Source organism: Pseudomonas mucoides (assembly GCF_015461845.1).
GTDB classification, from domain to species: Bacteria; Pseudomonadota; Gammaproteobacteria; order Pseudomonadales; family Pseudomonadaceae; genus Aquipseudomonas; species Aquipseudomonas mucoides.
Genome location: NZ_JACOPW010000007.1, coordinates 1 through 55,670 on the forward strand (window position 1 = coordinate 1; position 55,670 = coordinate 55,670).

The 55,670-nt window shown below is 59.6% G+C and carries 54 protein-coding genes and 2 pseudogenes (1 of these 56 running past the window's edge); 27 read left to right on the forward strand and 29 right to left on the reverse strand.

Annotation, left to right across the window (positions count from 1 at the left end; genetic code table 11):
- Positions 1 to 318: 318 nt before the first annotated feature.
- Entirely contained in the window at positions 319 to 1,293 is a 975-nt protein-coding gene (locus H8F22_RS24885) for a 2-hydroxyacid dehydrogenase (protein WP_194940793.1), read from the forward strand.
- Positions 1,294 to 1,332: 39 nt separating this feature from the next.
- Here the strand turns inward: H8F22_RS24885 and H8F22_RS24890 are convergent, their stop codons facing one another.
- A complete protein-coding gene (locus tag H8F22_RS24890) occupies positions 1,333 to 2,235 on the reverse strand; it encodes a DMT family transporter (protein ID WP_194940794.1) in 903 nt (300 codons plus the stop codon).
- A gap of 138 nt (positions 2,236 to 2,373) precedes the next feature.
- On the opposite strand from H8F22_RS24890, the gene H8F22_RS24895 reads away from it, so the two are divergent.
- A complete protein-coding gene (locus tag H8F22_RS24895) occupies positions 2,374 to 3,249 on the forward strand; it encodes an AraC family transcriptional regulator (protein ID WP_027924594.1) in 876 nt (291 codons plus the stop codon).
- A 151-nt stretch (positions 3,250 to 3,400) separates the two neighbouring features.
- Here H8F22_RS24895 and H8F22_RS24900 read toward each other — a convergent pair whose 3' ends face one another.
- The 5 genes from H8F22_RS24900 to H8F22_RS24920 all read right to left on the reverse strand — a co-directional run bounded on the left by H8F22_RS24900 (position 3,401) and on the right by H8F22_RS24920 (position 9,422).
- A complete protein-coding gene (locus H8F22_RS24900) occupies positions 3,401 to 5,830 on the reverse strand; it encodes a TonB-dependent siderophore receptor (RefSeq protein ID WP_194940795.1) in 2,430 nt (809 codons plus the stop codon).
- Between the two features lie 153 nt (positions 5,831 to 5,983).
- Positions 5,984 to 6,973, reverse strand: coding sequence for a FecR family protein (locus H8F22_RS24905; RefSeq protein ID WP_027924592.1), 990 nt, complete (start codon positions 6,971 to 6,973; stop codon positions 5,984 to 5,986).
- A complete protein-coding gene (locus H8F22_RS24910; protein ID WP_027924591.1) occupies positions 6,970 to 7,533 on the reverse strand; it encodes an RNA polymerase sigma factor in 564 nt (187 codons plus the stop codon). Before H8F22_RS24910 ends, H8F22_RS24905 begins: the two co-directional genes overlap by 4 nt.
- 320 nt (positions 7,534 to 7,853) lie before the next feature.
- Positions 7,854 to 8,261, reverse strand: coding sequence for an HPF/RaiA family ribosome-associated protein (locus tag H8F22_RS24915; RefSeq protein WP_027924590.1), 408 nt, complete (start codon positions 8,259 to 8,261; stop codon positions 7,854 to 7,856).
- A 213-nt stretch (positions 8,262 to 8,474) separates the two neighbouring features.
- Positions 8,475 to 9,422, reverse strand: a complete 948-nt coding sequence (locus H8F22_RS24920) for a LysR substrate-binding domain-containing protein (protein ID WP_027924589.1) — start codon at positions 9,420 to 9,422, stop codon at positions 8,475 to 8,477.
- A gap of 135 nt (positions 9,423 to 9,557) precedes the next feature.
- Between H8F22_RS24920 and H8F22_RS24925 the strand changes: the two genes are divergently transcribed.
- Together H8F22_RS24925 and H8F22_RS24930 are read left to right on the forward strand one after the other, a co-directional pair.
- Positions 9,558 to 10,934, forward strand: a complete 1,377-nt coding sequence (locus H8F22_RS24925) for an L-serine ammonia-lyase (RefSeq protein WP_194940796.1) — start codon at positions 9,558 to 9,560, stop codon at positions 10,932 to 10,934.
- 264 nt (positions 10,935 to 11,198) lie between these two features.
- Positions 11,199 to 11,516 carry a DUF3509 domain-containing protein gene (locus H8F22_RS24930; RefSeq protein WP_027924587.1) on the forward strand — a complete coding sequence of 106 codons (318 nt, stop codon included), beginning with the start codon at positions 11,199 to 11,201 and terminating at the stop codon, positions 11,514 to 11,516.
- Here H8F22_RS24930 and H8F22_RS24935 read toward each other — a convergent pair.
- Entirely contained in the window at positions 11,513 to 12,013 is a 501-nt protein-coding gene (locus tag H8F22_RS24935) for a phosphate-starvation-inducible protein PsiE (protein WP_027924586.1), read from the reverse strand. The genes H8F22_RS24930 and H8F22_RS24935 overlap by 4 nt on opposite strands.
- A 347-nt stretch (positions 12,014 to 12,360) precedes the next feature.
- Between H8F22_RS24935 and H8F22_RS24940 the strand changes: the two are divergent.
- Positions 12,361 to 12,600 (forward strand): annotated as a pseudogene (locus H8F22_RS24940) (YebG family protein); the annotation flags it as partial.
- 181 nt (positions 12,601 to 12,781) lie between these two features.
- Here the strand turns inward: H8F22_RS24940 and H8F22_RS24945 are convergent.
- Positions 12,782 to 13,801 carry a Glu/Leu/Phe/Val dehydrogenase family protein gene (locus H8F22_RS24945; protein WP_027924584.1) on the reverse strand — a complete coding sequence of 340 codons (1,020 nt, stop codon included), beginning with the start codon at positions 13,799 to 13,801 and terminating at the stop codon, positions 12,782 to 12,784.
- Between the two features lie 183 nt (positions 13,802 to 13,984).
- Between H8F22_RS24945 and H8F22_RS24950 the strand changes: the two genes are divergently transcribed.
- Complete coding sequence (locus H8F22_RS24950) at positions 13,985 to 14,788, forward strand: SirB1 family protein (protein ID WP_027924583.1); 804 nt, start codon at positions 13,985 to 13,987, stop codon at positions 14,786 to 14,788.
- Positions 14,789 to 14,883: 95 nt separating this feature from the next.
- Here the strand turns inward: H8F22_RS24950 and maiA are convergent, their stop codons facing one another.
- The 3 genes from maiA to hmgA are packed head-to-tail and all read right to left on the reverse strand — an operon-like array spanning position 14,884 to position 18,144.
- Positions 14,884 to 15,519, reverse strand: coding sequence for a maleylacetoacetate isomerase (maiA, locus tag H8F22_RS24955; protein ID WP_027924582.1), 636 nt, complete (start codon positions 15,517 to 15,519; stop codon positions 14,884 to 14,886).
- A 12-nt stretch (positions 15,520 to 15,531) separates the two neighbouring features.
- Positions 15,532 to 16,836: a fumarylacetoacetase gene (gene fahA / locus H8F22_RS24960; protein WP_027924581.1), complete on the reverse strand. Its 1,305-nt coding sequence runs from the start codon at positions 16,834 to 16,836 to the stop codon at positions 15,532 to 15,534.
- A gap of 3 nt (positions 16,837 to 16,839) precedes the next feature.
- Entirely contained in the window at positions 16,840 to 18,144 is a 1,305-nt protein-coding gene (gene hmgA, locus H8F22_RS24965) for a homogentisate 1,2-dioxygenase (protein WP_194940797.1), read from the reverse strand.
- Between the two features lie 164 nt (positions 18,145 to 18,308).
- On the opposite strand from hmgA, the gene H8F22_RS24970 reads away from it, so the two are divergent.
- Entirely contained in the window at positions 18,309 to 19,112 is an 804-nt protein-coding gene (locus H8F22_RS24970; RefSeq protein ID WP_194940798.1) for an IclR family transcriptional regulator, read from the forward strand.
- 51 nt (positions 19,113 to 19,163) lie between these two features.
- Here H8F22_RS24970 and H8F22_RS24975 read toward each other — a convergent pair whose 3' ends face one another.
- The 4 genes from H8F22_RS24975 to H8F22_RS24990 all read right to left on the reverse strand — a co-directional run bounded on the left by H8F22_RS24975 (position 19,164) and on the right by H8F22_RS24990 (position 25,861).
- Positions 19,164 to 19,985 carry a hypothetical protein gene (locus H8F22_RS24975; protein WP_194940799.1) on the reverse strand — a complete coding sequence of 274 codons (822 nt, stop codon included), beginning with the start codon at positions 19,983 to 19,985 and terminating at the stop codon, positions 19,164 to 19,166.
- Positions 19,982 to 22,537, reverse strand: a complete 2,556-nt coding sequence (locus H8F22_RS24980) for a LuxR C-terminal-related transcriptional regulator (protein WP_027924577.1) — start codon at positions 22,535 to 22,537, stop codon at positions 19,982 to 19,984. Before H8F22_RS24980 ends, H8F22_RS24975 begins: the two co-directional genes overlap by 4 nt.
- Positions 22,538 to 22,676: 139 nt before the next feature.
- Complete coding sequence (locus H8F22_RS24985; RefSeq protein WP_027924576.1) at positions 22,677 to 24,044, reverse strand: DUF1329 domain-containing protein; 1,368 nt, start codon at positions 24,042 to 24,044, stop codon at positions 22,677 to 22,679.
- Positions 24,045 to 24,067: 23 nt separating this feature from the next.
- Positions 24,068 to 25,861: a DUF1302 domain-containing protein gene (locus tag H8F22_RS24990; RefSeq protein ID WP_027924575.1), complete on the reverse strand. Its 1,794-nt coding sequence runs from the start codon at positions 25,859 to 25,861 to the stop codon at positions 24,068 to 24,070.
- A 756-nt stretch (positions 25,862 to 26,617) separates the two neighbouring features.
- Here H8F22_RS24990 and H8F22_RS24995 point away from each other — a divergent pair.
- A complete protein-coding gene (locus tag H8F22_RS24995; RefSeq protein WP_027924574.1) occupies positions 26,618 to 27,385 on the forward strand; it encodes an N-acetylmuramoyl-L-alanine amidase in 768 nt (255 codons plus the stop codon).
- 65 nt (positions 27,386 to 27,450) lie between these two features.
- Here the strand turns inward: H8F22_RS24995 and H8F22_RS25000 are convergent, their stop codons facing one another.
- The 4 genes from H8F22_RS25000 to H8F22_RS25015 all read right to left on the reverse strand — a co-directional run bounded on the left by H8F22_RS25000 (position 27,451) and on the right by H8F22_RS25015 (position 30,816).
- Entirely contained in the window at positions 27,451 to 28,362 is a 912-nt protein-coding gene (locus H8F22_RS25000) for an SDR family oxidoreductase (protein ID WP_059181601.1), read from the reverse strand.
- 111 nt (positions 28,363 to 28,473) lie between these two features.
- Positions 28,474 to 29,376, reverse strand: a complete 903-nt coding sequence (locus tag H8F22_RS25005; RefSeq protein WP_027924572.1) for an alpha/beta fold hydrolase — start codon at positions 29,374 to 29,376, stop codon at positions 28,474 to 28,476.
- Entirely contained in the window at positions 29,376 to 30,158 is a 783-nt protein-coding gene (locus H8F22_RS25010; protein ID WP_059181602.1) for a class II aldolase/adducin family protein, read from the reverse strand. Before H8F22_RS25010 ends, H8F22_RS25005 begins: the two co-directional genes overlap by 1 nt.
- A gap of 205 nt (positions 30,159 to 30,363) precedes the next feature.
- Positions 30,364 to 30,816, reverse strand: a complete 453-nt coding sequence (locus H8F22_RS25015; protein WP_194940800.1) for a flavodoxin — start codon at positions 30,814 to 30,816, stop codon at positions 30,364 to 30,366.
- 101 nt (positions 30,817 to 30,917) lie between these two features.
- Here H8F22_RS25015 and H8F22_RS25020 point away from each other — a divergent pair, with 101 nt between their 5' ends.
- Entirely contained in the window at positions 30,918 to 31,394 is a 477-nt protein-coding gene (locus H8F22_RS25020; protein WP_059181604.1) for a PAS domain-containing protein, read from the forward strand.
- A 54-nt stretch (positions 31,395 to 31,448) separates the two neighbouring features.
- Positions 31,449 to 32,054: a hypothetical protein gene (locus H8F22_RS25025; protein WP_027924568.1), complete on the forward strand. Its 606-nt coding sequence runs from the start codon at positions 31,449 to 31,451 to the stop codon at positions 32,052 to 32,054.
- A 3-nt stretch (positions 32,055 to 32,057) separates the two neighbouring features.
- On the opposite strand, the gene H8F22_RS25030 is transcribed toward H8F22_RS25025, so the two are convergent.
- Positions 32,058 to 33,056 (reverse strand): MerR family transcriptional regulator, encoded by a 999-nt coding sequence (locus H8F22_RS25030; RefSeq protein WP_059181605.1) that lies wholly within the window; start codon positions 33,054 to 33,056, stop codon positions 32,058 to 32,060.
- A gap of 173 nt (positions 33,057 to 33,229) precedes the next feature.
- On the opposite strand from H8F22_RS25030, the gene H8F22_RS25035 reads away from it, so the two are divergent.
- The 11 genes from H8F22_RS25035 (at position 33,230) to H8F22_RS25085 (ending at position 41,796) form a co-directional block, all read left to right on the forward strand.
- The gene (locus H8F22_RS25035; protein WP_027924566.1) at positions 33,230 to 33,799 is read left to right on the forward strand and encodes an antibiotic biosynthesis monooxygenase; all 570 of its coding nucleotides are present in this window, start codon (positions 33,230 to 33,232) and stop codon (positions 33,797 to 33,799) included.
- Between the two features lie 71 nt (positions 33,800 to 33,870).
- The gene (gene folM / locus H8F22_RS25040; protein ID WP_194940801.1) at positions 33,871 to 34,581 is read left to right on the forward strand and encodes a dihydromonapterin reductase; all 711 of its coding nucleotides are present in this window, start codon (positions 33,871 to 33,873) and stop codon (positions 34,579 to 34,581) included.
- 21 nt (positions 34,582 to 34,602) lie between these two features.
- On the forward strand, positions 34,603 to 35,181 hold the full coding sequence (gene folE / locus H8F22_RS25045; protein ID WP_027924564.1) for a GTP cyclohydrolase I FolE: 579 nt from the start codon (positions 34,603 to 34,605) through the stop codon (positions 35,179 to 35,181).
- Positions 35,181 to 35,552, forward strand: a complete 372-nt coding sequence (gene folX / locus H8F22_RS25050) for a dihydroneopterin triphosphate 2'-epimerase (protein WP_027924563.1) — start codon at positions 35,181 to 35,183, stop codon at positions 35,550 to 35,552. Before folE ends, folX begins: the two co-directional genes overlap by 1 nt.
- A gap of 111 nt (positions 35,553 to 35,663) precedes the next feature.
- Positions 35,664 to 35,960: a DUF1244 domain-containing protein gene (locus H8F22_RS25055; protein ID WP_007944633.1), complete on the forward strand. Its 297-nt coding sequence runs from the start codon at positions 35,664 to 35,666 to the stop codon at positions 35,958 to 35,960.
- Complete coding sequence (locus H8F22_RS25060; protein ID WP_027924562.1) at positions 35,953 to 36,291, forward strand: HopJ type III effector protein; 339 nt, start codon at positions 35,953 to 35,955, stop codon at positions 36,289 to 36,291. Before H8F22_RS25055 ends, H8F22_RS25060 begins: the two co-directional genes overlap by 8 nt.
- Positions 36,292 to 36,412: 121 nt before the next feature.
- Entirely contained in the window at positions 36,413 to 37,663 is a 1,251-nt protein-coding gene (locus H8F22_RS25065) for a 2-aminoadipate transaminase (protein WP_027924561.1), read from the forward strand.
- A 128-nt stretch (positions 37,664 to 37,791) separates the two neighbouring features.
- On the forward strand, positions 37,792 to 38,766 hold the full coding sequence (locus H8F22_RS25070; RefSeq protein WP_027924560.1) for an amino acid ABC transporter permease: 975 nt from the start codon (positions 37,792 to 37,794) through the stop codon (positions 38,764 to 38,766).
- A gap of 69 nt (positions 38,767 to 38,835) precedes the next feature.
- A complete protein-coding gene (locus H8F22_RS25075) occupies positions 38,836 to 39,564 on the forward strand; it encodes an amino acid ABC transporter ATP-binding protein (protein ID WP_032833571.1) in 729 nt (242 codons plus the stop codon).
- 47 nt (positions 39,565 to 39,611) lie between these two features.
- On the forward strand, positions 39,612 to 40,445 hold the full coding sequence (locus H8F22_RS25080; protein ID WP_027924558.1) for a transporter substrate-binding domain-containing protein: 834 nt from the start codon (positions 39,612 to 39,614) through the stop codon (positions 40,443 to 40,445).
- Between the two features lie 67 nt (positions 40,446 to 40,512).
- On the forward strand, positions 40,513 to 41,796 hold the full coding sequence (locus tag H8F22_RS25085) for an NAD(P)/FAD-dependent oxidoreductase (protein WP_027924557.1): 1,284 nt from the start codon (positions 40,513 to 40,515) through the stop codon (positions 41,794 to 41,796).
- A gap of 101 nt (positions 41,797 to 41,897) precedes the next feature.
- On the opposite strand, the pseudogene H8F22_RS25090 reads toward H8F22_RS25085, so the two are convergent.
- From H8F22_RS25090 to trxB, 3 genes and pseudogenes are all read right to left on the reverse strand, one after another.
- A pseudogene (locus H8F22_RS25090) lies at positions 41,898 to 42,156 on the reverse strand (transposase); the annotation flags it as partial.
- Positions 42,135 to 42,359 carry a hypothetical protein gene (locus H8F22_RS33135; protein ID WP_050590210.1) on the reverse strand — a complete coding sequence of 75 codons (225 nt, stop codon included), beginning with the start codon at positions 42,357 to 42,359 and terminating at the stop codon, positions 42,135 to 42,137. The gene H8F22_RS33135 and the pseudogene H8F22_RS25090, both read right to left, overlap by 22 nt.
- Before the next feature lie 42 nt (positions 42,360 to 42,401).
- Positions 42,402 to 43,364 carry a thioredoxin-disulfide reductase gene (trxB, locus tag H8F22_RS25095; protein ID WP_027924556.1) on the reverse strand — a complete coding sequence of 321 codons (963 nt, stop codon included), beginning with the start codon at positions 43,362 to 43,364 and terminating at the stop codon, positions 42,402 to 42,404.
- Positions 43,365 to 43,677: 313 nt separating this feature from the next.
- On the opposite strand from trxB, the gene cysZ reads away from it, so the two are divergent.
- Positions 43,678 to 44,430: a sulfate transporter CysZ gene (gene cysZ / locus H8F22_RS25100; protein WP_027924555.1), complete on the forward strand. Its 753-nt coding sequence runs from the start codon at positions 43,678 to 43,680 to the stop codon at positions 44,428 to 44,430.
- 40 nt (positions 44,431 to 44,470) lie between these two features.
- On the forward strand, positions 44,471 to 45,670 hold the full coding sequence (locus H8F22_RS25105; protein ID WP_027924554.1) for a glycosyltransferase family 4 protein: 1,200 nt from the start codon (positions 44,471 to 44,473) through the stop codon (positions 45,668 to 45,670).
- A 116-nt stretch (positions 45,671 to 45,786) separates the two neighbouring features.
- Here the strand turns inward: H8F22_RS25105 and H8F22_RS25110 are convergent, their stop codons facing one another.
- From H8F22_RS25110 to H8F22_RS25120, 3 genes are all read right to left on the reverse strand, one after another.
- On the reverse strand, positions 45,787 to 46,890 hold the full coding sequence (locus H8F22_RS25110) for an NADH:flavin oxidoreductase (protein WP_194940802.1): 1,104 nt from the start codon (positions 46,888 to 46,890) through the stop codon (positions 45,787 to 45,789).
- Positions 46,891 to 47,048: 158 nt separating this feature from the next.
- Entirely contained in the window at positions 47,049 to 47,531 is a 483-nt protein-coding gene (locus H8F22_RS25115) for a glutathione peroxidase (protein WP_027924552.1), read from the reverse strand.
- A 122-nt stretch (positions 47,532 to 47,653) separates the two neighbouring features.
- Entirely contained in the window at positions 47,654 to 48,139 is a 486-nt protein-coding gene (locus H8F22_RS25120; RefSeq protein ID WP_045061434.1) for an FKBP-type peptidyl-prolyl cis-trans isomerase, read from the reverse strand.
- Here H8F22_RS25120 and H8F22_RS25125 point away from each other — a divergent pair.
- The 3 genes from H8F22_RS25125 to H8F22_RS25135 are packed head-to-tail and all read left to right on the forward strand — an operon-like array spanning position 48,108 to position 51,512.
- Positions 48,108 to 48,446: a DUF3565 domain-containing protein gene (locus tag H8F22_RS25125; protein WP_194940803.1), complete on the forward strand. Its 339-nt coding sequence runs from the start codon at positions 48,108 to 48,110 to the stop codon at positions 48,444 to 48,446. The two genes, H8F22_RS25120 and H8F22_RS25125, sit on opposite strands and share 32 nt — an antisense overlap.
- Before the next feature lie 60 nt (positions 48,447 to 48,506).
- Positions 48,507 to 50,606: a phosphate acetyltransferase gene (gene pta / locus H8F22_RS25130; RefSeq protein ID WP_027924550.1), complete on the forward strand. Its 2,100-nt coding sequence runs from the start codon at positions 48,507 to 48,509 to the stop codon at positions 50,604 to 50,606.
- Positions 50,607 to 51,512: an acyltransferase gene (locus H8F22_RS25135; RefSeq protein WP_027924549.1), complete on the forward strand. Its 906-nt coding sequence runs from the start codon at positions 50,607 to 50,609 to the stop codon at positions 51,510 to 51,512.
- 110 nt (positions 51,513 to 51,622) lie between these two features.
- On the opposite strand, the gene cysN is transcribed toward H8F22_RS25135, so the two are convergent.
- From cysN to H8F22_RS25150, 3 genes are all read right to left on the reverse strand, one after another.
- A complete protein-coding gene (cysN, locus tag H8F22_RS25140; RefSeq protein ID WP_194940804.1) occupies positions 51,623 to 53,521 on the reverse strand; it encodes a sulfate adenylyltransferase subunit CysN in 1,899 nt (632 codons plus the stop codon).
- Positions 53,522 to 53,530: 9 nt separating this feature from the next.
- A complete protein-coding gene (gene cysD / locus H8F22_RS25145) occupies positions 53,531 to 54,448 on the reverse strand; it encodes a sulfate adenylyltransferase subunit CysD (RefSeq protein WP_027924547.1) in 918 nt (305 codons plus the stop codon).
- Between the two features lie 207 nt (positions 54,449 to 54,655).
- Positions 54,656 to 55,414 (reverse strand): Nif3-like dinuclear metal center hexameric protein, encoded by a 759-nt coding sequence (locus tag H8F22_RS25150; RefSeq protein ID WP_027924546.1) that lies wholly within the window; start codon positions 55,412 to 55,414, stop codon positions 54,656 to 54,658.
- 102 nt (positions 55,415 to 55,516) lie between these two features.
- Between H8F22_RS25150 and algW the strand changes: the two genes are divergently transcribed.
- Positions 55,517 to 55,670: the 5' end (the start) of a Do family serine endopeptidase AlgW gene (algW, locus tag H8F22_RS25155; RefSeq protein WP_027924545.1), read on the forward strand. The gene runs 1,007 nt beyond the window's last position; only the first 154 of its 1,161 coding nucleotides appear in the window; it begins with the start codon at positions 55,517 to 55,519; its stop codon lies off the right edge, out of view.

The following is a 55,670-nucleotide window of genomic DNA, read 5'->3' on the forward strand; positions in this document are numbered from 1 at the left end:
TCGTTATAGCGCTTGGACATTGCTAAACACCTTCGCCCTCTTGCATGAGTGAGTCAATCAACAAGGGCGACAGGTAGCCTGACACGGAGGGCGTTTGAAAAAAGTGCCTCGCCGTAAGGGCGAAACCGCCAGCGGCCGTTACCGCAGGAATGGATATGTACACCAAGAAAGAGAATGGTCGTCTGTCAGGACGCCTTCGCGAGCAGGCTCACTCCCACAGTTTAAATAGGCGCATACCCGACGCCCGGGCACTCGCACAACAGCGGGGAAGAATGTTAGCGTGCTTGGCATTCTCCACGCCCGACGAGCCCTCCTCCCATGAAAAAGACCGTCCTCGCCTTCAGCCGCGTCACCCCCGAAATGGTCGAACATCTCAAGCAAGACTTCGACGTCATCGTGCCAAACCCGAAAAACGGCGACATCAACGCCCAATTCAACGAAGTCCTGCCCCACGCCCACGGCCTGATCGGTGTCGGTCGCAAACTCGGTCGCGCACAGCTGGAGAACGCCGCCAAGCTGGAAGTGGTGTCCAGCGTCTCGGTCGGCTACGACAACTACGACGTTGCCTACTTCAACGAACGCGGGATCATGCTCACCAACACCCCGGACGTGCTCACCGAAAGCACCGCCGACCTGGCGTTTTCCCTGCTGATGAGCAGCGCTCGTCGTGTTGCCGAACTGGACGCCTGGACCAAGGCCGGGCAATGGCAAGCCACCGTCGGCGCGCCATTGTTCGGCACTGATGTACACGGCAAAACCCTGGGTATCGTCGGCATGGGCAACATCGGCGCGGCCATTGCCCGTCGCGGTCGCCTGGGCTTCAACATGCCGATCATCTACAGCGGCAACAGCCGCAAGACCGAGCTGGAACAAGAACTCGGCGCGCAGTTCCGCACGCTGGATCAATTGTTGGCCGAAGCCGATTTCGTCTGCCTGGTGGTGCCGCTCAGCGAAAAAACCCGGCACCTGATCAGCCACCGTGAACTGGCGCTGATGAAGCCAAGCGCGATTCTGGTGAACATCTCGCGTGGCCCGGTCGTCGACGAGCCGGCCCTGATCGAAGCGCTGCAAAACAACCGCATTCGCGGCGCCGGTCTGGACGTCTACGAGAAAGAACCGCTGGCCGAGTCGCCGCTGTTCCAGCTGAAAAACGCAGTGACATTACCGCACATCGGTTCCGCCACCCACGAAACCCGTGAAGCCATGGCCAACCGTGCATTGGCCAACTTGCGTAGCGCCTTGCTGGGCGAGCGGCCGCAAGATCTGGTCAACCCGCAAGTCTGGAAAGGCTAATGACAACGGGCAGACGTTTTTAAGGGTCTGCCCGTTCGTTCAAGCCAATTTGCCATTCCCCTGCAACGCAGGTGGCTTGGGCTTACGGAATACCAACACGTTACCCAGCATCACCAGCACCAGGCCCACCAATGCCGGTGCAGTCCATTGGTAGCCTTCGGCAAATGCCGACACGTTCAACGCCACCACCGGGAACAACACGGTGCAATAGGCCGCGCGTTCTGGCCCCATGCGCCCAACCAAGGTCAGGTAAGCGGTAAAACCGATCACGGAACCGGGAATGACCAGGTACAACAACGAGCCGATGTAACGGGTGCTCCATTCGATGTCGAACGGAATGCCTTTGACCAGGCACCACACCGACAACATCGCCGCGCCATACGCCATGCCCCAGGCATTGGTGGTCAGCGGTTTCAAACCGGCCTTCTGCTGCAGGCTCGACAGCATGTTGCCGGCCGAGAAGCACAGGGTTCCGAGCAGCGCCAGGCCCAGGCCGAGCAAGGTTTCCGGGCTCGCGGTGTGGCCCGCCAGTTCAGGCCAGAACAGCAGGCCAAGTCCGAACAAACCCAACGCACCGCCCATCAGCACATTGCGGGCGATTTTCTGGCCGAAGAACACCCGCGCATTCAGGGCGTTCCACAACGTTGCGGTAGAAAACACCACGGCGACCAGGCCGCTGGGAATCCACTGGCTGGCTGTCAGGAAACACATGAAGTTGACGCAGAACAGGCACAGCCCCTGCGCCAGACAAATCAAGTGCCCGCGTCGGTTCATCACTTGCAGACGTCGACTCAGCAGCAACATCGCGAACAGCACCAGCGCCGCGAGGCCGAAGCGATAGACGATCGACACCGGAATCGCCACCACGCCCAATTGCCATTTCAAGGCAATCCAGGTGGTGCCCCAGATCAGCACGGTCAGCAAGTACAACGACAGGTTCATGGCAAACACTCCTCAGTAGAGGCTCAGTGTCCTGCGGGCGCTCGGATCGCACTTGCATAAACTTGCGCTTTTGTCCGCGCAGAGGCTGGCAGGCCAACGTCTACGGAGTAGGATGCTAGGCGTTGGAGAGAACCGATCATGCCCGCACTGGAAACGCTGCAAGTCTTTCAAGCCCTCAACCGCTCGCCCAATGCTCGCCTTGAGCACAGCGCCGAGCTCGGTGACGGCATGGCTGCAGCCTTGTGGAGCAACCATCACGACGCCCAGGACTACGAAGCGCCGAGCCATCACACGCTGTCGTGCTACATCGCCGGCGGCACCGGCACCTTCCGCCGCGACCAGCCCGGCACCAAGGGCGGCCCGGACAAGCTGTGCATTCTGCCGGCGGATCACCAGTCAGGCTGGGTGATCAATGGCGACATTCGCCTGGCCCACCTGTATTTCAGCCCCGAACAATTCGCCCTCGGCTGCGTCACGCTGCTGGACCGCGAACCGCGTGAACTGCAATTACGCGAAGGCACTTTCCTCGACGATCCAGCGCAAGCCCGACGCTTTCGACAGATGCTGACCCTCAACTGGGACGAACCCGGCGAACGTTTGCTGACCAGCAGCCTGGCTCATGAAATGCTCAGCCACGTATTGCTTGGCCAGGTCGGCATGCGTGAGGGGTTGCGGCTCAAGGGTGGACTGGCGGCGCATCAGCGGCGGCTGTTGGTTGAGTTCATCGATCATCAATTGGCCGAGGCCATCAGCCTTGGGCAGTTGGCTGCGCTGTGTGCGCTGTCGGAATATCACTTTGCGCGGATGTTTCGCGAGAGCTTTGGTTTGCCGCCGCATCAGTATGTGCTGGCTCGCCGATTGGGCCGGGCGCGGGAGTTGTTGCGCTCGACGTCGCAGCCGTTGGGGGAGATTGCGTTGGCGTGCGGGTTTGCCAGTGCGAGTCATTTCACCAATCGGTTTCGGCAGGCTTTGGGTGGGACGCCTGGGGAGTATCGGCAGGCGTTTTTGCGGTAGTACTTCAGATGATTGGCGCCTGTGAGGCCGCCATCGCGGGCAAGCCCGGCGCCCACATTTGACCGCATTCTCATGAAGGAACTCGATCCCTGTGGGAGCCGGCGGTGCGGCGATTCGACTTGCCCGCGATGAACGATGACGCAGTCTTCGATCAGAACTCCAACGTGCTCGACAACAACACCTGCCGCGAATCCCCCATCGACACAAAGAACCGGCTCGCCGCCGAGGTGTAGTACGTGCGGTCAAACAGGTTCTTCACGTTGAGCTGAAACTTGACCCGCTGCCCTTCAACCTTGGTGTCGTACGTGGCGAACGCATCCGCCACGGTGTAGCTCGGCAGGTCAAAATCGTTCACAGCGTTACCCGCTCGCTCACCGACATAACGCGCCCCGGCGCCGACCCGCAACTGATCGCCACCGACAATGGTGCCAAAGTCATAGACCGCCGACAGCGAACCGCTGTTCTTGGCGACGTTTTGCAGCTGCTTGCCTTTGTAGTCGGGGTCTTCGGTGACTTCGGCATCGGTGTAGGCGTAACTGCCGATCATGCTCCAGCGATCCGTCAGCTGTCCCGTCACGTCCACTTCCAGGCCACGGGAACGCACTTCGCCAGCAGCGCTGTAGATCGTCACCGGGCCTTCGGAGTTGGCCACCAGCACGTTGCGTTTCTTGATGTCGAACAGCGCGATGTCACCGGTGATGCGCCCCGGCAGGTCGAACTTGGCGCCGATTTCCCAGGCCTTGGCTTCTTCCGGCGCAATGCTGCCATCGAGCACGGTGCTGCTGCCGCTCAAAGGCGCGATGGTGGAGTTGGGTTTGAACGATTCGGTGTAGCTGCCGTAGAACGACAATTCATCGGTGTAGCGATAGACCAACCCCGCGCGCGGTACCCACTTCTGGCCGTTGCTGTCGGTGTTGGCCTTGAACGGCACGCCTTTGCCGGCGTATTGGTCGTATTCCTGGAAGCGCCCGCCCGCGACGAAAATCCATTGATCGGTGAGGTGAATCGAGTCCTGCAGGAAGATCGAGTCGCTGCGCAATTCATCGGTTTGCGCGCTGTCCGCCGGGCTGACGGTGGTGCCGGCGACTTCGCGACCGTAGACCGGATTGACGTAACTGAAGGTGCTCAGGCTTTTCTGGCGGATCAGGTCTTCGCGGTAGATCTTGCGGTACTCGTCATCGACGCCGAACACCAGGTCGTGTTTCATCCCGGCGAACTCGACATTGCCTTCGAGGCTGGCGGTGGTGAAGCGGTCGGTGCTGATCGCATTCTGCGTGCCGTCCATGCTGCGGGTCAGCGTGCCTTTTTTGGTGTCGATGGCGGTAACGCGCACCTGGCTGGCGTCGTAGGTTTCACGGTTCCAGCTGTAGCCGAAGTGGGCGGTCCAGTTGTCGTTGAGTTCGTGATCGGCCTCGAAGTGGTACAGGTCCGAACGGCCTTCCATGTTGTTGAACGGCTCGTCGAGGCGCTCGTTGCGCGAGATGTCCAGCGGGTGGTTGGTGCGCGGATCGATGATCGTGCCACGGTCAAACGGGGTCAGGAACTCGCGGTGTTCGTAGGAGAACAGCAGCTTGGTGCTTTCGCCAAACCAGGCCAGCGACGGCGCCACCAGCGACTCGCGGTGGGTGCCGAAATTGCGCCAGTAATCTTCATCTTCGTGGTCCAGCACCATGCGGTAGGCGAGGCCCGAGGTGCCGAGCGCGCCGGTGCTGTCGAGGCTGCCACCGCTGCCGTTTTTGCCATCGCCATAGGTCGAACCGCGCAGGGTCAGGGCGTTGTATTGCTCAAGTTCCGGCTTCTTGCTGACCAGGTTGACCACCCCGCCCGGGTCTTGAATGCCGTACAGCAGCGAGGCCGGCCCCTTGAGCACTTCGACGCGATCGACGCTTTCATTCATGCCGCGGCCCTGCACGATCGGCATGCCGTCGCGCATGATCGAACCGTTACGGTTGTCACCGAAACCGCGGGTCATCACTGAGTCCTGAGTGCTCGCCAGCGTGTTGCCCTGAGTGATGCCGCTGACGTTGGCCAGCGCGTCATCCAGATTGCGCGGCAGCTGATCGCGAATGACCTGGGCCGGGACGACGTTGACGGTCTGCGGAATTTCCTGGAGCAAGGCCGATGAGCGCATCACCGAACTGGTGGGCGGCGGTTGATAGCTCATGGATTGATCGGCGACCGAGGTGATGGTGGTCGCGCCAAGGTTCAAGGTGCCGGCCGTGGGTACGGGTTCCAGCATCAGGGTTTTGGCATCGGTGCGGCGGAAGGTGAAGCCCGAGCCGCTGAGCAAACGCTGCATCGCTTGCTCGGCACTCAACTGGCCGTTGATCGCCGGGGCGGTGAGGCCATACGGCGCTTCATCGGTGTAGACCACGCTGATGCCGGTGACCCGGCTGAAGTCGCTCAGGGCCTGGGGCAGCGGTTTGGCGGCGATGGCGAAACTGAACTGGGCACGCTGTTGCGTGTTGTTGGCTTCAGCCGCCGAGGCAATGCTCGATGGCAGCAAGGCCAGCGCCAACATACTCAGTGCCGAAACACCCAACCACTGTTTGACCGAACCCGATTTTGCCCTGGACTTCATTGCTCATGACCTGTGTAGAACCGCTACGGATGCGAATGACTCGCAGTTTCAGTCACTACACGGATGGGGGTTGGGTTTACCTCATCAAAATGTTGAAAATATTTTTGTTTGAGGGATGTGGTGGTGAGTCTGCACGCCATGGGGCCAGAGGCTTTAGCGCAAAATAATCAGATGCCCCAACACGTTGTGCTGCTCAAACCCCAACACCCCCTGCAACGAACTCAACACCGCTTGCGGATCCTTGCTCGGAAAGCTGCCACTGATTCGCCGTGCCGCCAGCTCATCGTTGAGCAATACAATCCTCCCCGGGTAATAGCGACCGAGGTCCTGCACCACCTCCGCCAACGTCGCCTTGTAATAATTGAGCCAGCCCTGACGCCAGGCCAACTGCGCCTCGCTGTCGACCGCATGCAGTTTTTCCGCCGCGCCCTCGCCATAGGCCACTTGCTGGCCGGCGGTCAGAATTTGCGGCTCGGCGTACTTCTTCGCTGTCACGCCGACCCGTCCTGACAACACCGTGACCTGAGCACCCTGCGGTTGCAGGCGCACTTCAAACTGCGTGCCCAGCACTTTCGCCTGGCCTTGTTCAGCGTCGACCACAAACGGATCACCCGTATGCGTCACGCTGAAAAACCCGGCGCCGCGTCGCAACTGGACGTGCCGCTCACCGCGACTGAAATCCACGGCAATGGCACTGTCGGCATCCAGCGTGACGCGCGATTGATCCGCCAGGGTCACGGTGCGAATTTCCCCCGGCGCCGAGACATAGTCCGCCCCCAGGTCGTCAATCCAACGCGCTGGCTGCCAACCCGCGCCGAGGCCCATCATCAACAACAGGCACGCCGCCATCGCCAACGCCCCCGACCAACGCCGAATGCTGTGGCGGCGCGATTGATTCATGGCATTGAGATAACCCTGCAAGGCGAAAGCGTCTTCATCGGCCAGGGTTCGCGCCGGCGATTCGCTCAATTCCCACAGCACTTGAGCCTGTGCATAAGCCTCGGCGTGTGCGGGATCAGCCTTCAGCCAGTGACTGAACGTGAGTTGATCGCCACTGCTGGGCTGGTCATGCAGCAAGCACAGCCACGCGAAGGCGGCCTGTTCCTGAGCGGGCGTCGGGATGACGCGTTCAAGCTGATTCACGGTGCTTTCCCTGGCGTGCGCGTGGGCGGTTCCCGCAGGCTGGCCTTGCAGGCATCGAGGGCGCGCATCATATGTTTTTCCACGGCACTTTGGGACAAGCCCATGGCCTTGGCGATTTCGGCGTACTTGCGACCGTGGATGCGGTTGAGCAGGAAGATTTGCCGCGTGCGTTCCGGCAAGGCGCGCAGCGCCGCTTCGACGTGACGCAAATCGTTGCCGGCTTCCAGGGCGGCTTGCGGCTCACTGCCATGGCTGTCTGGCGCGTCCGGCATCCAGCCTTCATTGACCCGCACTCGCGTGCCTTCGCTGCGTAAATGGTCGATGGCGATGTTGCCGGCGCAACGTAGCAGGTAGGTGCTGAGTTCCTCGACCTGCACCAGCGGCCGACGCCAGAAACGCAGGAACAAGTCCTGCACCAGGTCCGCCGCCGTCGCCCGACACCCCACGCGCCGGTTCACCAAAGCTTCCATCTGCGAACGCTGGGAAAGAAACACGTGCAGGAAATGCGCGCGTGCCCCGCGGTGTTCATCGTCGTGAGATTCAGGTGGGAGGGTGATCATCGGGTCAGCCTTGCGCACATTCGGCGACGGCCAATCGAGAGCGAACCGGGAGCGTGGTGGTGTCTGTCATGGTGCGACCTTGAAACCGGTAAGGCCGCGTGAAAGTCATCGGGCCAGCGAGGGCGCAATATTAATGATAAATATTCTCATACGCAAAGAGATCTGATTGCCGGATACGGATCGCGCACATCCTGTAGCAGCCTTCGGCAGCTGCTACACAAAACGTGTACCGCCGGAAGCCCGCGAAACCCAGAAACAAGAACGGGCCTGCATCAGCAGGCCCGTTTTCAGGGGGGGAAAGATAAAAAGCGAATCAGCTGTCAGCCGTTTTGCGCGGCTTGCTCGTTCTCGAGAAATTCTTCCTCAAGCAGCTCATCGGCTGCTGCTCGTTCGAACGGCACCACAGCGGCACGTGGTTTGCCTCGCAGTTTGCCGAACAGGTGTTCCAGCGCATGTTCGAGTTTTTCGGCCGCGCCGTCGATCGCCAGTTCCAGGTTATCGGCTTTATGAGTGACAGAAATCGGTTGGTGGCCTTTTGGCCGCGCTTCCAGCTGGCAGCGCATGTCGTGCGGTCCGGGCTTGTCGCCGTTTTCGTCTGACAGGTGGACCTCGACGCGGGTCAGGTCCTCTGCATAACGTTCGAGCGTGCTCTCAATGGTAGTACGTACCCACTCCTCCAGTCGGATGCTGCTTTGAATATGGTTATCGCTGTTGACTTGGATTTGCATAGTTCATCCCTTATTTCAGCTAGCTCGCGAGAGGCCCTTCGGCTAGCCCTTGGGCGTCATCACCGTGACCTCTTACTTACACAATCGGTCTGCGCGCAGAACAATTCAACCCCTAAAAAAAGATAAATATGGATTCGCAAAAAAACCCGGACAACGAGCAAAAGCGCTGTTAAGGTCGGGAGTTGGGTCGACACGCTTCTTTGTCATAATTGCTCACATCTGCTGCTCTGCCAGCGGGTGCAAACTTCGAAAGATCCCCGCCTCCTCCACCAGCCAGTCATGCACCGCGCGCACGCCTGGATGGCTCAAGGCCCCCGGCGCATACAGCAGCATGTAGCGCTTGTGATTGGGCACCGCCAGCCCGAACGGCACGATTAATGTCCCCCGCTCCAGCTCATCGTTGAGCAATGTGCGTCGCGCAATCGCCACGCCCATCCCGGCAATGGCGGCTTCGATGGTCAGGTGATTGCGATTGAAGGTGTGCCCGCGCCGCACGTCGGCGCCCTCGAAGCCAATGGCATTCAAGTAGAACTCCCACTCGGCGTATTCATAACTGCCACGCCAGGCGGTGATGTCGTGCAACAACGGGAAATGCATCAGGTCCGCCGGGCCATGCAGCGGCGGTCGGCCGCGCAGCAGGCTTGGGGCACAGACCGGGAAAATCTGCTCGTCGAGCAAGGCTGTGGATAACAGGCCAGGGTAGCTGCCATCGTTCAGGTCAATGGCCAGATCGAAATCACCTTCGTGCAGCGGCACGCTGCTGTCCTCGGCCACCAGACGCAACTGGATGTCCGGAAAGCGCTGTTGCAGACGTGGCAGACGGGGCGTCAGCCATTTGCTCAGGAACGACGGAATCGAGCGTAGCCGTAGCGTTCCGCTGATCATTCCGGCGTCCAGTCGGCGCAATTCCGCATCAATGCTGCCATACGCCTCGTTGACGGTAATGGCCAGGCGCTGGCCTTCAGCGCTCAGTTCCACCCCTCGCGCACGACGGTGAAACAGGCGGAACCCTAAACGTTCTTCCAGTTGGCGGATTTGCTGACTGACCGCACCCGGCGTGATGTGCAGTTCTTCGGCGCAACGGGTGAACGACAAGTGCCGCGCGGCACAGGAAAACACGTGCAGCCAGACATAGGTCTGGGCATGCAATTGACGGCTCATCGTTTAGTCCCACTAAAGGCTGTCTTAGGAAGTTTCGTTGGTCACGGCGGACCGAGGTTGGCAGTATCGCCTAGATTGCGCTCGTCCTACAAAAATGGCAGCGATTTCTCTTCCATTGCTTGTATAGGGTTTAGCATGGCTATCAGTGTTTTCGATCTCTTCAAAGTCGGCATCGGTCCGTCCAGCTCCCACACCGTCGGCCCGATGCGCGCCGCCGCAACCTTCGCCCAGGCGCTGGTTGACCAGCATGTGCTGGACGCCGTACGTCGGGTAGAAATCCGCCTTTACGGCTCCCTGTCAGCCACCGGCGTCGGCCACGCGACCGACCGCGCCTGCGTCATGGGCCTGATGGGCGAATGGCCGGACAGCATCGATCCCACGTCCATCGACAGCCGTATCCAGACCTTGCGCGAAACCGGTGAATTGCCCCTCGCTGGCACATCCACAATTGCCTTCAACTGGCAGCACGATCTCCTGCTGCTGGACGAGAGCCTGCCCTACCACCCCAACGCGATGTCGCTGACAGCGTTCGGCGAATCCGGCGAACTCTACGAACAAACGTACTACTCGGTGGGTGGCGGTTTCATCATCGAAGCGGCCCAAGCCGAGTCGGGCATCGCGCCTGCCAGCGATGTAGTGCTGCCGTACGATTTCTCCAGCGCCGCCGAATTGCTCCGGCTCTGCAACCAGCACGGTTTGCGCGTTTGCGAATTGATGATGGCCAACGAATTGGCGTGGCGCAGCGAATCCGAGATCCGCCAGGGTTTGCTGCACATCTGGTCGGTGATGCGCGAGTGCGTTGAGCAGGGTTTGCGTCACGAAGGCCTCCTGCCGGGTGGCCTGAACGTGCCCCGTCGTGCGGCGAAACTGCACCGCAGCCTGCTGGAAATCGGCAAGCCGAATGTCATCACCTCCACCCTGTCGGCCATGGAGTGGGTCAACCTGTTTGCCCTCGCCGTGAACGAAGAAAACGCCGCGGGCGGGCGCATGGTCACGGCACCGACCAACGGTGCGGCGGGGATCATTCCGGCGGTGCTGCATTACTACATGAAGTTCAACCCGGACGCGTCGGACGACGACGTGGTTGCGTTCTTTCTGGGCGCGGCGGCAGTCGGCATTCTGTGCAAGAAAAACGCCTCGATCTCCGGCGCTGAAGTCGGCTGTCAGGGCGAAGTCGGTTCGGCCTGCGCGATGGCGGCCGCCGGTCTGGCCGACGTGCTCGGTGCCACCCCGGAGCAACTGGAAAACGCCGCCGAAATCGGCCTGGAACACAACCTCGGCCTGACCTGCGACCCGGTCGGCGGCCTGGTACAAGTGCCGTGCATCGAGCGCAACGCGATTGCCGCGGTGAAAGCGATCAACGCCACGCAAATGGCCCTGCGCGGCGACGGCAAGCACTTCATTTCCCTGGACCGGGTCATCCGCACCATGCGCGATACCGGCGCGGACATGCATGACAAATACAAAGAGACGTCACGCGGCGGTTTGGCGGTGAGCTGGGTGGAGTGCTGATTGCACTGTCTGCGGTCATCTGCGCATTCATGCCCTGAAACGGGCAGGCAAAAAGAAGGCGGGCCGCTTGATGGTCAGGGCACCCGCCTGTTTTCTGCCGTGATCATTGTCCGACAATTTTTCCGGCATGCCCCTTGCTAAGTCACCTCTGAGGCAAAAGGACTTTTGAAACCTCAGCGAGCGATCGGCCGATGGTCTGGTGGTGCGAACCAACCTGGATATGACCGGTCAACAACTGCACGTTCAATCAGGCGGTGACGCATCATGGACAACCCCTTTCAGGTCATTACCGATGCCTTTGCACCGGATTACCAGATCAACCTGAGCATTCAGGGTCTGGACGGCAGCATCATGCTGACCCTCTCCAACAGCGGCCGCGTGGTGGCCAAACGGATGATCAGTGCCGAACAACGCAATGACCCCAAGCGCCTGAAGCGCCTGGTGCAAAGCATTCAGTTCGGCATCGCCATCGAGCAGGGCCACAGTGCCATGACCATCCTCGAAGCCATGACCGACGGCGACAGTCGCTCCCTGCCACCACCGCCAGTCAAAGGCCGGCCGCGACCTTCGATCCGGCTTTAAAGCTCGCCCTTCTCCACTTCGGGATGTTCACTGGAACCCGCACCGACCTTGCGTTGCGGGTGTTCAATCTTCACCGAAGGGAATTGCGACGAGGCGTAGCGCACCACCAGAATCGAAAACGCCAGCAGCAGAATCCCGCCGCACAGGTAGATGATCCCCACGTCCGGCGGATTGTGGTGCGAGACGTTGGAGATCAGCAGTCGCGTCAGTGCGGTGATCGCCACGTAGATCAGGAATCGTACTGGCATGTGGTTGGTCTTGAAGTAAATCCCGACCATCGCCCCCAGCTCGAGGTAGATGAACAGCAGCAAGATGTCGTCGATCTTGATGTGCCCAGCTTCGATCATCTGCAAGAATTCCATCACCGCTGCGTAAGCGGTCACAGCACCGATGGCGAACAGCGCCAGGTAGTGGAACGTCTCGACGAACAGATTGCCCAGGGACTCGGCCAGTTGGTGCACGTTCTGCCGCAGGTTCTCGGCCCAGTTTATTTTCACGATGATGCTTCCTTAGCTCGGTTCGAGCGGATGATGCTGGATTGACGTGACGGTTGTTCTGCATGCAGAAAAAAGGCCAGTCACTCTCGGTGAGATGGTGATGAGTTGTTGCTGGACACTTTTGTGGTGTATCCACTGACGCCATCGCGAGCAAGCTCGGCTCCCACAGGGGATCTGTGACGTTCACAAAACCACTGTGGGGGCGACATAGTTCACCTGACAAACGCCAATTTCGGTCTACATTAAAAAGCCACTACCCAAAGCGCAGGGATTCGCTTATCCTTTTCGCTGTATATAAATACAGTGGTCGAAACAGACAACTAATGTGAAGGCATGTGAGGTGGTGAATGGCCGTCGAAGTGGTATACCGCAGCAGCCGAGATCTGGAGCGCTTGTTCATGGATAAAGCCGAAGCTGACCGTCATGACAAAATGCTCGAACTGGCTGAATTGCTGGCTGAAGTGTTGCAAAAAGCCGTTCCGTCCCTGACTGAGCAGCAAGTGGAAGAAGCCGGGATCTACATGGCGAAGAATCGCGATGTGTTCGCCAAGGCATTCAAGAGCCAGCCGGATGCGTTGTCCGAACTGCTGAATGCGCCGGTTGAAGTGGTGGCACAGGCTGAACCTGCCGAGTCGGTTGAAGCCGCTGAGCCGACACCGGCCAAGCCCGCCAAAGCGACCAAGACGCCGAAATAAGCAACACCCGAATTGAATAGGCCCTGAGTCGAAGGACTCAGGGCCTTTTTCATGTCCCGGACAAAAGAGTCGCTCAGCGGTACAACACTTTCTCTGCCAATTCGTCCGCCACCCGCGCCGGCGAACGTTTTTCCGCTTGGGCATGGGCGAAGACTTCGGTCAGCCGTGAGGCGATTTTTGACAGGTGTGCAGTGATGGTTGTCAGCTCTTCGCCGCGGTGTTTGAGCGAAACGTAGATCAGCCCACCGGAATTGATCACGTAGTCCGGCGCATACAGGATGCCCCGCCGTTCAAGTTGATCGGCGACTTCCAGGTGCGTCAGTTGATTGTTCGCAGAGCCAGCCACCGCCGAGCAGCGCAGTTGTGTCACGGTGTGGCTGTTGAGCACGCCGCCCAGGCCGCACGGCGCAAGGATGTCGCACGGTGTGCTGAGCAGTGCGTCGTTGGCAATCGGGTGAGCGCCCAACTGCTCCATCGCCAATTGCACCTTGCCGTGATCGATATCGCTGACCAGCAGTTCCGCGCCAGCCGCGTGCAGTTGTTCGGCGAGCGCATAACCGACGTTGCCCAAACCCTGGATCGCCACCCGCAGGCCTTCCAGGTTATCGCTGCCCAGACGGGCCATCGCGGTCGCTCGAATACCGGTGAACACGCCCATGGCCGCATGCGGCGCAGGATCGCCGGCCGACGTCGTGCTCGTGACGTGTTGGGTCTGTTGGGCGATGCAATCCATGTCCGCCACCGAGGTGCCGCTGTCGATGGCGGTGATGTAGCGACCGTCGAGCTGATCGATACAGCGTCCGAACGCCTCGAACAGCGCGGCGCGATTTTCCACATGGATCGGGCGAACAATCACCGCCACGCCGCCGCCCTGAGCGAGCCCGGCCAGTGCCGCCTTGTAACTCATGCCTTGCGCCAGGCGTATGGCATCCTCGACCGCGGATTCGTCGCTGGGATAGGCAAGGTAACGACAACCGCCCAGGGCAGGCCCGAGCCGGCTGTTATGAATGGCAATGACCGCCTTCAACCCGGTGACCGGGTCGACGCTCAGATGCAGCGATTCAAGGCGAGTGCTTTGCATGAGAGCGAACATCGCGGGGCTCCCGAATCACTTCTTGTAGTCGCCAGTATAGGCTTGCGCCCAAAAATTGCAGAAGCGCACCGGAATAAGCGGAGCCACATTGCAGGCTTTCGGACATAACCTGAAACCGGATGTGTGCAGCACTGGACGAATGCCGGAGACGGGGCTAAAACGAGGCATCTGCCGGAGATTTTGATGACGCCCCGCCAACGCTTCTTCGATTGCCTGCAACGTTCACCGCCCGCGCTGTTCGAAGCGGCGCTGTGGATGGCGGTCGAGCACGACTCAAGGCTGAATCCCGAGGCCGTGCTGGCCGACTTCAGCGACCTGACACAGCAAGTCAGCCATGGCTTGCCGATGTTACCGGTCAGCGAGCTGGCCCAGCCGTTGTTGCGGCGGATGAATGACCTGGGGTTCGCGCAGGACGACTTCACGCCGCTACGCCCGCAAGTGGCCCTGCTCAATAAAGTGCTGGAACTGCGGCGCGGCCAGCCGCTGTCCCTGGGCCTGATTGCGCTGGAATTGGCCAAACGCCTGGAGATCCCGCTGGTGGGGGTCAACTTCCCCGGGCACTTCCTGCTGCGGGTGCCGGGCGCCGACCACCTGCTGGACCCTTGTGGCGGACGTCGTTTGTACCCCAACGACTGCCGGGAGCTGCTGCAACGTCAGTACGGTCCGAACATGAAACTCGGCGCCGACCATTTACTGACGGCAGACCCGGTGCAGATGCTGCAACGCCTGTCGCGAAACCTGCGTCAACTGCACCTCTCCCACGATGACTACATAGGCGCCTTGGTCGACGCCGAACGAGTGCTGGAACTGGGCGATGCCAGCGCCGCCGATTACCTGGCCCGGGCCAGCCTCTATCAGCGCCTGGACTGCCCGAATGCCGAGCGTTTCGATCTGGAGCATGCGCTGTTGCTCAGTGACGACCCGATCCAGCGGATTCGCCTGACCGAACGCCTGGGGCACCTGCCGCCCAACTCAATCGTCCACTGAGAACCCCTGCAGGCTCATTCCTACAGTTTGATTTCGGTATGGCCTGCATTTATGCCTGCCACAAGCCCGCTCCCACATATTGATCGAGTGAGGCTTTATGGGGTGTCCGGCTGGTTGGCCGGGTGGGCCTTGATGAACGCTGGATGCGTGGCTGCCAACGCCGCGACCCGGCGAATCCGTGGATACGCTTCGAGGGCGATGTTGAATCGCTCGGCCGCGTACAGCTGAGGGATCAGATAGACATCCGCCAATCCCGGCTCATCGCCAAAGCAATACCCTTGATCCCCGATCAACTGCTCCACCGTCGCCAGCCCCTGGCTGATCCAGTGCCCGATCCACTCCACCACGTGCGGTTCGTCATGACCTAACTGGCGCAGCTTGTTGAGCACGCTGACGTTGTGCAACGGATGCACATCGCAACCGATCACCGCCGCCACACCGCGCTCGTGTGCACGGGCGGCTAGGTCCTTGGACAGCAGCGGCACCTGTGGATAACGTTCTTCGAGGTACTCGATGATCGCCGGTGACTGAATCAACAGGTCGCCTTCATCCGTGCGCAAGGCCGGCACCCGGCCTTGCGGGTTGATGCTCAGGTAGGCCGGCTGACGATGTTCTCCACCTGGCGATGCAATCAGGTTGATCGGCAGGGCCTGGTAATCCAGGCCCTTGAGCGCCAGCGCAATACGCACCCGATAGGACGAAGTCGAACGGTAGTAGGTATAGAGTTCCATCACCCGATCCTCTTAACGCGCCGGCAGTACTTTGCCGCGGCATTCGCCGAAACCGATGGACGCGAAACCCTCACGGCGGCAACGGCCACGCAGGATGATCTCGTCGCCGTCTTCAAGGAATTTACGCACTTCGCCCGATGCCAGCTCGATCGGCTTTTTACCGCCCTCGGTGATTTCCAGCAGGCTGCCGAACTGACCGTTTTCCGGACCGGACAAGGTGCCCGAACCGAACAGGTCGCCGGCCTGCAACTGGCAGCCGTTGACGCTGTGGTGTGCAACCATTTGCGCCACAGTCCAGTACATGTGTTGGGTGTTGCTGAGCGTCAGGCGATGGGCCGGCAGGTTTTGCTCGCGCAGGCCTTCGGTGAGCAGCAGCACTTCCAGCTCGATGTCGAAACCGCCAGCAGCCTGGTCGCGCTTGTCGAACAGGTACGGCAGCGGCTGCGGATCACCTTCAGGGCGCGCAGGCTGGGCGCGACGGAACGGCTCCAGCGCTTCGGCAGTGACGACCCACGGCGAGATGCTGGTGATGAAGCTTTTTGACAGGAACGGGCCAAGCGGCTGATATTCCCAGGCTTGAATGTCACGCGCCGACCAGTCATTGAGCAGGCAAAAACCGGCGATGTGATCGGCAGCGTCACCGATGGCAATCGAGTCACCCATCTCATTGCCCTGACCGATCCAGATACCCAGTTCCAGTTCATAATCCAGACGTGCGCACGGGCCAAACGTTGGTTCGGTCTGACCGGCCGGCAGGGTCTGCCCTTTCGGACGACGAACGTCAGTGCCCGACGGGCGAATGGTCGAGGCGCGACCGTGGTAGCCGATCGGCACGTACTTGTAGTTCGGCAGCAGCGGATTGTCAGGGCGGAACAGTTTGCCGACGTTTTGCGCGTGCTCGATGCCTACATAAAAGTCGGTGTAATCGTTGATTTTCGCCGGCAGGTGCATCGTGCAATCAGCCGCCAATGGCAGCAGTTTTGCGCCTTGGGCTTCGATCTTGCCGTGCAGCGTGCTGCCGTCCCTGAACAGTTCGATCAAGCGTTCACGCAGGGCAACACGTGCTTCGCGACCGAGTTCGAAAAAAGCATTCAACTGACCGCCACGGGTCGCTTCGACCGCGGCTTTGGCTGCGCCGTCGAACAGGCCGGCATCCAGTGCCGCCTCCAGATCAAAGATATGGTCGCCAATCGCCACGCCGCTACGCGGGGCCGAACCGTTCACGCTGAACACGCCCAATGGCAGGTTTTGCAGCGGAAAATCGGTATGGCCGTTGGCAGAGGCAACCCAGCTACGAGTGATGGAAGTCTGAGTCATGGGTTATCTCCGGGTCGGGTCGAAAGTGGCGGGCAGCGTGGCCCAGCAGGCATCGTAATTAGTTTGCAGTTGCGGACAGTCGAGGGCAAAACGGCTCGGGCGCAGGACCTGGCTGGTCTCGAACATGAACGCCATGGTGTTGTCGATTTTCGCTGGCGCCAGCTCCGCGTTGATGGCCTTGGTGCAGGTTTCGCCGTCCGGGCCGTGAGCGCTCATGCAACTGTGCAAGGACGCGCCACCGGGCACGAAGCCTTCGGCCTTGGCATCGTAAGCGCCCTGGATCAGGCCCATGAATTCGTTCATCAGGTTGCGGTGGAACCACGGTGGACGGAAGGTTTTCTCGGCGACCATCCAGCGCGGCGGGAAGATCACGAAGTCGAGGTTGGCCAGACCATGCACGCTGGTTGGCGAAGTCAGGACCGTGAAAATCGACGGGTCCGGGTGATCAAAACTAACCGTGCCGATGGTATTGAAACGGCGCAGGTCATATTTGTACGGCACGTTATTGCCATGCCAGGCGACCACATTCAGCGGTGAATGATCAAGCTCACACCCCCACAACTGACCGAGGAATTTCTGCACCAGGGTGGTCGGTTGCTTGAGGTGTTCGTAGTGCGCAACCGGCGTCAGGAAGTCCCGCGGGTTAGCCAGGCCATTGCTACCGATCGGCCCCAGGTCCGGCAGACGCAATGGCGCGCCATGGTTCTCGGCGATGTAACCGCGCGCTTGTGGGTCGAGCAGTTCGACGCGGAATTTCAACCCGCGCGGCAGCACGGCGATCTCCAGCGGCTCCAGCTCCAGCACGCCAAGTTCAGTGGCAATGCGCAAACGGCCAAGCTCAGGCACCAACAGCATTTCACCGTCGGCGTTGAAGAACACGCGCTCCATGGAGCGGTTGGCGCGATAGCTATGGATGCTGATTCCGGCCGGTTTTTCCGCGCCCGAGTTGGCCGCCATGCTCACCAGCCCATCGATGAAATCGGTCGGCTCGGTCGGGATGTCCAGCGGGTTCCAGCGCAGGCGGTTGGGGGTCACTTCACCCAATGGGCCGCCGGCCAGTTGCCGCTCCAGTTTGACGAACGCCGGATGATTGGCCGATGGTTGTATGCGGTACATCCAGGTCCGCCGCGCTTCGCTGCGAGCCATGGTAAACGCAGTGCCGGAGAACAATTCGGTGTAGAGGCCATACGGGGCTTTTTGCGGGGAATTCTGGCCGACGGGCAGTGCGCCGGGCAACGCTTCACTGCTGAATTCATTGCCGAAGCCGGACTGATAAGCCAGCGCTGGCGCGGTTGAATCAGGGTTCATGGAGCCTCCTGAACGGGGACTAGGCGATGGCCTGTCACTCTGTTGCAGAGGTTCGGCACGCCAGGGTTATTTTTATCGTAATCTGATTACGCATAACGTAATTTGATTGGTATTGACCGTCAAGCTATAAAGACGCCCATTCGTCCCGGGATCAGACCGCCTCCATGGAAACGCCGCGCAACAACGACAAACAGAAAGTCCGCTCGGCCGAGGTCGGCACTGACATCCTCAAGGCCTTGGCCGAGCTGTCGCCCTCGACCTCCCTGTCGCGCCTGGCCGAACACGTGCAGATGCCGGCCAGCAAGGTTCATCGTTATTTGCAGGCGCTGATCGCCAGCGGCTTTGCCGAGCAGAACCCGGCCACCAACCATTACGGTCTCGGCCGTGAAGCCTTGCGTGTCGGGCTCGCTGCACTCAACAGTATGGACGTGCTGAAAGTCGGCGCCCTGCCCCTGGCCGAGCTGCGCGATGAGCTGAATGAAACCTGTTTTCTGGCGGTGTGGGGCAATCAGGGCGCGACCGTGGTCCACATCGAACCGGCGGTGCGTGCGGTAACCGTGGTGACGCAATTGGGTTCGGTGCTGCCATTACTCAGTTCGTCCACTGGCCTGGTGTTTGGCGCTTATCTACCGAAACGGGAAACCGTGGACTTGCGCAATCAGGAACTGCACAACGCCACGGACCATATCTTGGCGGACGATCAAGCCTATACGGCCTTGTGCGAACAGATCCGCGAGCGCGGCCTGCATCATGTGCATGGGTTGTTGATGCCAGGGGTGGATGCCTTGTCGGCACCGATATTCAACGCCGTGGGGAATGTCGCGGCGGTCTTGACCATTGTCGGCCCGACCTCGTTGTTTCACGCCGACGAAAACGGCCCGGCGGCGCAGCGATTGCTGGCGGCGACGCGGGCCGTGAGCTGGCGGATGGGGTATGAGGCATCACCGATGTCTCAAGACCGGAGCTGATCAGCTCCGATCAATCATCCTCGGGATAACGCCTGGATGTGGGTCCGACCGTCAACCGATCACGTGGGTCGTACTCTCGGGGGTCCAGTGCGGCACAGCCACCGCCGTGACATAACTGATTCCAACCGGCACGCCCGTGACGGCGGAGAGCACGTCGCTCAGATCCCTGATTGTGGACAGCAGGCCAAGTGCTGAGGCCGCCGATCCTACCGAGGCGACTTTACCCAGGTACATGACGATTGCCCCACGCCACGCGGTAGCAAAATGCGCATTGGCGCCTGCAGAGTCGCCATGGCTGGATGCAATGATGCCTTGCACGATCGAATGACTGATCTTCAACACGCTGACAACGAAACCCACCGGCGGGACAAAGATTGAAATCACATCCAATGCCACTTCGAGAAGAATCTTTGTCTCCTGCCAGAACGCTTCGGCTGGCGAAGTGGTCAGCACATCCAGATCATCAAGCGAGCGATCAATCAGGCTTTCGTATTCGGCCTTGAAGTTGTAGACCGGATAAGTACCGCCTAACCCGGGCACTGGCTGCGAACCTCGCGGATCACCGGACTTGCTGATGTAAGCGCCGACCCTGTCCCTCCCACGCAAACCGGCCAGACTCAGAAGATGCTCACCCAAAATGCGATCGTTCTCGATAGCCTTGGATAAATCACCGACCCAGATAAAGGCTTTGCCGGGCGAATTCGGGACATAGGCGAACTTCACATGCCCCTCACCAAAAACATACCCTCCCGTGATGCGCGCACCTTCAAGCCAGAATTCGTAAACCCCTTCGCCAGAAGATAGTTTTATAGCAGAACCGGCTCTTTGCACGCCGTGAGCTTCGTGCCCAATAGCAAACAGTCTTTCGCTCAATCCAACAAACCGACACTCTTGGCTTTCGCAACCGCTTGCGTCCGGCGCTCCACACCCAACTTCCCGTGAATTCTCCGTGCATGTGTTTTCACCGTGTGCAAGGAGATAAACAACTGCTCGGCTATTTGTTGATTTGAATTGCCCAGCGCAATCAGCTTGAGCACTTCCACTTCACGCAGACTGAGTGGATTGATTTCACTCACCGGCAGATTTTTTTCCGAACGGTCCCAAGCCTCCTCCAGTACCGGCAAAAGATCAGGCTGACGCAATTGCAACTCACTGAGCGCCTGGTGAAGGCTATGGTGCCTGGAGAGATTCAATCCTTTGCGCAACCCATCCCGGGCGCCGACCATGTCACCGTTCTGCCACGCGACTTCAGCCGCGGCGAACAGCAATTCAACCTCCAGCGCCCGCATCCCTGCGCGTTGCGACTGCTCAAGTGCCTGGGCGAAATGGTTCAGCGGGTCTTTGGCCTGATGCAGAGCGACCTTTGCCAACACCAACAGATAATCGATACGCGCAATCAACATCAGGGTCGCGGGAGGCGCCTGCCTCGCATGCGGACCACGATAGTGGCGCAGTACACGACTGAGCGCCTCATGAGCCAGTTCCGGGCGCCCCTGCTGAAGCCAGAATTGACTGCTGATCTGCAACAGCACACCGCGGTAAACGGTGTCAGGAATCTGCCGTTGCTGCATCAAGCGCTCGGCATCGCGCAGCTGGACAAAGGCTTGGGCGTAGTCGCGCTGATTGGCCGCCACCTGCGCCAAACCGAGGAAACCGTAAAGCACCCGTTTGTCGTGGTTGCGCAAACAGATGAGCAGCCCCGCTTCGAAATACGCGGCAGCCTGCGCATCCAGGCCCTGGCACAAACTCAAGCGCCCACGGTGCAAGGCAATTCGCCCGAGCAGGGGCTCGGCGATCCGCGGCTGTTGAGTGAGCAAGCCCTGAACGTTGGCGAGCAACTGGTCGGCTCGTTGAGGGGCTCCACGTTGCTCCAGCAATTGCGCATGATCGAGCTCCAGCAGCCCTTCGAAAACCAGCGAGCCTTGCGCCCGCGCCAGGCACAACGCATCGCGGTTTATCGCCTGCGCCACTTCGAGCTCCCCCCTGAGCAGGGCCTGTTGCGTCAGACCCGAAAGGCACATCAAGCGCACGGTCCACAGGTCAGGACAGAGCTCGCTCAGCGCCTCAAGAAAATGCGCGCGCGAGCCCTCCATACGCCCTTGCAAATGCAGCAACCAGCCCTGCTGCGCCTGCCACCGTGCGATCAGTTGTCGCTGCTGGACCGCCGAGGGTTGTGGGGTAAAGCGCGACAACTGTTCGATGCAATCGGCGGCTTGCTCGAATCGTCCGGCAAACAACAATGCCGCAGTGATCAAACCGACCAATTGCGCTGAGCCGAACATAAGCTCTGCGCCTTGATGCTCATACAAACGCAACAACAGCACGACCGTCTGCTCCTCGAACAAATGCTCGAAACTGAAGTGCTGCAACAGACTCACCGCGACCTCAAACTCTTCAGCCAGCAGGGCCTGCTCGAACGCCGCTTTCCAATCCAGTTCAGCGGCGAACCACTGACAGGCGCGGCGATGCCAGGAACGTCCGGCCGGCCATTGTTCATCTCGCATCAATTGCATGAGTGGAGGGAAGATCTGCAGCCAGTCGGCCGAGTCCTGCCAGGGCTCGATAAAGCCCCCCAGATCCTGCAACGTCTTCAGGCATTGCGCGCCCTCCCCTGCGCCAAACAGGTGATCGCACAAACGTGCATTGAAGCGAGGCAAATGCGCGAGCACCCGCCAGGCCTCTGTCAACTCAGGGGTCAGGCTGGTAAACAGTTCGTGTTCGAGGTAATCGAGCAATGTGTCAGGTCGGCTGTGATGCGGGTCGTTACGCGACCAGTCGCATTTTTGCAGCAGCGCAACGCGTACTCCAGCACACCAACCTCCGCTGAGCTGGATAATCTTGCTGGCGGCGGTGCTTGCATCGGCCGGTGTCAGGTGGCGCAACAGCGAGGCAACCTCGGTTTGGTTGAAGGCCAGCGTGGCGCGCTCGCATTCGTACAATTCGTCATCGAGCAGCAACCGCGGCCAGTTGCATTGCGGGCGACGGCGGGCGCCCAGCCACCAGGTCAGCGCCGGGCTGCTGACGGCCAGCATGCGATCCAGCAGCTGATCGAGTTCCGGGTTCGGAACGCGGCAATAGTCATCGAGAAACAGCCAGGTCGGCACTTGCAATCGAGCCATCGCGCCCAGCATCGCCGGCTCTTCTGACGAAGCCAGCCCCAGCGCTTCTGCCACGCTCTGACGAAAATCCGCCGCGCTCATCACCCTGCCCGACAACGGCAACCAGCACACCCGGCACTGCGGCGGCGCCTGCAACAGGCAGTCGGCAAGCAGCGCCGACTTGCCACTGCCAGCGGGTGCGCAGATCAATTTCACCCGCGCGGTAGACGCCAGCAACGGCTCGCTCAAGCGCTCACGCGACAGGTGATGAGAAGACAGACGGGGCAGGAATCCGGAACGGTCCAGACACGGAGTCATGGCGGTCATTGCAGCGTGCCTTTTTATAATTGTGAGGCCACCCTAGACCTGTCTAACCCGCTTGTTGAGAAGTATTCAGGGCGTTGATCGACAGCCATAAAAAAGGCGACCCATCGGTCGCCTTTTGCACGGTGAATGGATAAAGCCCTTACCGAACCCCCTCCGCACGCAGCGCCGATGGCGTGTAATCGGCGATCTTGGCTTCGAAGCCAAACTCGAAACTGTGCTTCTCTTCGTTCTTCATCCCCAGCGCGATGTATCGGCCGGCGATGATGTCGTAGAGCGCTTCCAGCGTGTACGCCTGAGTCTGGTGATCGTAGTAATACTGAGCATGCCCTTCAGCCACTCGCCACAGTTGCCCGCGACCGTCGTAGTGATCCGCCAGCGCCACTTGCCAACTGTCTTCATCGATGTACATGTGGCGCTTGGCGTAAATGTGGCGCTCGCTCGGCTTGACCGTGCCGACCACTTCCCAGACACGGTGCAGTTCATAGCGGGTCAGGTCCTGATTGATGTGCCCGGCCTTGACGATGTCGTCGTATTTGAGGTTTGGCGAGTCGAGTTTGTAGCTGTTGTACGGAATGTACATTTCCTTCTTGCCGATCAGTTTCCAGTCGTAGCGATCCGGCGCACCGGAGAACATGTCGAAGTTGTCGGAGGTGCGCAGACCGTCAGCGGCGGTGCCCGGGCCGTCATAGGCCACTTGCGGGGCGCGACGTACACGACGCTGGCCGGCGTTGTAGATCCACGCCAGACGCGGTTCCTTCACCTGATCGAGGGTTTCGTGCACCAGCAGCACGTTACCCGCCAGACGCGCTGGCGCGGTGACCGACTGTTTGAAGAAGGTCAGCACGTTGGCGGACTTGTCCGCATCCAGGTCCTTCATCAGTTGCGGGACGGCGATTTCTTCCTCGAAGCGGATCGGCGTGTAGCTGCCGTTCGTTTGCGGGGTCACCTGGGTGATGATGCGTTTGAGGTTACCGCCGTGGTATCGGGTGATGTGGTTCCACATCACTTCGACGCCGTTCTTGGGAATCGGGAACGCGTAGTAGCGGTTGCCGGTGAAACCGGCCAGGCCGTTACCATCGTTGATGGTGGTCACGTTCAGCGCACTGCGCTTGGCCGACTCGTAGATTTCCGGCGGCACGGCCACGGTGCGATGGGTCGGGTAGACCGGGATCTTGTAGGTTTCCGGGTAGCGCTTGAACATCGCCACCTGGCCTTCCGACAGTTTGTCCTTGTACTTGTCGACGGTCGCCGGGGTGATCACGAACAGCGGTTTTTCGCTGGCGAACGGGTCAGCGAGAAAGCCTTTGCTGTCCACCGCGCCAGCGTTTTTTGGAAGGCCACCGGTCCAGGCCGGGATCGAGCCGTCGGCGTTACCGGCCTTCTCGGCCCCCAGCGGCGTGAGGCTGGTGCCGAGTTTGTTGGCTTCTTCCGGCGACACTGCCGCCATCACGTTGGCGGCCAGCAAACTCAGGGCCAGGGCGCTGCATTGCAGAATCATCTTGCGCATTGAAATCATCCTTCTCAGCCAGATCAGAAGTTCACGCCGAAGCTCAGCGCCACGAAGTCGCGGTCTTCGAGGACGTTGTAGTCACCGCCGAAGAAGTCGGTGTAACTGAGGCTCGCGGTATAGGTGTTGCGATAGTCGGCATCGACACCGACACTGACCGCCTTGACGCCTTCGTTGAACAGCCCGTTGGGGCCGTAACCGGCAACGTCATGGGACCAGGACAGGTTGGGCTTGAGGTTGACCCCGGCGAACACGTCGGCGTAATCGAGGATTGCCCGGGCGCGGTAGCCCCACGAGGTCGAGGTGACAAAGCCTTCGGTGTCGCCACCGAAACCGTACTGGCCGTACACCGAGTCGCGGCCGTAACGCAGCTGACTGCGCCCCTCCAGACCACCGACGTGAACCACGGCCGCTTCGCCCACCACGGTCAGTCGTTGCGCACCCAGTACCTGATCGAAGAACTGCGTCAGGGTGCTCTGGATTTGCGTGACTTCCTTGCGGCGGTAGCCTTTGTTGTCAGCGCCAGGCGTGGTGGCAATCGGTGATGCAGCACCACCGGCAATCGGGTTGAGCAAGGCCAGGGTCAGGTCGTTGGTGTTGACCTGTACCGGGGCGTTCGGGCGATAGCTGATCTCACCGCTCCACGCCGTGCCGGTCGGCAAGGTGGTGGAGAAGCTCGCGCCATACAGACGAATGTCTTCCGGGTAATCGAGGTAGTACTGGCCGCGACCGAGCATCACGCTCTGCGCCAGCCCCGAACCGCTACCGGGTGCCAGACGGTTGGCGATACCGACCATGCCCGGCAAGCTGGCCAGTGTCGACGCGCCGGCCGTGACGGTGCCCACCGTCGGTGTGCGGCTGTGGTAGTTCATGAAGTACAGGCCGTACTCGGTGTCATCACCGAGCCAGCGCAATGCGGTGCCCCACTGCCCGGAGTCCCGCGCATCGCGGTCGCCACCACGGGGAACGACCACGCCTTCGCGGGTCACTTGAATCGGTTGGCCAAACGCGGCTGCCAGCGGCGCCAAAGGAGCAATCGCCGGGCTGCCGACGGTGTAGTTGTTGTTGCAACCGTCCGCCGCCACGTCGACAGCGAAGAACGTGCCGCAGTTGTCGAGAACGGTCTGGTCCCACTCCAGTTGGTAGAACCCGTCGACCGAGAGCTGATCCGTCAGGCCTTGGGAAACGTACAGCATGTTCACGGGGATCAGGCCTTCCTTGATCTCGGCACCGGGGCGACGGAACGCAGAAACGTCGATCGGGTTGATGCTGTTGATCGAGTTGCCGATGAAGGTACTTTCACCCCAGCTCACTACTTGCTTGCCGGCGCGCACGCTGCCCGGAAGCTCAGCGATGGAGTAGTTGTGATAAACGAAGGCGTCGAGGATTTGCGCGCCGGAAGACTTGGCGCCTTCCTTGCGGCCGTGGTCGCTGATTTGTTTGAACGGACGATCTTCATCCTGCAATTCGAAGTCGTACCAATACTTGCCCCGCACGAACACACCGGTGTCGCCGTACTTCAGTTCGAGGTCGTGGATGCCCTTGACGATTTTGGAAAAGGTTTCGCCCTTCCCGAAGTTCTGCCGTCCGTCATCCCCGGTCGACGACTGCCCGGTCCCGCCGTTGACGGTGCCCACCAACGATTTCTCGGCATCGCGCATGCCCCAACTCGCGCCGACGGACAGTGAGGAGTCAAACGTGCCCTCGATCTCGCCGATATTGAATGAAACAGCCTGCGCCTGGGCACAGCAACCCAAGGCCACCGCAGCGGCCAGCGCTTGCGGTTTGAAGATGGCGCGCATTGTTGTTTTTGTCATGCGTCTTCCCCGGTGAGTGACAGAAGGCCCCACCCTACTGCCGCAACCGGGGAGCGATAAGCGCACCAAGGAGGTATTCGCGGTGTACCTCTAAAGGATGAATGGCCAGACGGGCCGCGGCTTTGCGCCGGGCATCGATGGGCTGGATGGAGGGTTATCAGCCAGACGCATGGGCCTGGCGACCACCGACCTGTAGCAGCTGCGGAGCAACGCGAGGCAGCTGCTACCTGGGTGTGGCCAACCGGGACTGTTACTCAGGCTGCAACACTGCATGTCGCGAATCGCTATTTTTCCTTTGGGCTCAACGGCTTATTCTTGCCGGGCTTTCACGGTGAACCGCCGGACAGCACGAAGCCATGGCGTGTGATCAACCCACGCCATCGGCGACAGAATCCAGATGAATCGACGCTTTTTCGATTGATCGCCCCGTGTACACAGACGTTGATTTGTAGCTCCTGATCCAACGTCTTACTTGGCCGCTGCGTTTGCAGCGGCCTTTTTTATGGGCGACATTCCAAGATTAGTAGACTGACAAACGAGCAGAGTTGCAGACAGTTCTCTATATACCTTTTCGCTAATCGAGTGCGCGGCTATCGGTGGCAGTTCAACTCTATTTATCGCCCCCCTACACAGACTTCGGAAAGCGACTACAGGACTCAGTAAACACGCGAAGCGCAACAGCTATTAAGGTTAATTACAGCTCAGCCATCAATACTAACTACGGCTGACTTCAATTTAACCAAGAGCCGTTTTTTCATGAAACCCGTCATCTACAACAAACACCACGCCACCCAGAGTTCCAACAGTCGCGTACGTTTTCTGATTTTTCACTACACGGCCGGCAACTTCTCCAGTTCGGTCAATGCATTGACCGGCCCGAATGTCAGCGCACATTATCTGGTTCCGGACATCACCGATCCGAGTTACTTGAACGCCGGTTACACCGGGCAGGAGGTCTTCAGCCTCGTCGACGAAACCAAACGTGCCTGGCATGCGGGTGTCAGTCAGTGGGGTAACCGCAGCAACCTGAACGACACGTCTATCGGTGTCGAAATCGTTAACCTGGCGACGTTCAGCCAAGGGGTGTTCAATTTCCCGCCGTATCAGCCAGAACAAATTGCTGCGATTGAAGATCTGGCGCTGAACATTCTTGAGCGCTATCCGGATATCCGCCCGACCCACGTCTTGGGCCACTCTGACGTTGCGGTCGGCCGCAAGAGTGACCCAGGGCCGAAGTTTCCCTGGCAGGCCCTGTACTTGAAAGGCATTGGTGCCTGGTTCGACGATACCACCCGCGACGCCTATCTTCAGCAATACAACGAAACCGGCATTCCAGCCCGAACCGAATTGCTCAAGCAGTTCAAAACCTATGGCTATGACGTTTCAAATGCGTCTACCGATCAAGGCTTCATGCAACTGGTTCGAGCCTTTCAGTTGCACTTTCGCCCTCAAACATACGACGGAATCATGGACGTGCAAACGGCGGCGAATCTGGCCGCATTGGTTCGCAAGTACTTTCCTTGATTATCGCTGCAGCTCCGAACACTAAGCACCAGCAAGGTCATCAACAGTGACCTTGCTGGCCTCCATCAAAGCGAATACTTCTGCAAATTTCCCATCATTTCCTTCAGCGCTTCAATATTGTCCTTAGGATGCGCCGCGCCCTCGAAATCACAAATCTGCTCCCACTGCGCCGCTACATCCTCCGGCGAGAACCCCACCCGCGGATCGAACCCGGCACCGAGGCTGCGTTCCCAGCGCACCTTGCCCATCCAGCCGCCACCGACTTCAAACAAACCGGAAGTCTCCTTGCAGTTTTCACTGGCCAGGTACACCACCAGCGGGCTGACCAGTTCCGGTTTGAGTTGTTCGAACACTTGCGGCGGGATGAGGCCTTCGGTCATGCGCGTGCCGCCAGTCGGAGCGATGGCGTTGACCAAAATGTTGTTCTTGCGCCCTTCAATAGCGAGGGTGCGAGTCAGGCCGTAGAGGCCGAGTTTGGCCATGCCGTAGTTGGACTGGCCGAAATTGCCATAGATGCCCGAGGTCGACGCGGTGAAGATCACGCGGCCATAGTTTTGCTCGCGCATGTGCGGCCAGGCGGCGCGGGTGACTTTGTAGGCGCCTTCGACGTGGACGCGGTAAACCAGGTCCCAGTCGGCGTCATCCATCTTGTGGAAAGTCTTGTCGCGCAGGATCCCGGCGTTGTTGACCACCACATCGACACGGCCGAAAACATCGAGCGCGTGCTGGACGATTTTGTCGCCGTCGGTAACCGAATCATGGTTGGCTTCGGCGATACCGCCAGCCTCACGAATCTCGGCGACCACGCGATCTGCTGCGGACGCGTTGGCACCCTCACCTTGCGCCGAGCCGCCGAGATCGTTGACCAGCACTTTGGCGCCCTGTTTGGCGAACAGCAGCGCGTGTGCCCGGCCCAGGCCGCCGCCTGCACCGGTGACGATCACGACTTTATCTTCGAAGCGCACAGACTCATTCATGGGGAGAACTCCAGCAGGCCAGGGACAATAAGCCCGAGTGTCAGGCACGGCGCTGCGGGTCACAATGAATAGGGGTGAGGCTGAATGGTGCCCGATAAGGCAGGGGGATAATCAGGAGTACGCGAACCTGCGCGGCGGCAAAATCAGCCGATCACGAAACTCCAGATAGTGCTTGAGCACCTGCACCGGCGCTTCAGTCTGTGGGTAATGGCCAATCTCGGCCAGCAGAACCGTGTCCGGATTGGGGATCAGCTCCCGATAGCGCGCGACCATGTGTGCACCGGAAATGGGGTCGACCTCGCCATCAATGACACGCAACGGCACTTCACCGCGCTGCATGGCGTCGACCCAACGATCGCGATGGACTCGCCGCTCCGGGATATAGGTGATGAGCTTGTGCATGATTCGTGGGCCGTGATTGCTCTCGACCAGCCCCCAGAAATCATCCATCTCACTTTCAGTCGGCCGGGTCATCCGCCCGAAAATCTGCCGAAAACTCTTCACCAGCGCGTCACGCGTGAAGGCGCGGCCAATCATCCAGCCCAAGGGGCTGAGCAGCAGCTTTTGCGCCAGCAGCGGACGATGGGTTTCGGGAAACAGGCCACCGTTGAGGAACACACAACTGGCGAGGTGAATGCGGGTTTCGTAATGCCGGGCCAACAGTTCCTGCGCCACGCTGTCGCCATAGTCGTGAGCCAGCACGTGCACCGGTTGGGTGACACTCAAATGCGCCAGCAACGCCTGTTGCAAGTCCGCCTGTTCGAGCAGGCTGTATTCGTGGTCCACCGGTTTGGCAGAGTCGCCGAAACCGAGCATGTCGCAGGCAATCACTCGATAGCGTTGCGCCAGTGGCTGCCACAAGTAATGCCAATCCCAACTGGCAGTCGGAAAGCCATGAATGAGCAACAGCGGCTCACCCTGCCCGGCCGTCCAATAGCGAATGGTCTGGCCACGGAATACGAACGTCTGGCCGCGTTTGCGCCAGACACACAGGGGGATCTCGGCGAGTGGCATTAGAGTTTATAACCCGGGTCTTGTTGATCGAGTTTGCGTAGCAGCGCCGGCCAGGCCAGCGCGCCACCCATCCCTTGAGCACTTTTGGTCACGCCGGCGATCATCGCCTTGGCGCCCGCCAGAATCTGCGGTTGGATGGCGATCAATTCGGCGCCGCCATTCTGCGCCAGCACCTGAATATCGCAGGCGCGCTGGAAGGTAAACATCATCAGAAACGTATCGGCGATGGTGCCACCACAGGTCAGCAGACCGTGGTTGTGCAGCATCAGGAAATTGTTTTCACCGAGGTCGGCTTGCAGGCGTGCCTTCTCTTCATGGTTCAGCGCCACGCCTTCATACGCGTGGTAAGCCAGGCTGGACAGGACAAACAAGGATTGCTGACTGATCGGCAGAATGCCCTGTTTTTGCGCCGAGACTGCAACACCCGCCGCGGTGTGGGTGTGCAGTACGCACACCACATCGTGGCGAACTTCATGCACGGCGCTGTGAATGGTGTAACCCGCCGGGTTGATCTCGTAAGGACTGTCCATCAACTTGTTGCCGGCCTGATCGACCTTGACCAGGCTTGACGCGGTGATTTCGTGAAACATCAGCCCGAACGGGTTGATCAGAAAATCTTCGGTGCCCGGCACCTTGGCCGAGATGTGCGTAAAGATCAGATCGTCCCAGCCATGCGCGGCGACCAAACGATAACAGGCCGCGAGATCGACGCGAGTTTGCCACTCGGCGGCACTGACCTGACCTTTGACACTGTGGGGTGACTGGACGGGAGCAACATTCACGGCAAGACCTCCTGTTCTTATTGTTCTGCTGTCGTCACAGCAGTCTAGTCAGCCCCCGGTCTTCGTGTAGTTGCATTGGCAGCCAGCTTGATGGCCTAGCGAGTCAGCGGCGCAATGAGTCTGGATCCATGTCAAAGGACCGACGCCAGTAACCCTGTAGCGAACAGACTCAGTTGCCTCGTCAGAAGTATGACGAGCCTCATCTTCAGCGCAAAGCGCTGACCAATTCTTTGAGCCAGGGCTCGGCATCGGTTTCCGGGGTCACTGTTTCGCTGGCGTCCAGACGCAGCATCGGCAGTACGACACGCAGCCCCAGCTCACCGAACAATTCGTGCATTTGTTCGCCGCCGCCACAGAACGTATCGCCATAGCTCGCATCGCCCAAGGCGATGACCGCTCCCGGCAGGCCGCGCCAGGCGCCGGGCAGTTGATCGCGAATCATCGAATACAACGGTTGCAGGTTGTCCGGCAATTCACCCATGCCGGTGGTCGACGTCACCGCCAGAAACGCTTGCGGTTCGAAAGCCAGGACATCGGCCAGTGACGCGCGCGGGTTGTGCAGGGTTTCGTGACCGGCAGCGTTCAAAATTTTTGCGGCGTGACGGGCGACTTCTTCAGCCGTGCCGTACACCGAGCCGGAAATAATGGCGACTTTCATCAATCTGATCCTGAAACTGAGTGAAAGACCGGATATTAACAGCAGGACCTGCATTGTTCTTTTAGAATGCAACACACCCTCAAACCGGAAAGGACTCTCCGATGATCAATGCTCAACTGCTGCAAATGGTGATCAACGCTTCCAACGACGGCATCGTGATCGCCGAAAAGGAAGGCGAGCAGGACAAGATCCTGATTTACGTCAACCCGGCGTTCGAACGACTGACGGGTTACACCAGCGAAGAAATCCTCTATCAGGATTGTCGTTTCTTGCAGTCGGGCGACCGGGATCAGGAAGCGCTTCCAACCATACGCGACGCATTGAACAAGGAAGGATCCTGCCGGGAAATCCTCAGGAACTACCGCAAGGACGGCACGCCTTTCTGGAATGAACTCTCGCTATCGACAGTGAAAGACCCGAACGACGGGCAGACTTATTTCGTCGGTGTGCAGAAGGACGTCACGACGCAAGTCAAAGCACAGCAGCGCGTGGCGCAACTGGAATCACAGTTGGCCGAGGCGCTCGCCGAACTATCTGCGCTGAAAGCGACGAACGGCGCAAACAAAACTGCGAATTAAGTGTCATTAACTACAATCACCAATGACTTTGTAACTATACCTTTCGAGCAAGCCATGCAGCGCGACGCACTCCTCACTCAGGATGAGCTGGATTTCATCCAGACCATGCAACACAACCCGCAGCTCAATGTGCGGGATGCGACGTCGAGCCTGCTCGTCAACGGTGGTTCGCAGATACGTGATTTGCTCACGCGCCTCGCCGCTCATGAGCAAGTCACCATCCAGGCCAATTTCGAAAACCAGCAAATGACCTTCCCCCTCCACCTGGTGGAAGACGAGTTTCATGCGCTGCATTTGCGTCTGGGTGTGCCAAGCATTTACGAAGACGGGCCAATGGTCCGTCCTTGGCGCTTGGTCCTGGAAGAACCGGTGGCGCTGGAAAACGCCAAAGGCCAGCCAGGCACGATGTATGTGCATGAAGTGTCGTGCAAAGGGGTTTTGCTGGAAGTCCGCAACAAGACCAAGCCACCCAAGCATTTTGCCTTGTGGTTCAGCCCGTCCGGCTATGAACGGATTGCATTGCGCGGCAGCTTTGAGCGTGAAACCGAACAGGGCTTTTACGCCTACGAGTTGAGCCAGTCTGACAAGGACGAAACCGAACGTCTGCGCCAGTATATCCTTCAGCAACATCGCCTGACACACCCCGCCCTACATATCTGAATCTCAGGTATCCAGATTTCCCGCCAGGAACTGTTTCAGACGCTGGCGCATCACCGTCCCCTCATTCCCCAGACAACCGATCGATGACCCGGCCAGGCTTTCCTGAGCCAGTTCCGACGTGTCGCCGGCGAGCAACAATCGACAATCCAGGCTCATGGCCAGGCGATTTAGCCGCCGGGGCAATTCTGCGGTCGGCGCGTGATTGGACACCAACACCAACGCCTGGGGTTTGACCCGCTCACAGATCAGGGTCAACTCGTCGAAGGGCTGACCAATCGCCAGCACCTGAATTGCCGAATCGACACTGCTCAAGTACAGCGCGGTGATCAGGACTTCCAGCTCACGGGCCTGGTCGGCCAATGCACAGACGATGATTCGACGTGGCTGCATGACACGCACCAGCAGCAGCCTTTGCAACACGCGAGAACGTAGAAAGCCGTCCAGAAAAAGCCACTTGCTGGTCAGGCCGAAGGCTTCATGGTGGTGCAGCAATTGCTTCCAGAGCGGCAGCAAAATGTCCTCGAACACCACTGAGAGCGGGTAGCTGGAGAAGATCTGCCCATAAACCTGCTCCAACTGCAACTCGTCAAAGGCCTTCACCGCGGCCAGGACTTGTTCCTGCCATTGGGTGTAGTCAGCCTGAACGAGTTCGTTCGGAATGATCTGCGCCAGCGCCTTGAGCGGTTCGATCTTGGCGAGGATCTTGCCAACCTTGCTGACTGCGACGCCGCGCTCGACCCAGTCGAGAATGCTACGAACGCGCTCGATATCGGCCATCGAGTACAAGCGATGCCCACTTTCGGTGCGCAAAGGCTGGATCAGACCATAACGCCGCTCCCAGGCACGCAGCGTAACCGGGTTGATCCCCGTCAGACGCGCGACCTCTCGAATTGGAAATAGCTCTTCCTGCTCAATGGAAAGCTTCACCTGCGCGGTAGTAGATGTAGCGTCAGTCAGTACCGGCATCAGAAAATCGACGTCCCTGGTCAAATTGGATCCCATTTAACCCTCCCCCTCCCGGACTTTTCAAGGCATTTATTAACGACAAACAATGTTGGGGGCTTGGCCATAATCAGGAATAATCCTTGCTTGTCTCAAGTCGCAGCCCACCACCCCGGTGCTGTGCCTGGCGAAACGCCTACCCGGTGTACCGCAAACGTTCACGGAGATACATGATGTCTACCTCACCCGTCACCCTGATGGTTGCGCGCCGCGTGGCCGAAGGGCGCTATCAAGACCTGATGGCCTGGTTGCGCGAAGGCGAGCAACTGGCTACCGATTTTCCCGGTTATCTGGGCTCTGGCGTGCTCGCTCCGCCGCCCGACGATGACGAATTCCAGATTATTTTCCGCTTTGCCGATGAGCAGACCATGCACGCCTGGGAACACTCTGCGTCGCGCACAGCCTGGCTGGCACGCGGCAGTGACCTGTTTGCCCACAAGACGGAACATCGCGTCAGCGGGATCGAGGGCTGGTTCGGCGCGGTCGGTCAGCGCCCGCCCCGCTGGAAACAGGCGGTAGCGATCTGGCTGGCGTTCTTTCCAGTGTCCCTGTTGTTCAACTTTATCCTGGGGCCTTTGCTGAACGAAGTGAGCCTGCTGCCACGGGTGCTTGTCAGCACGCTGTGCCTGACGCCGTTGATGGTCTACTTCTTCATTCCGTTGTCGACCCGCCTGCTGGCCAACTGGCTGAATAGCACACCGGCACGGCCATTGACTGTCCAGCCTTCCACACAGAACCGCTAAGCCGTCACCAACATAGGTACACGCCTCCCGTCGCTGGTATAGTTTTGCTCTTACCGCGACGCGAGCCGTTCATGACCTCTTCCGCAGCCCCAATCCTCGTCACCGGTGCCGGCCAGCGTGTCGGCCTGCACTGTGCGCAGCGTTTGATCAAAGACGGCCAACGGGTGATCTTCAGCTACCGCAGCGAACGCCCGGGCGTCCAGGCATTGCGCGATCTGGGCGCTCTCGCTGTGTTTGCCGACTTTTCCACTGAAGCAGGGATCCTGGCGTTCATCAGCGAGCTGAAAACCCACACTGACAGCCTGCGGGCGATTGTCCATAACGCCTCCGAATGGCTGAGCGAAACACCGGACAACGACGCCGCTGCCTTCACCCGCATGTTCAGCGTGCACATGCTTGCGCCTTACCTGATCAACCTGCACTGTGCCGACTTGCTGCAACGCTCGCACCCGGCGGACATTGTGCACATCAGCGATGACGTGACCCGCAAGGGCAGCAGCCGGCACATCGGCTACTGCGCCAGCAAAGCCGGGCTCGACAGCCTGACCCTGTCCTTCGCCGCGAAATATGCGCCGACAATCAAGGTCAACGGTATCGCGCCCGCCCTGCTAATGTTCAACCCCGAGGACGACGCGGCTTACCGCGCCAAGGCACTGGCCAAGTCCGCGCTGGGCATCGAACCTGGCAGCGAAGTGATCTACCAGAGCCTGCGCTACTTGCTCGACAACCCTTATGTCACCGGCACCACCCTGACCGTCAATGGCGGAAGGCACCTCAAATAAGATGCCCCGCGAGGATGTTCCATGACGCTGATCCTGCCCCAGAACGCACTGTCCCAAAGCTACCGCGAGATCCTCATCGGTCTTGGTGAAAACCCGGATCGCGAAGGCCTGATCGACACCCCGGTGCGCGCAGCCAAAGCCATGCAGTACCTCTGCCATGGTTACGAACAAAGTGTTGAAGAGATCGTCAATGGTGCGCTGTTCGCCTCTGACAACGATGAAATGGTCATCGTCGACAACATCGAGCTGTACTCGCTCTGCGAACATCACCTGCTGCCCTTCATCGGCAAGGCCCATGTGGCTTATATTCCAACGGGCAAGGTGCTGGGCCTGTCGAAAATTGCGCGACTGGTGGACATGTTCGCCCGGCGCCTGCAAATCCAGGAAAACCTCACCCGGCAAATTGCCGATGCGGTGCAACAGGTGACCGGCGCGGCAGGCGTCGCGGTGGTCATCGAAGCCAAACACATGTGCATGATGATGCGCGGTGTCGAGAAACAGAATTCAACCATGAACACCTCGGTGATGCTCGGCGCCTTTCGCGAGTCGAGCAACACCCGCCAGGAGTTCCTGCAATTGATTGGACGGAGCACGTCGTAATGCCACAACTTCAACCAGGCATGGCACGCATCCGGGTCAAGGACCTGTGCCTGCGGACTTACATCGGAATCAACGAGGATGAAATCCTCAACAAGCAGGATGTGCTGATCAACCTGACCATCCTGTATGCGGCCCAGGAAGCAGTGCGCGACAACGACATCGATCACGCGCTGAACTACCGCACCATCACCAAGGCAATCATCGCCCACGTTGAAGGCAATCGCTTTGCCCTGCTGGAACGCCTGACCCAGGAAATCCTCGATCTGGTCATGGCCAACACGTCGGTGCTGTACGCCGAGGTTGAAGTCGATAAACCTCACGCCCTGCGATTCGCCGAATCGGTGTCGATTACGCTCGCGGCAAGCCGCTAAGCTTCAAGCTTCAAGCTTCAAGCTTCAAGCTTCAGGCGTTAAGCTACAAGCCACCGCAATCCATCTTGCAGCTTGAAGCTTGCCGCTTGAAGCTGCCTCGCAGAGGCCCCCATGACCGATCAACAACGCCTGGAACTTGAAGCCGCCGCCTTTCGCCGACTGGTAGCGCATCTGGACAGCCGCAAGGATGTGCAGAACATTGACCTGATGAACCTCTCCGGTTTCTGCCGCAACTGCCTGTCCAAGTGGTACAAGGCCGCCGCCGACGAACGCCAGATCGACGTCAGCCTCGATGACGCCCGCGAAGTGGTGTACGGCATGCCGTACGCCGAATGGAAAGCCCAATACCAGCAAGAAGCCAGCGCCGAACAACAAGCGGCGTTCGCCAAAGGAAAACCCAATGAGTGATTTGAACACCCTGCGCGCCAGCCTCAAGAGTGGCGAACACGCCTTTGCCGACACCCTGGCCTTCATCGCCGCCGGTTACGACTATCAGCCACAGGCCTTCAACAACGGTGGTGTGGAAAACGCAGCCGGTCAGAACGAAGGTTCGTGCAAGACCCTGGGTCTGGCGCTGCTGGAGGGCTTGAGCGATGAAGAAGCGCTGCTGGCGTTTGGCGAGCATTACCGCTCGGTGGTGGCAACGCCTGAAGGCAGCGACCACGGCAATATCCGCGCGCTGATTGCTCATGGGCTGGCTGGTGTGAAGTTCACTCAGCAACCGCTCACTCGCCGCTGATTCACGCCTGACTGCACATCCCGACTTTTAAGATTGACCCGGCCACTTTATTTCGTTTGCCCCAAACCGCTGCTCACGGCTTAGATAAAAAGAAGCATCCCTTCTTCAGAGTCGGTCATCCATGAGCAGCGAATCCATCAGCCGGTCGATCAACATCGTTCATCCTGTCACGCTCAGCCACGGCAAAAATGCCGAGGTCTGGGACACCGATGGCAAACGCTACATCGACTTCGTCGGTGGCATCGGCGTACTGAATCTCGGCCATTGCCACCCGCGCATCGTCGAGGCCATTCGCGAACAAGCCACCCGCCTGACCCACTACGCGTTCAACGCCGCCCCGCATGTGCCCTACCTCGAACTGATGGAGCGCCTGAGCGCGTTCATTCCGGTGGATTACCCGGTCAGCGGCATGCTCACCAACAGCGGCGCGGAAGCAGCGGAAAACGCCCTGAAGATCGTCCGTGGCGCCACCGGGCGCACCGCCGTGATCGCCTTCGACGGCGCCTTCCACGGCCGCACCCTCGCCACCCTCAACCTCAATGGCAAGGTCGCCCCCTACAAACAGAAAGTCGGCGTGCTGCCCGGTCCGGTGTTTCACTTGCCCTACCCGAGCAAGGACAACGGCGTGACCTGCGCCGAAGCGCTGAAGGCCATGGACCGACTGTTCAGCGTCGAAATCGATGTTGAAGACGTGGCCTGCTTCATCGTTGAACCGGTGCAGGGTGAAGCAGGCTTCCTCGCGATGGACGTGGAGTTCGCCCAAGCGCTGCGCACGTTCTGCGATGAAAAGAACATCCTGCTGATCGCCGATGAAATCCAGTCCGGCTTCGGCCGCACTGGCGAGCGTTTTGCGTTTTCGCGGCTGGGCATTGAGCCAGACCTGATCCTGCTGGGCAAAAGCATTGCCGGCGGCGTGCCGCTGGGCGCGGTGGTCGGGCGCAAGGCATTGCTCGACACGTTGCCCAAGGGCGGTCTGGGCGGCACTTACTCGGGCAATCCCATCGCCTGCGCTGCCGGGTTGGCGACGCTGGATGAAATGACGGATACCAACCTGCAAGCCTGGGGCGCGCAGCAGGAAGAAGCGATCGTCAGCCGATATCAAGCCTGGCGCGCCAGCAAACTTTCACCGTATCTGGGGCGCTTGACCGGTATTGGCGCGATGCGCGGCATCGAGTTGGCCCATGCCGACGGCACACCGGCGCCGGCCCAGTTGACGCAATTGCTGGCGTTGGCACGAGAGGCAGGCTTGCTGCTGATGCCCAGCGGCAAGTCGCGCCACATCATCCGCCTGCTGGCACCGCTGACCACCGAAGCCTCCGTGCTCGAGGAAGGGCTGGACATCCTTGAGGCCTGCCTCGCGAAACTGTCCTGACAGCAAAATGAGCTCAGGGACTGACATAGCGAATTATGGTCGCTTGTTGTCCCTGAATTCGCGTCGCAATACTGACCAAAACCCCCTTTACCTAGCGAGATCGTCACCACCTACAAACCGAGGCAGTCATGTATCACGACAATATAATTTATAAGAAAAAGTCTAACGATCCTCAATTCCTGCTCGGCGTAGCCGTGGTGCTGTTTCTTGGCTCCTACCTGATGAACCTGGGTAACAGCGCCCTCAGTCATTTTCTGCAACCGCTGCTGGGCAATGCCCCGGACAGCCTGACCGCTCGCAACATTGCCATTGGCCTGGGCATCGCTGCACTGGGCACGCTGAACTTCCATGTGCTCGGGCGGTTGAAGTTCAAGGTACAAACCACGGTGGTGTGGGTCGAGTTGCTGATTCTGTTTCTGGCGTTCTTCGACACCTTCGACCTCTCCTACAGTTTCATTCTCGACAAGGTCGGTTTCCTCATCATCCAGGGCGCCGCCACCACCTTGTACATCTCTGCCGTGGCCATTGTGATCGCGTTTGTACTGGCGTTGATCGGCGCGGTGGCGAAGCTGTCGAACAACGGCCTGGCCAATGCGCTCGCGTCGTTCTACACCTCGTTCTTTCGTGGCGTACCGCTGCTGATTCAGATCTACCTGATTTACCTGGGTCTGCCGCAACTCGGCTATGTGGTTGACGCCGTGCCGGCCGGCATTCTGGCGCTGTCGCTGTGCTACGGCGCCTACATGACCGAAATTTTCCGTGCCGGTATCCAGAGCATTCCGGTCGGTCAGTGGGAAGCGTCACGAGCGCTGAACATCAGCCCGTTCAAAACCCTCAGCCGCGTGATCATGCCCCAGGCCTTGCGGGTGATCATTCCACCGACCGGCAATCAATTCATCGCCATGCTCAAGGACAGTTCGCTGGTGTCGGTGATCGGTGTCTGGGAACTGATGTACCTGGCCAAGACCCAGGGCCGTGCAGACTTCCGCCACCTGGAGATGCTGATTACTGCGGCAATGATTTACTGGGCGCTGTCGTTCATTCTCGAACGGGTGCAGGCGCGGATCGAAAAACGGGTCAACCGTTCCACGGCAAGGGGCTGATACGTGATGACTCGAACCAATACCGCTGAACAGCTTCACCTGGCTGCGACTGTAAATCCCGGTCCTTCAATGATTTCGATCACCGGCCTGAACAAGTGGTACGGCAATTTTCACGCCTTGCGCGATGTTGACCTGACAGTCGCCACTGGCGAAATCCTGGTGGTGTGCGGACCGTCGGGTTCGGGCAAGTCGACAATGATCCGCTGCATCAACCACCTGGAAAATTTCCAGAAAGGCCACATCCAGGTCAATGGCATCACCCTCACCAGCGAAGCGGAAAGTGTCAGCGCCGTGCGCAGCGAAATCGGCATGGTGTTTCAGAGCTTCAACCTGTTCCCGCACTTGAGTGTGATGGACAACCTGACCCTGGCCCCGCAACTGGTGCAAGGCGTGTCGTCTGCCGAGGCGAAAAAACGCGCACAGCTTTACCTCGAACGCGTGCGCATTGCCGAACACGCGCACAAATATCCGTCGCAACTGTCCGGCGGTCAGCAGCAACGCGTGGCCATTGCGCGGGCGCTGTGCATGAATCCCAAAGTGATGCTGTTTGACGAACCGACCTCCGCACTGGACCCGGAAATGGTCCATGAAGTGCTGGACGTCATGAGCGAACTGGCCACCGACGGCATGACCATGATCTGTGTGACCCACGAGATGGGCTTCGCCAGCAAAGTCGCGGACCGTGTGTTGTTCATGGACCAGGGCCAGGTCATCGAACAAGCCACCCCGGCCGAGTTTTTCAACAACCCGCAGACCGAACGCGCGCAGAAATTCCTGTCGCAAATCATCGGTCACTGAGAAGCGCTTTACCCCCCGCATAACAATAACGAAAAGTGGAGATGGACATGCTCAGTAGAAAACGCGCAATCACCCTCGCAGCCTCCCTGTCACTGTTGTTTGTCGGCGTCGCCAATGCCGGCGCCGTGCTGGACAAGATCCAGAGCAGCAAGACGATGACCGTCGCCACCTCGGCGACCTGGCCACCGCAGGGGTTTATCAATGACAAAAACGAAATCGACGGTTTTGACATTGATGTTTCCAAAGAGATCGCCAAGCGTCTCGGCGTCGAGGCCAAATTCATCACACCCGACTGGGACGTGATTACCGCAGGCAAGTGGAATGGCCGCTGGGACGTGTCTGTGGGCTCGATGACGGCGACCAAAAGTCGTGCGCGGATTCTCGATTTCCCGGGCACCTATTACTACGTTCCCTATGTGTTTGCAGTGCACAACAAATCCACGGTCACCGACCACAAAGCCCTCAATGGCAAAACCATCGGCGTCGAAGGCGGCACCACGTCCGAGGATTATTTCAGCCAGGCGCTGGCCATCGAAACCACCGACGTGCCGCCCGTTGTCTACGACGTCAAAACCGAGAAAATGAAGACTTACTCCGGCTCCGTCGGCCCACTCGACGACCTGCGCCTGGGCGACGGTACCCGTCTGGATGCGATCCTCACGCAACGCAGCACGCTGGATGCCGCCGTCAAGAAGGGTTATCCGTTGCGCGCCGTCGACAACGGTGTGGTGTTTTACGAACCGTTGGCCGTTGCCACCGACAAGGGTGACCCGGAGTTGAAGGCCAAGCTGGGTGAAATCATCGGCGAAATGCACAAGGACGGCACGCTGACCAAGCTGTCGGACAAGTGGTACGGCGTCGACTACTCGACCATCAAGTAAACGCCCCCCTTTCTGTGGGAGCAAGCAGGCTCACTCCCACAGAGAACCGACTCTTCAAGGATTGACCATGTCCTTCCCCAACACCTGGTATTCCCGGACCTCGCTGCCCCGCCCAGCCAGGTCTGAATTGAACACGGACGAAACCTGCGACGTGTGCATCATCGGTGCCGGCATCGCCGGCCTCACGGCGGCCCTTGAGCTGACCCGCCGCGGCAAGCGCGTGATCATCCTCGAAGCCCATCAGGTCGCTTGGGGCGCGTCTGGACGCAATGGCGGCGTGGTCTCGCCGGGCTGGGCGGAAGGGTCTGGCGCGATTCGCAAGAAACTTGGGCTGGAACACGCCAGGGCGCTGTTCCAGATGTCGGTCGAAGGCGTGGAGATTGTCCGCCGCAACATCGCTGAATTGGCCCTGAGCGGTTGCACGCCGTCCGCCGGCACGATTCGGGTCAAGCGCTACGACGACGGTGCCGGCGTGAAAAGCCACATTGACGCCATGCGCCGCGATTTCGGGTATGAACTCAACTTTCTCGACACCGCGCAAATCCGCGAACGGGCACACACGTTGCGCTATTTCCAGGGTGTCGAAGACCCGAACGCCATGCATTTCCACCCGCTCAATTATTGCCTGGGCCTGGCCCTGGCCATCGAAACGGCTGGAAGCAGGATTTTCGAGCAATCGAAGATGCTCGCCTGGCACCGTGAAGGCAGCGACAACATCATCAAGACCGGGCATGGCACCGTGTGCTGCAAGGACCTGGTGTTCTGCGCCGGCGGTTATGGCGGCGCCGAGTTGCAAAAGCTCAGCCGCGCGTACCTGCCCATCGCCACCTATGTGGTGTTGACCGAACACCTGGGCGACTCGATCAAAAACGTCCTCGATTCCGGCGCGGCTTTTTCCGATGACCGCCGCGCGTCTGACTACTACCGCATCGTCGAAGGCGACCGCCTCCTCTGGGGTGGACGGATCACGACCCGCAACGAACAGAACGAGCAAGCCCTGGCGGCGATGCTCAAGGCCGACATGGTGTCGGTCTACCCGCAACTGGCACCGGTAAAGATCGAATTGGCCTGGTCCGGTCTGATGGGGTACTCCACCAATAAAATGCCCAACCTGGGATTATTGGAACCGGGTGTTTGGGCCTGTACTTCATTTGGCGGTCACGGTCTGAATACCGGCTCGATTGGTGGGCGGGTGATTGCCGAGGCGGTGTGCGGGGAAACGAAGCGGTATGAGTTGTTCAAGCCTTACCTGCTGGACTGGAATGGCGGGCCGTTCGGGCGCGTGGCCGCCAATGCGATCTATCAATCGCTGAAAGTGATGGATTTCGTTCAGGAGCGGCTCAAAGGCTGAAGGTCTGACGCCCCGCCTGTGGGAGCGAACTTGCTTGCGATGACATCGATCATTCAACATTGATGTCGACTGAAACACCGCTATCGCGAGCAGGCTCACTCCTACAGTTTCTTCAGCGCGCCTGGCCCTGCTTCATACTGCGTAGGGTGAGCGGCTATCGCCCAGGCGATACGCGCTAGTTTATTGGATCCCCAGCAGGTTGGCCTTGCCACCCGTGCTGTACTGCCTGGGCACCAAGCCAACGGACGCAGCAAAATCGCGACTGCATCGGTACTGCTGACCATCGCCCATCTCCACAGCCAATAGGCTGGCGGTGATCGGCCCGACACACGGCAAGCTCAGCAAACGACTACCCAGCTCGGCAGGTTGCCGAAAAAATGCATCACCTGCGGTCGTGAGAACTTTTTGCGAAACACCTCACGACCCGACTTATCCTGGCCGTGAAGGTGGAAACTGTGTTTACCGAGATCGATACCGATCAGCGCTGACTCGCTCATGATGATGGCCTGCGAAAACAAAACACCCTGCGAAAGCGTAGCCCTCGCAGGGTGTGGGGTGACCATCTCATTAAACCGGTCGAGGCCGGTTTTTTCATTTCAACGATCTCAGAACGTGGCGTTCTGCAGGTCGTCCAGGTAACGCTCGGTGTCCAGTGCCGCCATGCAGCCGGCGCCGGCCGAGGTGATGGCCTGACGGTAAACGTGGTCAGCCACGTCACCGGCGGCAAAGATACCTTCAACGCTGGTCGCTGTGGCGTTGCCTTCACGGCCGCCCTGCACCACCAGGTAGCCGTCTTTCAACGTCAGCTGACCTTCGAACAACGAGGTGTTCGGGGTGTGGCCGATGGCGATGAACACGCCGTCGACTTTCAGCTCGTCGAAGCTGCCGTCGTTGTTCTTCAGGCGAGCACCGGTCACGCCCATGTTGTCGCCCAGGACTTCGTCCAGGTTCGAGTTCAGTTTCAGCTCGATTTTGCCTTCGGCAACCCGGGCATTGAGCTTGTCGATCAGGATCTTCTCGGCGCGGAAGGTTTCGCGACGGTGGATCAGGGTCACCTTGCTGGCGATGTTGGCCAGGTACAGCGCCTCTTCAACCGCGGTGTTGCCGCCGCCGACCACAGCCACTGGCTTGTTGCGGTAGAAGAAACCGTCGCAGGTCGCGCAGGCCGACACGCCTTTGCCCATGAATGCTTCTTCCGACGGCAGGCCCAGGTAACGAGCGCTGGCGCCGGTCGCGATGATCAGTGCGTCGCAGGTGTACTTCGCGCTGTCGCCGATCAGGGTGTACGGCTTGGAAGCAAAGTCCACGGCATTGATGTGATCGAAAACAATCTCGGTCTCAAAACGCTCGGCGTGCTCTTTCATGCGCTCCATCAACGCCGGGCCGGTCAAGCCGTGGACGTCGCCCGGCCAGTTGTCGACTTCGGTGGTGGTGGTCAGCTGACCGCCGGCTTGCATGCCGGTGATCAGCAGCGGCTTGAGGTTGGCACGGGCGGCATAGACCGCAGCGCTGTAACCGGCAGGGCCGGAACCGAGAATAATCACTCGCGAATGACGGACTTCAGACATGACCTGCTCCTGTTGACCGGCCCTGAACAACGGGCGCGGAACGCCGGGTTGCCGGCGGGAATAAAAAAGGACCGTGGTTGACCTTGGGGAAGGCTTGAGTACGACAGTCCTGCAAAAAGATTGGGTGCAGCGTATCGAGGGGGCGAAGATTAAGGAAATACGGTTTAACAATCCAGCTCATAGGCGGTCTCTATCCCACTGCGGCGACTATATAGGCGTCTTTGTTACAGTGAATGTCGATACCGCCGCCGCGCTTTCCCCCTTTCGGCAAAGCCGGTAAGGTCGGCGCGTTTCCCTCTGCCCGGAGCACGTTATGCCCGCACCCGTCCTGTCCGGACCGCAATACCTGCGTGAAGGCCTCAAGTTGGTCCTCAGCCCCAGCCTGCGTTTATTCGTGTTGTTGCCACTGGCCATCAACCTGGTGCTGTTCGTCGGATTGATTTATCTGGCTGGCCATCAATTCAGTGTGTGGGTCGATACGCTGATGCCGACCCTGCCCGACTGGCTGAGTTTTCTCAGCTACATCCTCTGGCCAATTTTTGTGGTGCTGGTGGTGTTGATGGTGTTTTTCACCTTCACCATGCTCGCCAACGTCATCGCCGCGCCCTTCAACGGCTTCCTCGCGGAGAAAGTCGAAGTGGTGGTGCGCGGCACCGACGACTTCCCGTCCTTCAGCTGGGGCGAACTGATCGCCATGATTCCGCGCACCCTGTCCCGGGAGATGCGCAAACTCGGCTACTTCCTGCCCCGGGCGATCGGGCTGTTCATCCTGTCCTTCATCCCGGTGGTCAACATCATTGCTGCGCCGCTGTGGCTGTTGTTCGGGGTGTGGATGATGGCGATCCAGTACATCGACTACCCGGCAGACAACCACAAACTGGGCTGGAACGAGATGCTCGCCTGGCTGCGGCAGAAGCGCTGGCAGAGCATGAGCTTTGGCGGCAGCGTGTATCTGGTGCTGTTGATCCCGGTGGTCAACATTCTGATGATGCCGGCCGCCGTGGCGGGCGCGACGTTGTTCTGGGTGCGTGAGCGCGGCGCGGAGAATCTGGTGGCCCAGCGCTGATCAGGTCATAAATCCATCATCAAAGCGCCACAATGACGACATGGCCTCAGCCCACACTGAGGTCATGACGACAGCTCTGCATATCACCCTGATCACTGAAACATTCCCTCCGGAAATCAACGGCGTGGCCAATACCCTTGGCCGTTTGTGCGACGGTTTGCGCGCGCGCGGGCATCAGGTGGAATTGGTCCGGCCACGCCAACTGTGTGATCTGCAGATGAGCAGTGACGATGATTTGCTGTTGTGCCGCGGCTGGCCGCTACCGGGCTATCCCGGCCTGCAATGGGGCCAGTCGTCGATGCACAAGTTGCTCAGGCGCTGGACCCGGCATCGCCCGGACGTGCTCTACATCGCCACTGAAGGGCCGCTGGGCTTGTCTGCATTGCGTGCGGCACGGCGGCTGGGGATTTCGGTGGTCAGCGGCTTTCACACCAACTTTCAGCAGTACTCCAACCAATACGGACTGGGGTTGCTGACGCGATTGCTGACTCACTACCTGCGCTGGTTCCACAACCGTTCGACCCTGACCCTGGTGCCGAGCCCCAGTCAGCGCATGGAGCTTGAGCGTCGCAGCTTCGAACGCCTGGCATTGCTCTCCCGGGGGGTCGACAGCCAATTGTTTCATCCGAGCAAAAGGCTGGCATCGCTGCGGGAACAATGGGGATTGGCCGAGAACGACATCGCGATCATTCATGTCGGGCGCTTGGCCCCGGAGAAAAACCTCGGCTTGCTCAAGCGCAGTTTCGACGCACTGAAGGCCACTTATCCCCAGCGCAACCTGCGTTTGATCGTGATCGGCGACGGCCCCCAACGAGCGACGCTGGAGCAGGAACTGCCCGAGGCGGTTTTCTGCGGTTCGAAACGCGGCGAAGCGTTGGCCAGTCACTACGCATCCGGTGACGTATTTCTGTTCCCGAGCATGACCGAAACGTTCGGCAATGTGGTGCTTGAGGCATTAGCGTCGGGATTGGGGGTGGTCGCTTACGATCAGGCGGCCGCCGCTCAACATATCCGTCATGGCTATAACGGCGTGCTGGCGATGCCGGGGGATGAAGAGGCGTTCTGTGATGCGGCAGTGTGGCTGCTGGAAGAGCGCGAGACCTTGCGCTGCGTGCGCCTGAATGCGCGACAGCATGCGAGCCGGCAGGGTTGGGCGGCGATTATCGAGCAGTTCGAGGGGCAGTTGCGGGGGGCTTGTGTGGGGGAGTTGGTGGTGCCGACTGCATCGACTGTCCCTTGATGGTTGGTGACATTGGGTCAGTCATCGCGAGCAGGCTCACTCCTACAGGGGTTCTGTGTCGTACTCAAAACCTGCGGGAGCGAGCCTGCTAGCGAAGAGGCCCTTCCAGACGCGACTTAAACCAACGTCATCAACGCCTCTCGGCTGAACGGCAGGATGTCTTCCTCTCGACCGTCTCGTACTTTTTGCGCCCAATCCGGATCAACCAGCAACGCACGCCCCACCGCCACCAGATCGAATTCGTCGTTGTTCAGACGCTCCAGCAGTTTCTCCAGGCTCGCCGGCTGGGCAATCTTGTCGGTGTTGACCATGAACTGCAGGAACTCGCCATCCAGGCCCACGCTGCCCACGGTGATAGTCGGTTTGCCCGTCAGTTTGCGGGTCCAGCCGGCCAGGTTCAGCTCGGAACCGTCGAATTCCGGCTCCCAGAAACGGCGCGTCGAGCAGTGAAAAATATCCACGCCAGCGTCGGACAACGGCTTGAGGAACTCGCCCAGCGCTTCCGGGGTTTGCACCAGACGCGCGGTGTAATCCTGCTGCTTCCATTGCGAGAAACGGAAGATGATCGGGAAACCTTCACCGACCGCGGCGCGCACCGCTTCAATCAGTTCGATAGCAAAACGTGAACGGTTGGCCAGATCGCCACCGTATTCGTCGGTGCGCTGGTTGCTGCCTTCCCAGAAGAACTGGTCGACCAGATAGCCGTGGGCACCGTGGATTTCCACGCCGTCCATGCCGATGCTCTGGGCATCCTTGGCGGCTTGGGCGAACGCGGAGATCACGTCCTGAATATCCTGTTTGGTCATGCCATGAACCACGACCTGACCGTCTTTCAGTTTTTCTGACGGGCCGTAACCCGGCACGTTCGCATCCGGTTCGGTGCCGATACGGCGCACGCTGCCGACATGCCACAGCTGTGGAACGATCTTGCCGCCTTCGGCATGCACCGCATCGACAACTTTCTTCCAGCCGGCCAGCGCGGCTTCACCGTAGAAATGTGGCACGTTCGGGTAGCCGTTCGACGCCTTGTGACCGACGGTGGTGCCTTCGGTGATGATCAAGCCGACGCCTGCGGCGGCGCGACGACGGTAGTACTCGATCACTTTGGAATTAGGCACGCCACCCGGTGAAAACGAACGGGTCATCGGCGCCATGACGACGCGGGTCGGCAGTTCGAGGGTGCCGAGGTGGAACGGTTTGAACAGGGCTTTAACGGGCATGGGGCACTCCACGAAAACGATATCGACGGGATGGAATTTTATGACGGCGATAATATGTGCAGTTCAAAGCCAAGCCCAGCACTATTGATCTGAGTGATTAAGGGACAAAAGGCAGGCATAAAAAATCGCAGCCCTAGGGCTGCGATTTTTTGGGGGGGTCAGCTCAGCGCTTTTTCAATCGCATGCACGATCGTCGGATCATCCGGCGCCGTACGCGGGGAAAACCGCGCCAGCACACGACCGTCCTTGCCCAGCAGGAATTTTTCGAAGTTCCAGGTAATGTCACCCGGGAATTCCGCGCCCTCGCCCGCCAGCAGGCGGTACAGCTGATGACGCTCATGACCGTTGACTTCCAGCTTGCTGGACAACGGAAAGGTCACACCATAGTTGAGGCTGCAAAACTCCTGGATTTCCTGTTCGGAACCCGGCTCCTGCCCGGCAAACTGGTTGCAAGGCAAGCCGAGTACGCTGAAACCCTTACCTTTGTATTGCTGGTAGAGGTTTTCCAGCGCCGCGTACTGTGGGGTCAAGCCACATTTGGAGGCGACGTTGACCACCAGCACGACTTGCCCTTTGAAAGGCGCCAGCGGTAGCTCCTGTCCATCCAGGGCTGTCAACTTAAGGTCGTGAAAAGCACTCATGACGAACTCCAAATTCCCGTGTTCTTCTCGAAACAGCCACTTGGCAATGCCGCCAGGGACAGCCGCCGACTAAAAAGGCGCCCTCGGGCGCCTCTCCAGTTCTCTGAGCTTAGCGCAGAAAATCAGTGGTGATGGCCACCTTCGCCATGGACGTGACCATGAGCGACTTCTTCCTGGCTGGCGTCACGGATGTCGATGATCTTGACCTGGAAATTCAGGCGCTGACCGGCCAACGGGTGGTTGCCGTCGACGGTGACATCGTCGCCGTCCAGATCGCGAATGGTGACGATCTGCATCTGGCCGTCCGGAGCGGATGCGTGGAACTGCATACCTACTTCCAGCTCGTCGACGCCTTCGAACATGCTGCGGCTCAGGGTGCTGACCAGTTCGGCAGCGTACTCGCCATAGGCATCTTCAGGTTCAACGGCTACGGTCAGCTCGTCGCCGACAGCTTTGCCTTCCAGAGCCTTTTCCAGGCCCGGGATGATGTTACCTGCGCCTTGCAGGTAGACCAGCGGCGCGCCACCGGCGGAGCTGTCGATGACCTCACCAGCGTCGTTGGTCAGGGTATAGTCGATGGAGACAGCCTTATTGGCGGCGATCAGCATGGGGCGAGACCTTTTGCATAAGAATGAAGAAAGGCCAAGTTTAGCGAAGCCATCGCCCGAAAGCGAACACAACCCGGACGGAAGGTTGGCGACGCCAAGCGCAACGGTCACCGGTTTCCATCAGGATGAGGACGGGCATTGGGTGGCCGAGCTTTCCTGCGGCCATACTCAGCACCTGCGCCACCAGCCACCGTGGCAATCGCGTGCCTGGGTCCTGGATCCCGCGCAACGTATTGAAAAAATAGGCCAGCCCTTTGATTGCGGTTGGTGCGCACAAGGCCCGGTTAGCGATAACCTTGGCGACTGAATTTCGGTAGATCGTCAGGTATAAACGATCGCCTTTGCCATGCTCCCTTAGAGAATCCGCATGCAAACTTTTTTTATCGCACCCACCGATTTTGGTGTGGGTCTGACCTCCATCAGCCTCGGGCTGGTGCGCACCCTTGAGCGTGCCGGCCTCAAGGTCGGTTTTTTCAAACCGATTGCCCAGCCACACCCGGGCGACACCGGCCCGGAGCGGTCCACCGAACTGGTGGCGCGCACCCACGGTTTACGGCCACCGCAGCCGCTCGGCCTGGCGCACGTCGAGCGCATGCTCGGTGATGGCCAGCTGGATGAGCTGCTCGAAGAAATCATCACCCTGTATCAGCAAGCCGCCGTCGGCAAGGACGTGCTGGTCGTGGAAGGCATGGTCCCGACCCGCAGCGCCAGTTACGCCGCGCGGGTCAATCTGCATTTGGCCAAGAGCCTGGATGCCGACGTGATTCTGGTCTCCGCGCCAGAAAGCGAAGCCCTGACCGAGCTCTCCGGCCGCGTGGAATTGCAGGCCCAATTGTTCGGCGGGCCGAAGGACCCGAAAGTACTCGGCGTGATCCTCAACAAGGTCAAGACCGACGAAAGCATGGACGTCTTCGCCACGCGCTTGAAAGAACACTCGCCGTTGCTGCGCAGCGGTGATTTCCGTTTGCTGGGCTGCATCCCGTTCCAGCCGGAATTGAATGCGCCGCGCACCCGCGACGTCGCCGACCTGATGGGCGCACAAATCCTCAATGCCGGCGATTATGAAACCCGGCGCATGACCAACATCATCATCTGCGCCCGCACCATGCGCAACACCGTGGAGCTGCTCAAGCCCGGCGTGCTGGTGGTGACACCCGGTGATCGCGACGACATCATCCTCGCCGTCAGCCTCGCGGCCATGAACGGCGTGCCGCTGGCCGGCCTGCTGCTGACCAGCGACACCCTGCCCGACCCGCGCATCATGGACCTTTGCCGTGGCGCCTTGCAGGCCGGTTTGCCGGTGCTGTCGGTGAGCACTGGCTCCTACGACACCGCGAACCAGTTGAACGGTTTGAACAAGGAAATCCCGATCGACGACCGCGAGCGTGCGGAGATCATCACCGACTTCGTCGCCAGCCATCTCGATGCCAACTGGCTGCACCAGCGCTGCGGTACCCCGCGTGAGATGCGCCTGTCGCCCGCCGTGTTCCGTTATCAATTGATCCAGCGTGCCCAGGCGGCGAACAAACGCATCGTGTTGCCAGAAGGCAGCGAGCCGTTGACCGTACAAGCCGCGGCGATCTGTCAGGCCCGTGGCATTGCCCGTTGCGTGTTGCTGGCGAAACCGGCGGACGTCGAAGCCGTCGCCCGCGCCCAAGGCATCGAGCTGCCGCCGGGGCTGGAAATTCTCGACCCGGACCTGATCCGCGAACGCTATGTCGAGCCAATGGTTGCCCTGCGCAAAAGCAAAAGCCTCAACGCGCCGATGGCCGAGCAGCAACTGGAAGACACTGTGGTGATCGGCACCATGATGCTGGCGCTGGATGAAGTCGATGGCCTCGTCTCCGGGGTCATTCACTCCACCGCCAACACCATCCGCCCGGCCCTGCAGCTGATTAAAACCGCGCCGGGCTGCACCTTGGTGTCGTCAGTGTTCTTCATGCTGTTCCCCGAAGAAGTGCTGGTCTACGGCGACTGCGTGATGAACCCGCACCCGAGCGCCAGCGAACTGGCCGAGATCGCCCTGCAAAGCGCCGACTCGGCGGCCGCGTTTGGCATCACTCCGCGCGTGGCGATGATCAGCTATTCCAGCGGAGAGTCCGCCAGTGGCGAAGAAGTCGAGAAGGTCCGCGAGGCGACGCTGCTCGCCCACGAACAGCAAAACTCGCTGCTGATCGACGGCCCGTTGCAGTACGACGCCGCCGCCAACGAAACCGTCGCCCGGCAACTGGCCCCCAACAGCCAGGTCGCCGGTCGCGCGACGGTGTTCGTGTTCCCCGACCTGAACACCGGCAACACCACCCACAAAGCCGTGCAGCGCAGCGCCGACTGCGTGAGTCTCGGGCCGATGCTGCAAGGCCTGCGCAAACCGGTGAACGACCTGCCGCGCGGTGCGCAAGTCGATGACATCGTCTACACCATCGCGTTGACCGCGATCCAGGCTGCCAACCGACCTATGGATGTTTAAATGCTGGACTCCCTGCCTGCCGCCATGCGCGGCGTGATTGCCTCGTTGTTGTTGGCCCTCAATACCATTCTGCTGTGCTCGTTTCTGTTCTGCGTGGCGATTTTCAAGGTGCTGCCGTTCGCCATCACCCAGCGTTTCACGCGCTGGCTGATGAGCCACACCCATGAAGCGTGGATCAGCAACAACAAGGCCTGGATGAACCTGGTCTGCCGCACCCGCTGGCACCTCAGTGGCCTGGAAAGCCTGGACTATCGGCACTCGTACCTGATCACCAGCAACCACCAGAGCTGGGTCGACATCATGGTGCTGCAATACGTGCTCAACCGTCGCATCCAGCCGCTGAAGTTTTTTCTCAAGCAGGAGCTGATCTGGGTGCCGGTGATTGGTCTGGCGTGGTGGACGCTGGGCTTTCCGTTCATGAAGCGCTATTCCAAGGCGTACCTGGAAAAGCACCCGGAGAAGAAAGGCAAAGACCTGGAAACCACCCGCAAGACCTGCGCGAAGTTTCGCAACAGCCCGGTGGGGATTTTCAACTTCGTCGAGGGCACGCGCTTCACCGAAGGCAAGCATGCCCAGCAGAAATCACCGTTCAAGTATTTGCTCAAACCCAAGGCCGGTGGCATTGCGTTTGTGCTGGATGCGATGGGCGAGCAGCTGGAGTCCATCGTCAACGTGACGATTCACTATCCGGGCGGCCGTCCGGGCTATTGGGATTTGCTCTGCGGGAATGTGAAGGACGTGGTCGTGCATTTTCAGGAGCTGAAGATACCGCCGCAGTTTATTGGCAAGAACTACGACCAGGATGGCGAGTATCGATTGCAGTTTCAGGGGTGGATCAACCAGCTGTGGCTGGATAAGGATGCGTTGCTGGGGCAGATGCACCGGGAGTATCCAGCCAAGTCTTGAGGCGCGCGTTCCGGCCTCATCGCGAGCTTGCTCGCGATGGCGATCTTAAGGACACAAAAAAACCCGCCGATGATCACTCATCGGCGGGTTTTTTATGGCCGGCTTAGCGCTTAGATCGCGCCGCGGCTACGCAGCAGATCCAGCACCTGCTTGACGCTCTCTTCCAGCGACAGCGACTGGGTATCGACCACAAGGTCAGCATCCAGCGGCACATCGAACGGGAAGGAATCGCCCGGGATGTTATCCCCGGCCGCCGCGTACAGACCCTGCGGGTCACGTTCGGCGCAAACAGTCGGCGAGGCCTGGACGTAAACGGTCAGCAAACGCTCCTTGCCGATCAGTTCCCTGGCCTGCTCACGACCTTCAGCACTCGGTGCAACGAAGGCTGCGAGGGTCAGCAAACCGGCTTCGTTGAACTGACGCGCTACGTGTGCCGCACGACGCCAGTTCTCGGTACGCCCGGCGCGATCCTGTGGCAGACCTTTGTTCAGGTCATGGCGCAGGTTCTGACCATCGAGCACAAACACCGCACGGCCCATGTCGAACAGCTTGCGTTCAACCGCGTAGGCCAGGGTGCTTTTACCAGCGCCCGACAGGCCGCTGAACAACACGGTGGCCGGTTGCTGGCCGAAGCGCTGGGCGCGTTCTTCAGTGGCGACGTGAGCGAGCTTGCCATGGTGCGTAGCGCTGCCATGGGCCACCGGCTGAGCGATGATCATGCCAGCGGCGACGGTGCCATTGGTCAAACGATCAATGACGATGAACGAACCGGTGGTGCGGTTACTTGCGTAACCGTCCAGCGCGATGGCCGCGTCGAGGCTGATCTTGACCCGACCGATTTCGTTCAGTTGCAAGGCGCTGGCCGGACCTTCTTCCAGGGTGTTCACGTCAACGCGGTTGACGATGCTGGTAATCGAACCCGGCACGTAAGTGGTAGCGCGTTTGATGTCGTATTTCTTGCCCGGCAACATCGGCTCTTCGGCCATCCACACCAGCATGGCGTCGAAGGCGTCAGTCACTTGCGGCAGGTTGTCGGCGTGTACCAGCAAGTCGCCGCGGGAGATGTCGATTTCGTCTTCCATGGTCAGCGTCACTGCCTGGCCTGGACCGGCATGCTCCAGCTCACCTTCGAAGGTGACGATGGATTTCACGCGGCTGCTCTTGCCTGACGGCAGCACAACGACTTCGTCGCCCTTGTGCACGACGCCGCTGGCCAGGGTGCCGGCGAAACCACGGAAGTTCAGGTTTGGACGGTTGACGTACTGCACCGGGAAACGCAGGTCGGTGTAGTTGCGGTCGCTGGCGATTTCGACGGTTTCCAGAATTTCCATCAGCGACTGGCCGGTGTACCACGGCGAGCGCTCGGACTTGTTCACCACGTTGTCGCCCTTGAGCGCCGACATCGGCACGAAGGCCATGGTGGTCGGCTTGAAGGCGATGCCTTCGGCGAACTTCAGGTAATCGGCCTTGATCGACTCAAAGACATTTTCGTCGAAGCCGTTGAGGTCCATCTTGTTGATGGCCACAACGATGTGTTTGATGCCCAGCAACGAAGCGATAAAGCTGTGGCGACGGGTCTGGGTCTGCACGCCATAACGGGCGTCGACCAGGATGATCGCCAGGTCACAGGTGGATGCACCGGTGGCCATGTTGCGGGTGTACTGCTCATGGCCGGGGGTGTCGGCGATGATGAATTTGCGCTTGGCGGTGGAGAAATAGCGGTAAGCGACATCGATGGTGATGCCCTGCTCACGCTCGGCCTGCAGGCCGTCGACCAGCAACGCCAGGTCGATGTCATCACCGGTGGTGCCGACTTTCTTCGAGTCGCGGGTAATGGCTTCCAGGTGATCTTCGTAGATCATCTTGGAGTCGTGCAGCAGGCGCCCGATCAGGGTGCTCTTGCCGTCATCGACGTTGCCACAGGTCAGAAAGCGCAGCATTTCCTTGCGTTCGTGCTGGCCCAGGTAGGCGAGGATGTCCTCGCTGATCAAATCAGATACGTGCGACATGACAACCCCTTAGAAATAACCCTGACGTTTCTTTTCTTCCATCGAGCCTGCGCCATCGTGGTCGATGACCCGGCCCTGGCGTTCGGAAGTTCGCGTCAGGAGCATTTCCTGAATGATGTCGGTCAGCGTGACAGCCTCGGACTCGACCGCACCGGTCAGCGGGTAGTCGCCGAGCGTACGGAAACGGACCTTCTTCTTGACGATGCGCGCCTTGTCTTCATCGCTCAGGTGATTGAGCAGACGTTCGTCGTCAATCATGATCCAGGTGCCATTCATTTCGATGACGTCGCGTTCGGCGGCGAAATACAGCGGCACAATCGGGATGCCTTCGAGGTAGATGTACTGCCAGATGTCCAGTTCGGTCCAGTTCGACAACGGGAACACACGAATGGATTCGCCCTTGTTGACGTTGCCGTTGTAGACGTTCCACAGCTCTGGACGCTGGTTTTTCGGGTCCCAGCGATGCTTGGTGTCGCGGAAGGAATACACGCGTTCTTTGGCGCGGGATTTCTCTTCGTCACGACGGGCACCACCGAAAGCGGCATCGAAACCATACTTGTCGAGGGCCTGCTTGAGGCCTTCGGTTTTCATGATATCGGTGTGCTTGGCACTGCCGTGGGTCAGCGGGTTGATGCCCTGTGCAACGCCATCGGGGTTCACGTGTACCAGCAGGTCAAGGCCGAGCTCTTCGACCATGCGGTCGCGGAACGCGTACATTTCCTTGAACTTCCACCGGGTGTCGACGTGCATCACCGGGAACGGCAGCTTGCCCGGGAAGAACGCCTTGCGCGCAAGGTGCAGCATCACGGCGGAATCTTTACCGACGGAGTACAGCATCACCGGGTTATCGAACTCGGCGGCGACCTCGCGGATGATGTGGATGCTTTCGGCCTCCAGCTGTTTCAGATGCGTCAGTTTGTCGACCATGGCTACTCACGAAAACGATCTTATGGACGGCCAGCGGGCCGTGTTCGAGCGAAGAATCCTAGCACAGCGACCTCTTCTAATCAGGACGCCAACTAGATCGAAAGGGTATATGAATATACCCCCTCGTTTGGGCGCCACAGCCCCATGCGGAAGCAAACGCCCTCCCACATTCTTGAAGGGTGCTGTTCACAGAATTTGCACAAACCCTCAAATAGGATTGGGGCAATCAATGAAGATATGTTCGAGGGCAAACCGGCGCGCCAGATAATCACCCAGTGCCTGGACACCATAACGCTCGGTGGCGTGATGGCCGGCGGCGATGAAGCTGATGTCGTTTTCCCGCGCGCTGTGAAAGGTCTGCTCGGAGGCTTCGCCACTGAGGTAAAGATCGACACCGGCCAACACTGCCTGATCGATGTAACCCTGACCGCCGCCCGTGCACCAACCGACCCGGCGGATCATCTCGCTGCCTTCGATCAGCAGCGGCTCGCGGCCCATGACTTCCTGCACGCGACGGGCGAAATCACGCGGCGTCATCGGTTCGCTCAACGAACCGACCAGGCCAACAACTTTAAGATTGTCCGGATCCAGCGGACCTTCGACGGTGATGTCGAGCTGACGTGCCAGTTGCACGTTGTTGCCGACTTCCGGGTGCAGATCCAGCGGCAAGTGATAAGAAAGCAGGCTGATGTCGTGCTTGAGCAAGGTCTTCAATCGACGCTGTTTCATGCCGGTGATGCACGGGTTCTCGCCTTTCCAGAAATAACCGTGATGCACCAGCACCAGATCGGCCTCGGCTTCGACCGCCGCGTCCAGCAGTGCCTGGCTGGCTGTGACGCCACTGACAATGCGCATCACTTGCGGCCGGCCCTCGACCTGCAAGCCGTTGGGGCAATAATCGGCAATTTTGGCGCTGGAGAGGTAACGGTCGGCTTCTTCGACCAGGGTGCTCAGGGCGACGGCCATAAAAGACTCCTAAATATCCCGTTCAGAGGCGCGCTTGGCCTCGTATAATGCGCGACATTATGGGCGGTCTCATACCGCCTGCAACCTTTCAGGAAGTGCTTAATGCTCAAGGCGCTGCGTTTTTCCGGCTGGCCGCTGTTGGCCGGCGTGCTTATCGCTCTTTTGATAATTCAGCGTTACCCGCAGTGGGTCGGGCTTCCGAGCCTCGACGTGAACTTGCAGCAAGCACCGCAAACCACCAGTGTGCAACAGGGGC

Excerpts from the sequence above, each read along its gene's own strand:
- H8F22_RS24910 (WP_027924591.1), bottom strand. The coding sequence starts at position 7,533 with ATGATCACCCTCCCACCTGAATCTCACGACGATGAACACCGCGGGGCA.
- H8F22_RS25080 (WP_027924558.1), top strand. The coding sequence starts at position 39,612 with ATGCTCAGTAGAAAACGCGCAATCACCCTCGCAGCCTCCCTGTCACTG.
- H8F22_RS24930 (WP_027924587.1), top strand. The coding sequence starts at position 11,199 with ATGGACAACCCCTTTCAGGTCATTACCGATGCCTTTGCACCGGATTAC.
- cysD (WP_027924547.1), bottom strand. The coding sequence starts at position 54,448 with ATGGTCGACAAACTGACGCATCTGAAACAGCTGGAGGCCGAAAGCATC.
- H8F22_RS25075 (WP_032833571.1), top strand. The coding sequence starts at position 38,836 with ATGATTTCGATCACCGGCCTGAACAAGTGGTACGGCAATTTTCACGCC.
- H8F22_RS25125 (WP_194940803.1), top strand. The coding sequence starts at position 48,108 with ATGGAGACAGCCTTATTGGCGGCGATCAGCATGGGGCGAGACCTTTTG.
- pta (WP_027924550.1), top strand. The coding sequence starts at position 48,507 with ATGCAAACTTTTTTTATCGCACCCACCGATTTTGGTGTGGGTCTGACC.
- H8F22_RS24920 (WP_027924589.1), bottom strand. The coding sequence starts at position 9,422 with ATGAGCCGTCAATTGCATGCCCAGACCTATGTCTGGCTGCACGTGTTT.
- H8F22_RS24925 (WP_194940796.1), top strand. The coding sequence starts at position 9,558 with ATGGCTATCAGTGTTTTCGATCTCTTCAAAGTCGGCATCGGTCCGTCC.
- H8F22_RS33135 (WP_050590210.1), bottom strand. The coding sequence starts at position 42,359 with ATGGTCACCCCACACCCTGCGAGGGCTACGCTTTCGCAGGGTGTTTTG.
- H8F22_RS25020 (WP_059181604.1), top strand. The coding sequence starts at position 30,918 with ATGATCAATGCTCAACTGCTGCAAATGGTGATCAACGCTTCCAACGAC.
- maiA (WP_027924582.1), bottom strand. The coding sequence starts at position 15,519 with ATGGAACTCTATACCTACTACCGTTCGACTTCGTCCTATCGGGTGCGT.
- H8F22_RS25105 (WP_027924554.1), top strand. The coding sequence starts at position 44,471 with ATGGCCTCAGCCCACACTGAGGTCATGACGACAGCTCTGCATATCACC.
- folM (WP_194940801.1), top strand. The coding sequence starts at position 33,871 with ATGACCTCTTCCGCAGCCCCAATCCTCGTCACCGGTGCCGGCCAGCGT.
- fahA (WP_027924581.1), bottom strand. The coding sequence starts at position 16,836 with ATGACTCAGACTTCCATCACTCGTAGCTGGGTTGCCTCTGCCAACGGC.
- H8F22_RS24980 (WP_027924577.1), bottom strand. The coding sequence starts at position 22,537 with ATGACCGCCATGACTCCGTGTCTGGACCGTTCCGGATTCCTGCCCCGT.
- H8F22_RS24990 (WP_027924575.1), bottom strand. The coding sequence starts at position 25,861 with ATGACAAAAACAACAATGCGCGCCATCTTCAAACCGCAAGCGCTGGCC.
- H8F22_RS24885 (WP_194940793.1), top strand. The coding sequence starts at position 319 with ATGAAAAAGACCGTCCTCGCCTTCAGCCGCGTCACCCCCGAAATGGTC.
- H8F22_RS25060 (WP_027924562.1), top strand. The coding sequence starts at position 35,953 with ATGAGTGATTTGAACACCCTGCGCGCCAGCCTCAAGAGTGGCGAACAC.
- H8F22_RS24890 (WP_194940794.1), bottom strand. The coding sequence starts at position 2,235 with ATGAACCTGTCGTTGTACTTGCTGACCGTGCTGATCTGGGGCACCACC.
- cysZ (WP_027924555.1), top strand. The coding sequence starts at position 43,678 with ATGCCCGCACCCGTCCTGTCCGGACCGCAATACCTGCGTGAAGGCCTC.
- H8F22_RS24945 (WP_027924584.1), bottom strand. The coding sequence starts at position 13,801 with ATGTTCGCTCTCATGCAAAGCACTCGCCTTGAATCGCTGCATCTGAGC.
- H8F22_RS25005 (WP_027924572.1), bottom strand. The coding sequence starts at position 29,376 with ATGCCACTCGCCGAGATCCCCCTGTGTGTCTGGCGCAAACGCGGCCAG.
- H8F22_RS25035 (WP_027924566.1), top strand. The coding sequence starts at position 33,230 with ATGTCTACCTCACCCGTCACCCTGATGGTTGCGCGCCGCGTGGCCGAA.
- H8F22_RS25150 (WP_027924546.1), bottom strand. The coding sequence starts at position 55,414 with ATGGCCGTCGCCCTGAGCACCCTGGTCGAAGAAGCCGACCGTTACCTC.
- cysN (WP_194940804.1), bottom strand. The coding sequence starts at position 53,521 with ATGTCGCACGTATCTGATTTGATCAGCGAGGACATCCTCGCCTACCTG.
- trxB (WP_027924556.1), bottom strand. The coding sequence starts at position 43,364 with ATGTCTGAAGTCCGTCATTCGCGAGTGATTATTCTCGGTTCCGGCCCT.
- H8F22_RS24950 (WP_027924583.1), top strand. The coding sequence starts at position 13,985 with ATGACGCCCCGCCAACGCTTCTTCGATTGCCTGCAACGTTCACCGCCC.
- H8F22_RS25135 (WP_027924549.1), top strand. The coding sequence starts at position 50,607 with ATGCTGGACTCCCTGCCTGCCGCCATGCGCGGCGTGATTGCCTCGTTG.
- H8F22_RS25025 (WP_027924568.1), top strand. The coding sequence starts at position 31,449 with ATGCAGCGCGACGCACTCCTCACTCAGGATGAGCTGGATTTCATCCAG.
- H8F22_RS24900 (WP_194940795.1), bottom strand. The coding sequence starts at position 5,830 with ATGAAGTCCAGGGCAAAATCGGGTTCGGTCAAACAGTGGTTGGGTGTT.
- H8F22_RS25015 (WP_194940800.1), bottom strand. The coding sequence starts at position 30,816 with ATGAAAGTCGCCATTATTTCCGGCTCGGTGTACGGCACGGCTGAAGAA.
- H8F22_RS24915 (WP_027924590.1), bottom strand. The coding sequence starts at position 8,261 with ATGCAAATCCAAGTCAACAGCGATAACCATATTCAAAGCAGCATCCGA.
- folX (WP_027924563.1), top strand. The coding sequence starts at position 35,181 with ATGCCACAACTTCAACCAGGCATGGCACGCATCCGGGTCAAGGACCTG.
- H8F22_RS25110 (WP_194940802.1), bottom strand. The coding sequence starts at position 46,890 with ATGCCCGTTAAAGCCCTGTTCAAACCGTTCCACCTCGGCACCCTCGAA.
- H8F22_RS24895 (WP_027924594.1), top strand. The coding sequence starts at position 2,374 with ATGCCCGCACTGGAAACGCTGCAAGTCTTTCAAGCCCTCAACCGCTCG.
- H8F22_RS24970 (WP_194940798.1), top strand. The coding sequence starts at position 18,309 with ATGGAAACGCCGCGCAACAACGACAAACAGAAAGTCCGCTCGGCCGAG.
- H8F22_RS25085 (WP_027924557.1), top strand. The coding sequence starts at position 40,513 with ATGTCCTTCCCCAACACCTGGTATTCCCGGACCTCGCTGCCCCGCCCA.
- H8F22_RS25030 (WP_059181605.1), bottom strand. The coding sequence starts at position 33,056 with ATGGGATCCAATTTGACCAGGGACGTCGATTTTCTGATGCCGGTACTG.
- H8F22_RS25065 (WP_027924561.1), top strand. The coding sequence starts at position 36,413 with ATGAGCAGCGAATCCATCAGCCGGTCGATCAACATCGTTCATCCTGTC.
- H8F22_RS24985 (WP_027924576.1), bottom strand. The coding sequence starts at position 24,044 with ATGCGCAAGATGATTCTGCAATGCAGCGCCCTGGCCCTGAGTTTGCTG.
- H8F22_RS25000 (WP_059181601.1), bottom strand. The coding sequence starts at position 28,362 with ATGAATGAGTCTGTGCGCTTCGAAGATAAAGTCGTGATCGTCACCGGT.
- hmgA (WP_194940797.1), bottom strand. The coding sequence starts at position 18,144 with ATGAACCCTGATTCAACCGCGCCAGCGCTGGCTTATCAGTCCGGCTTC.
- H8F22_RS24995 (WP_027924574.1), top strand. The coding sequence starts at position 26,618 with ATGAAACCCGTCATCTACAACAAACACCACGCCACCCAGAGTTCCAAC.
- H8F22_RS25070 (WP_027924560.1), top strand. The coding sequence starts at position 37,792 with ATGTATCACGACAATATAATTTATAAGAAAAAGTCTAACGATCCTCAA.
- H8F22_RS25120 (WP_045061434.1), bottom strand. The coding sequence starts at position 48,139 with ATGCTGATCGCCGCCAATAAGGCTGTCTCCATCGACTATACCCTGACC.
- H8F22_RS25115 (WP_027924552.1), bottom strand. The coding sequence starts at position 47,531 with ATGAGTGCTTTTCACGACCTTAAGTTGACAGCCCTGGATGGACAGGAG.
- folE (WP_027924564.1), top strand. The coding sequence starts at position 34,603 with ATGACGCTGATCCTGCCCCAGAACGCACTGTCCCAAAGCTACCGCGAG.
- H8F22_RS25055 (WP_007944633.1), top strand. The coding sequence starts at position 35,664 with ATGACCGATCAACAACGCCTGGAACTTGAAGCCGCCGCCTTTCGCCGA.